The following is a 57,671-nucleotide window of genomic DNA, read 5'->3' as shown; positions in this document are numbered from 1 at the left end:
CAAAAACTTCTTTAGAAAGTTCTATAGCTGCTTGTTTTAAACTAGCCTCTTCTAAATCAGGTGTAGTAAAACCAAACTCAAGATGAATACCATTAATTCCAAGAAAGGCTTTATCAAATCTAAATTTTTTAAAATTTATTAAGGCATCAGATCCCACAACTACTTTTGTAGTAGCTTTAACTTTTCCACCAATGATGTATCCAGTAATATTATTTTCTAATAGTTCATCTATATGCTTTATTCCATTAGTAACAACAATAATATTTTTTTTATCTATATACTTTATCATTTCAAAGGTAGTAGTTCCCCCATCTAAATACACACAATCTCCATCTTCAATTAATTCAGCTGCATATTTTGCTATTTTAGATTTTTCACTAATCTTTTGTATTAATTTTTCATTATAACTTGGTTCTTCTTGGCTTCCTTTTAATAAAGTTGCTCCACCATGAACCCTTTTTAGTGCTTTCTTATTTTCTAAAAAAGTAAGATCACGTCTTATGGTCGATTCTGAAGTATCAGTCAGTTTGACAAGCTCATTTAATTTTACTATTCCTTCTTTTTTTAAAACTTCTAATATGATGTTATGTCTCTCTTCTGTTAACATATAAATCACCTTCTTCTTGTTTTAATTATAATCTTTACGTTTACATAAGTCAATCAAAATCATCCAAATCAATTCAATAACATTCAAATTCATTTCTTTTTCATTCAAAATCATCCAAACATCTAAACTCTAAATATCTTTTAAATTTAAATTGCCCCATAATTTATAAATAAAAAATAAACTATGGGGCAATTATTTTAATTGTATATTAAATTTCAAGTCGTTTCTTAGTTCAATATAAAAGTTGTTAGCAATTTAATGTATTTAACTCTTCATTCTTTATTCTGTTAAAAGCAGAAGATTTTAAATAAATTATAAACCAAGTTATAAGTATAACACCCTTTATTATACTAGTAATACTAATACTCCACCATACACCATTGAGTCCTAAAATTTCTGGAGAAGATAATATTAATGCTGCTGGTATTCTAAGCCCAGTAAAAAATGTACTTACTAATGAAGGTGGCAAGGTTTTTCCCATACCATTAAATGCTCCCGCTGTAGCAATTTCTATACACATAAAAAATTGGGATACTCCTAGTATCTTTAGATAAGCAATTCCATATGGCAAAGTAGCTTTCTCAGGTATAAAGAAAGAAAATATAGGTCCTGCAGCAAATACTAGAAGAATTGTAGTAAATATACCTATAACACTTACACTTAATATAGCAGCTTTATATCCTTTCACAATTCTGTCCCATTTTTTAGCACCATAATTTTGACCTACAAAGGTACTTATAGCTGTTTGAAATCCTCCCGCTGTCATCCATGATATTGATTCAATTTGTGAACCTACTTTTTGAACAGCAATAGGAATTTCTCCCCATTTTGAAATTATTCTAGCAATAATCATTGCAAAAATGCAAAACAAGCCATTTTGAACCGCAACAGGAAAACCATATTTGAAAATATTTTTCATATATTTTGTATCAAATTCTTTAAATGAAAACCCTCGAATTAATATTGTTTTCTTAGCTGTTAATATAAACATTGTTGTTACAACTACTTGTGAAAATACAGTTGCTATAGCAGCTCCTCTAACACCTAATCTTGGGAAAGGTCCTATCCCAAATATAAGAGCTGGATCAAGTATCATATTACTAATAAGCCCTATTAAATTAAATAAAAATGGTGTTTTACTATTTCCTGCCCCATTATAAATCCCTGTAAATACGGGATTTATAAAATAAAAATTAATACCTAAAGCTACTATAACTAAATACTCTAATGCCATATTTACAACATTTTTATTTTGAATATTAAAAAATCCTATAAGATTCTTTCTAAATATAATTAAAAAAGTACCATAAACTAATCCTAATATAATATTAAGAATGAGAGTATTTTTAGCATACTTTTTTGCAGAATTTATGTCATCCTTACCTATTGATTGTGATACTCCTATTTCTGCTCCAATCCTAGATATAATAATCAAAGCCATTCCAAACCAAGTAAAAAATCCTGCTGTACCAACTCCAGCCACAGCACTACTTCCAAGTCTTCCTATATATATCATATCAGTCATGTTATAAGCCATTTGTACAAAAGATGTACCCATTATAGGAAGAGCAAGTTTTATGAGTGTTGGCAATATTTTTCCTTCTGTTAATTTATTGTTCATTCAATCACCCACCCCTTTAATGTAATAATTTCTAGTAATTTATATAGGTTTCATCATAATTTATTTTGGTAAAATAAATATAAAATTTGTTTAAATTGCCAAACCTTATATGATATTATATATTATTTTTAATTGTATTAATAGCCTAAAAAACAAAAAAACAAAAACCCTATAAGATTAATCTTATAGGGTACAATATGCGAGTATTATCTTCTAAATCCTCTATTGTTGTTTTGTTTTCTTGCTTTTCTGCAATCAACACATCTTTGTGGTTCGTTGTCGAAACCTTTTTCTTTGTAGAAAGCTTGCTCTCCTTCAGTAAAGATAAATTCTTTACCACAGTCTTTACAAACTAAAGTCTTATCTGCCATTTCAACATTCCTCCTTCTTTTTTAAAATTAGATCTAAAATTGGATTAACAATATGTTCCAAAAGAGGAAATGTTGTTGACCACAATAAATCTATTAGCAATAGTTTTTCAACTATAAACTACAAGTAATTATAGCACAGTTGTAAAGGGTGTACAATAGGAATATATAAAATATTAGCAGCAATTTTATGCACTTATTTTAAAACCATTTCTCCTAATAATTACATATAATGGATTAAGCTATTAAACATAAAATAACAAATTGTCTTTAGAACTTTTATAGGAGGTCCTTATGTATTTTAATCCTTATTATTCATATATGCTACGTTCTTCTTCATATAGAGCTACTTATACTATTGCAATAAATACTTCTACACGTAAACTTACCCTTTTTAAAAATAGAATACTTTATAAAACCTATCCTGTAGGTGTTGGTAAACCTTCCACCCCTACTCCAAAAGGAAACTTTAGAATTATTAATAAAGCAATGAATCCTGGAGGTCCTTTTGGTGCTAGATGGATGGGATTATCTGTTCCAGGTTATGGAATCCACGGAACTAACAATCCCACTTCTATAGGTAAAAGAGTTTCTAATGGATGTATTCGCCTCTATAATGCTAATGTTATTGAACTTTATAATTTAGTCCCTCTAGGGACACCTGTAAAAATCATTTAGTTACTTATTAAAGAGTTGTATCAAGATATAAAAATAACATAATATATAGATTATATTTTCACCTTAAAACCTAAGTATATCATATCTAAAACTTATCTTGAGCCAACTCCTTTTAACAATCTAAATACAAGAAAAACACAAATTTATATCTATCACTTTACTAGTTTCATTTTATATTTTATGAAATTCTTAGTGTAATTATATTTTAGACAATATTATATCCTATTAAACTTAATTTTAATGGTTATATAATATATTATTTTTCATCTATTATTACTCCTCCAACTTTATCTATTATACTTTCTTTTTCTGGAAATAATCTTTTAAGAAACATATTCATAAACTTACTGGAATCTACTTTATTTAAAATTATAGCATTGTGTGGTTTTTGCCAAAAATTTTCTACATCTACTATTGATTGTCCTATAGAAATTCCTTCACAAACCACTTCTACATAGGAAGAAAACCCACAACAAATACTTCTATCTATAAAATAAGCAACAGCTAGAGGATCATTAATTACACATCCGATTATTCCTTCTTGATTCCAATGAAAATCCATATAAAATCTAGTTATATCAATTAATACATATGCTTCCTAATAGTGTTCTATACAACATTATTATTTTGCGGCTTTTTCAACCTTAACTTTCTTTCCCTTTATTGTAGAACTTTGAAGTGCCTTAAGCACTTTCCCACCCTTATTATTAAGTATATCTACATAAGAAAAAGTATCTTGAATATTTATAATTCCAATATCTTCTGGAGACATTCCTTCAATATTAGTAACTGCTCCAACAATATCTCCAGGACGTATTTTTTTCTTTTTTCCTGCATTTATATGTAATTTTGTAATATCCTTATTTAGTTCATTTCTCTTATCTTTCTTTGGCTTTATTTTTTTATTTACTTCTATTTCAAATATTCTCTTTCCTTGTTCTACTTCCTCACGAGATGGAATTTCTTTTTCAGGTATCTTATACCCAACATATTCTTCAATTTCATTGAAAAATCTAAACTGATAAGGAGACACAAAAGTAATAGCTTTACCCTTATTTCCAGCACGTCCCGTTCTTCCTATTCTATGAACATAACTTTCTTTTTCCATTGGTATATCATAATTTATAACATGAGTTATATCTTCTATATGGATACCTCTAGCTGCAACGTCAGTGGCAACTAAGAACTTAGCCTCTCCTCTTTTAAAGCTTTCCATAGCATTTAATCTATCCTTTTGCTCCATTCCTCCGTGAAGGTATATATATGAATATTTTTTTCTTTTCATATTTTGTGAAACTTTATCTACCATATCTTTAGTACTACAAAAGACTATACATCTTTCAGGTCTCTCTGTATAAATTAATTTATTTAATAAATCGAATTTCTCTTTATCTTCAATTTGATAATATACTTGATTGATATTTTGAAAGTTAGAAACCTCCGTATTAACCTCTATCTTTTTTGGATTAATCATATATTTATTACATAATATTTCAATTTCCTCGCTCATAGTTGCTGAATATAACATAGTTATTCTGTCAGAAGGTAGCTTCTTTATAATTGTTTCTACCTGATCTATAAATCCCATATTAAGCATTTTATCAGCCTCATCAATAATAAGATATTTTATTTTTCCCAGTTCTATATTTCCTCTCTCTATATGATCAAAAGTTCTTCCTGGAGTACCTACAATAACATGTACTCTTTGTTTAAGTTCCATTTCTTGAAGATGCATTGGTTGTTTACCAAAAATAGCAGAACACCTTATTCTTTTAAATCTTCCTATATCGGAAATGTCTTCTTTTACTTGTAATGCTAACTCTCTAGTAGGAGTTAAAATTAATGCTTGAGGCTTCCTTTCCTCTAATTCTATTTTTTCACAAACTGGGATACCAAAAGCGGCAGTCTTTCCACTTCCAGTTTGTGCTTTTACTATAATATCTTCTCCTTTAAGTACAGAAGGAATAGACTCTTTCTGAACCTCTGACGGTCTCTCATATCCTAATTTCTCTAATACACTTAATATTTCTTTACTTAAACCAAAATCCTCAAAATTTAATTTATTCATAGCTTTCCTTTCTATATTGTCAAATTTTATTATTTTATTTCCCTCATCTTAAAATAAAGGTTTGTTTTTAAAAAATATGAACATATATCTCCAAAAATTTTTTAGTAATATATAAATTTTTACCCATCATATAAATCTAACACACATATTAATAAATAGTAAGCATTTCAATAATATTTCATCCTAATTCACACAATGCCTTGCTTTGATAATTATTTTGATAAGGTTGGTAGTTTCATATTCTTTTTTAGTGCAAAATAAAATTTAACCCCATTATCAACATTCTCTACTCCATAATTCCCTTCATGAAGCATTATTATATTTTTTACTATAGCAAGCCCTATTCCCGTTCCACCAAGACTCCTATTTCTTGACTTGTCTATCTTGTAAAATTTATCCCATATATTTTTCAGTTCTTCTTCTGGAATTGGAGAACCAGTATTTATAACTTCAACACCTATATCATCTTCACTTTCTATCATATTAACTTGTATATTTCCCTCTACCTCAGTATGTCTTATAGCATTAGTTAAATAGTTAGTGATGACTTGCTCTATCCTATTCCAATCTGCATAAACCTTTATGTTATCTATTAGATTTATTTTTAGATTTATTTTTTTATCCTTTAGAATTGTTGAAAATTTCTTACTGGTTGTTTTAATTAAATCATCAATATAAAACTCTTCCTTGGTAAGCTTAAAATTACCTGATTCAAGACTAGATAAATAAAGCATATCAGAAACAAGACTTGCCATTTTTTTTGACTCGTCTATTATTATATCAAGATATGACGTCTTCTCTTCTCCTTTAACAATATCATCTTTTAGAACTTCGGCATATCCTTCAATAATATTTATAGGTGTTTTTAATTCATGAGACACTGCTGCTATAAATTCTTTTGTCATTTTCTTTACTTTTCTTTCTTTATCAATATCTTTCTCCAGTTTATGGTTTGCCTCCCTTAGTGATGTCAATGAATTATATAAATTTTGAGAAAGAAAATTCAATGTATCAGCAAGATTTCCAATTTCATCATCTCTTTTGACAACACACTTTTCATTAAACTCTAATTTAGCCATCTTTGATGCCGTTTTATTTATCTCAATAAGTGGTTTAGTTATCATATTGGAATATATAAAAGATAATATTATAATTAAAATTACTGCGCCTATAAAGAAGTAAATATAAAACTCTTTAATAACTTCTATTGCTTCATTAACAGGTTGAAGAGAGATAACTAAAAATACATACTCTCTTTTCTCAGGAACGTACGTAGCTGCAAGCACACTTTTTCTTTTAATGCTCATCTTCTCCAGCATATATGTTTGTATTTCTTTACTACTTTTTATATATGGCAAAAGATTGTTATTATCAAATTGCATAAGAATTTCATGTCCCAATTTAGTTTGAAGCATCTCCTCTTTTCTATCATTACGTGAATTACCAACAAATTTTAAATTTCCTATATCATCTACTATAAAAATTGTATAATTCTGCTCCCCTTCAAAATTATAAAGTACATTAATCATACTTTCTTCATCTTTAGCTGAAATATAGCTTTGTTTAAAATCCTTAAGTATACTTTGTGCTTCATGTTGTTTCTTATATGTATAGAATTTTTCAAAAAATAAAGATTGAATAATTAAAGTCCCAACTATAAATATAGTAAATATAGCAGTTGTAATTACAAAAAGTTTTTTTGTAATACTTTTTTTAGCTTTCATTTTTCACCTCAAATTTATATCCTTTTCCTCTAATAGTAGATATTAAATACGCTTTTTCTCCAAGTTTTTCTCTAAGTCTTTTAATTTGGGTATCTACAGTTCTTAAATCCCCATAATAGTCAAATCCCCATAGAGAATCTAAAATTTTTTCCCTACTCAAAACAATCCCCTTATTCTTTATAAAATAAACCAAAAGATCAAATTCCTTTGGAGAAAGATAAATTTCATCTCCATCTACTTTTGCTTCATGTCTCTCCTCATCAATCCATACTCCATCAAAATCGTTACCTTTAATATCATCATTTTGAATATAGTAAGTTCTCTTTATTAAAGCCTTAACATTTGCACTTATTATTTTGGGGCTTATAGGCTTTGTTAAATAAATATCTGTTCCAAATTCAAATCCTAGCAACTTATCCTCATCTTCTGATTTTGCAGTTAGCATTATAACCGGTATTTCTGTAAATTTCCTCATTTCATTTAATACAGACCATCCATCCATTACAGGCATCATAACATCTAATATAACTAAATGCACATAATTATTTCTTAATACTCTTATTCCTTCTACCCCATTTTCAGCTTTCAATACATTATAACCATCATTTTCCAAATATATTTCAATAAGTCTTCTCATTCTTTCTTCATCATCTATAATCAAAATAGTTTCTTTCATATTTTTCACTCCTCATCAAAAATCTAGATATAGCTTAAGCTCACTAGACAAGATCGACTAATTCTAGTGAGCCATAAATCTGAATGAAAAATTACATTCTTATATAGATTTTTTCACATTTTCACTTCAAATACAATATAAATAAGAGAAGTTTTTTATTAAATATTATTCAAATCTTAAAGCATCAATAGGATTCAACTTAGAAGCTTTGTTTGCAGGATACATTCCAAATATAATTCCTACCATAACTGAGAATCCCACTGATCCAATTACAACTCCACTTGATATCGCTACAGGCATATTAAATGCAGATTTTATAAGATAAGCAATCAAAAATCCAAATATAACTCCTAATATCCCACCTATACAACTTACTACAGATGACTCTATAAGAAATTGTATTAAAATAGTTTTTCTTTTAGCACCTATTGCCTTTCTTACACCTATTTCTCTTGTTCTCTCAATAACAGATACAAGCATAATATTCATTATACCAATTCCCCCTACAACAAGAGAAATTGCAGCTATGCCACTTAGCATCATAGTCATACTATTAGTTGTTTCATTTACTGTATTCAAAAGACTAGTCTGGTCAAATACTCTATAACTATTAGTATCATTTTTAAATTTTTTGTTTAAAAACAGTTCAATATATCCCATGGCGTTACTTACAGAATCTTTATCTGTTGCTTCAATATAAAAAGTTCTAACTTCTGTATTTTTGAAAAGTCTTTGAGCTGTACTTATTGGAAGAATTATCTTATCATCTCCTGAAGATCCCATAGTACTTCCTTGAGCTTCTAAAACTCCAACTATTTTAAAATCCACACCATTTATACTTATACTTTGCCCGACTACATTTGTACTTTTATATAAATTATTAGCTACATCTATGCCTACAACAGCAGTATGATATCTATTTTCAACATCTTTATCATTAATAAAACATCCACTACTTACATTCATATTTCTTATTTGAGAATATACTGAGGTAGATGCTTCAATGCTTGTTGTACTTGTAGTAGTTCCTGCTTTTATATTTACATTATTTTGTGTAACAACAGGAGCTATTTCTTTTACTCCAGGCTTTGATTTTAACTCTTCCATATCTTCATTTGTAAAAGCTATATTTCTTTTTCCCGTTATATTTATAGTTATAAGATTTGTTCCAAGACTTTCTATTTGAGACTGTATCTGTTGTTTTGTGCCTTGACCTAAACCAACAAGTACAATTACAGAAGATATACCTATAATAATACCTAACATAGTTAGAAAAGACCTTATCTTATTTGACCAAATGGATGATAGGGCCATTTTCCCAAGTTTCCTTAGTTGCATATACTCACCTCTTTAACCTGCCTATCATTTAATATATCTTCCTTAATACATCCATCCTTTATAATTATTGTTCTCTTTGCTTCCTTTGCAATATCTCTATCATGAGTTATTAATATTATAGTATTTCCTTCATTATTTAAATCTTTAAGCATTTCTAAAACTTCCTGTCCCGTCTTACTATCTAAAGCCCCTGTTGGTTCATCAGCAAGAATAATTTGTGGATTGGTTACAAGAGCTCTTGCTATAGCTACTCTTTGTTTTTGTCCTCCAGATAATTCAACTGGTTTATGCTTAAGATGAGTCTCAAGCCCTACTCTTTTTAAACATTCTATTGCTCTTTTCCTTATTTCCTTCGACTCTATTCCCATATATTCAAGAGGAAGCTCCACATTTTCTAGAACGCTAATTTTCGATAAAAGATTGTAGTTTTGAAAAATAAATCCTATTTTACTATTTCTTATTTCTGCTAACTTGTTATCACTACATTTTGTATCTAAATCATCAAGAATATATTCTCCTTCTGTTGCAGTATCAAGGCATCCTATTATATTCATAAGAGTTGACTTTCCCGCTCCTGATGGACCTACTATTGCTACAAATTCTCCTTTGCGTATACTTAAGTTAACATCTTTTAAAGCTATATACTTATTTTTTCCCATATTATATATTTTACCTATTTTATTCATTTTTATCACTTCTTTATTATTTAAAGTGCTACTCAAGCATTTCACCTCCAATTTATTTGTTAGAAGGTATTTAAAAACTAAACTATAAAGTACTTAATACCTTATAAATTTATCTACTAGATGGTCTAGAACCTCCCATCATACCTCCACTCATGCCTCCTATACTTCTGTTTTGATTTTTGTTACTTGATGTACTTGAACTTTGCTCAGGTAAAGATATCATAACCTTTTGACCTTCTGTTAATCCTTTTGTTATTTCAACATAGTTTTCATTTTCAATTCCAGTTGTAACCTCCACAAGATTACCTTTTCCTGTTGCTCTATTCATATAATTATTTTTAGATCTTGTTCCATCCTTAGATGTATTAGAATCAGAAGCTTTACCTTGTTCATTATTATTGCTTTGATTATTATTACTTTCATCCTTTTTATTATCTGTATTTACATTGTTACCAGTTGTATCTGCTTTTAAATTCTCCCCGTCTTGTTGTTGAACCATTACATATTTTTTTCCATTTTTCTCTATAAGAGCCTCTATTGGAACTACTAATGCATCTTTTTTAGATTGAACTTGAATATCTACATTTGCAGTCATTCCGATCATAACTCCTGTTTTATCTTTTAAACTAATTACAACATCGTAGGTAGTCACATTATTATTTTCTTGTCCTACATTTGAAATAGACTCAACAGTCCCTTCGTATGTTTTTCCCTCAATTGCATTAAACTTAACTTCAACTTTTTGTCCACTTTTTACTTTTGAAATATCTAGTTCATCGACAGAAGCTTTTATCTTTAATGAAGAAGTATCTGTTATTGATAATACTGTTTTTCCAGATTGAACATTATCCCCATTATTATTATTTTTTGTTGTTACCATACCATTTATTGGTGATGTAACTACCATATTATTATATTGCTGCTCTGCATATTCTAGGTTTCTTTCTGCATCTTCCACTTGAAGATTTTGAAGATTTATCTCATCTTCAGTTTTCATTTTATCTAACTGTAACTTTTGTTTTTCAAGATTTACTTTTGCACTATTTAATTGTTGCCTTACTTGTTCACTGTCTACCTTAAATAGAGTATCTCCTTCTTTAACAGTGTCTCCTTCTTTAACACTCAATTCTTTGAGTTCACCACTATTACTAGCAACAATATCTTTTGTAACTGATGCATATACTGATCCTGTTGATTTTACACTTACATTAATATCTGATTTCTTAGCTGCTTGAATAATATAGTTGTTATTAGTACCTGCTGTTTTTTTATTTTCTGTATATTTTGTTGATACAAAATATCCACCAACTCCAACTATGCCTACCAATAATATGCCTACTGTAACTTTAAGTGATCTTTTCACTCTTTTCCCTCCCACAAGTTTTTTATGTTATTAGATTATGTTTTTTATTATACAAACCAAACAATTTATTAAAACATATCCATATTTAAAATCTTATAAGGTCACAGTGACACTATAGTGGCAAACTTGTTAATAAACTGTAAATAGAAAAAATAAACTATCCAAAGCATAAAAATAACACAATATATTGATTAATTTCCAAATTAACTCTTCAATATATTGTGTCTAAAATTCATTTTAAGAAAATCTATTTAAAATTTGAAAAATCCCTCAACAAGATTTTGAGGAGAATAAGATACAACAACAAAATCTAATTTTGTATTATTTATAAAATCTAAGTCATCTTTTTTATAGTATCTTGGATCAATTAAATATATATCAGAACATGTTGTTGAAAAAAATGATATTAATGGAACAGCCAAAGAATCTTTTATAAACAACACTTTTAATCCATTAGGATTGTTTTTATTATGAATATGTGCAAAAGGCTGATTTCCATAAAGATATGAAAAATATTTATCAGCTACAATACCATAGGGATCATACTTTCTAATAGGATTTATAGCTACAAGTGATTCTTCAAACCTCCCAGTCAAGGTTCCTTTTGCAAAACTATTTTCAAAATAAAAATCATAATTTGTTTTAAACTTTGGATAAATTAATGAAAACTCATCAGCATCTGCATAATATTTTCCTGTTTTACGTCCCATAGATCCAATAAAAACATTATCATATTTTATTACATTATAGTTACTAATATCAGTGTAAAAGTTATCCTTATCAAGCTGCAAATTGTATTTTTTGTTCATATCCTTAACCAACTTCCCAAATCCCCAAAAAGCAGTTTGAATTTTCCAATGGTGATCTGTATTAAAAAATAAATCCTCTCCCTTTATACCACTCTCTAAAATACCTTCTCTTAAATCTACACTATCAATTTTCTGCAATTTTAGTTGATTTAAAAATTGATCTGCCGTTTCATTGTTATAATTATAAGGAATTCCTTTAGGCAATTTTGTATATCCTTTTACATATTTATCCGGTGTCATTAAATATAAGAGTTTAGTTTTAGGATTCTTTATATTATTTTGAAAGTCCTTTAATTTAGCTACAAGCTGCTCAGTTGGATTTGGTTTATTCGCAAAATAAGTAAAATGTAATTTTCCCTCCGTATCTTTTACAACTTCAAAATTAGAAACTTCATTTTTATCCATAAGTTTTTGTATATATCCATAAGCTTCAACAAATTTATATTTTCCATATACATTTTCATTGATACTGTATTCAATATTAGAAATATATTCTTTTAAAGATGAAACTTTTGTTTTTTTAGCTGCTGATTTAATAGCTTGATAGCTCGTACATATATTTAAAAATGAAAATATAAATAAGAACATCAAAAAAAGCACAGCTGTTATAAATTTTTTAATAAACAGCCTATTCATAATTACTGTTTTCCTCCTTAAAAGTTAAAATAAATAAATGGATTGTATGTACCTTTTACTAAGTATGAAATTCATATCAAAAATAGCCTCTTAATTGCAAAAGTATGACCTACTTTCAAAATTCCTCTTCACTTCATTCCATCTACAATGAGTTTGTTCACCCTTTTTCCTATCGGTGTGAAAACAACAATTGCTGCTACAATAAAACAAAATTTAAAAGTACCCATAGTATAAATGTCCATTCAAATCAATAACATATATCTGTAAGTAACCAAACTATAAGCCTTCAATATATTGTATATAATTCGTTTTAATAAACCTATTTTAAAATTTAAAAAATTCATCAACAAGATCTTGAGGAGAATAAGATACAACAACAAAATCTAATTGCGTATTATTTATAAAATCCAAAGCATCTTTTTTATAATATCTTGGATCAATCAGATATACATCTGAACATGTTGTTGAAAAAAATGATATTAACGGAACGGCCAAAGAATCTTTTATAAACAATACTTTTAAACCATTCGAATTTTGTTTATTATGAATATGAGCAAATGGTTGATTACCATAAAGGTATGAAAAATATTTATCAGCTATTATTCCATGGCTCCCATACACATCATATTTTCTAATAGGATTTACACCTACAAGTGCTTCTTCGAATCTACCTATAAAAGTTCCCTTCATAAAGTTATTTTCAAAATTAAAATCATAATTTGTTTTAAACTTAGGATAAATTAGCGAAAAATCATCAGCATCTGCATAATATTTTCCTGTTTTACGTCCCATAGAACCAATAAAAACATTATCATATTTTATTATATTATAATTATTAATGTCAGTATAAAAATTGTCCTTATCAAGCTGTAAACTGTATTTTTTATTCATATCCTTAACTAACTTTTTAAATCCCCAAAAAGCAGTTTCAATTTTCCAATGATGATCTGTATTAAAAAATAAATCTTCTCTCTTTATACCACTTTCTAAAATCCCTTCCCTTAAATCTATACTATTAATTCCTTGTAATTTTAATTGATTTAAGAATTGATCCGCTGTTTCGTTACTATAGTCATAAGGAATTCCTTTTGGGAATTTTGTATAACCTTTTATATATTTATCTGGTGTCATTAAATATAAGAGTTTAGTTTTAGGACTTTTTATATTCCTTTGAAAATCTTTTAATTTAGCTACAAGCTGCTCAGTTGGATTTGGTTTATTTGCAAAATAAGTAAAATGTAATTTTCCTTCTGTATCTTTTACAACTTCAAAATTAGAAAATTCATTTTTGTCCATAAGCTTTTGCACATATCCATAAGCTTCAATAAACTTATATTTTCCATATATATTTTCATTAACATTGTGTTCAATGTTCAAAATATATTCTTTTAAAGATGAACTTTCTGTTTTTTCAACTGCTAACTTAATTGTTTTATAGTTAGCACGTATATTTAAAAATGAAAATATAAATAAGAATATCAAAAAAAGCACAGCTGTTATAAATTTTTTAATGAACAGCCTATTCATAATTACTGTTTTCCCCCTTAAAAGTTAAAATAAATAAATGGATTGTATGTACCTTTTACTAAATATGAAACGCATATAAAAAATAACCCCATAATTGCAAAAGGATAGCCAACTTCAAGAATTGATGTTCCCTTTTCTCTATCTACAATAAATTTGTTTATTCTTTTACCTATTGGGGTAGAAAGAATAATTGCTGCTACAAAGAATATAAAGTATTCTTTTAAAAACATAAACGTATAATCACTCCAGAATCCGTTATGAGAAAATCCGAACATGCTTGAAATAAATTTCCCAGCTTCAATAAGATTAGTAGAACGGAATAAAACCCAACCTAAATTAACAATAAATAAAGTATAAACGATTCTAATTGCCTTATGACCATCCATTTTATCAATAGCCAAAAACTTTTCTCCTGTAATAAAAACAAAATTTAAAAGTCCCCATAGTATAAATGTCCATTCTGCTCCATGCCATATCCCAGTAAGTAACCAAACTATAAATAAATTTCGTATGACTTTATCCTTATTTTTTACTCTTGAACCCCCTAATGGAAAATAGACATAACTCTTAAACCATGATCCTAGAGAGATATGCCATCTACGCCAGAATTCTGTTATTGATTTTGATATATATGGATAGTTAAAGTTTTCTTCAAATTTAAATCCAAACATTAACCCAAGACCAATAGCCATATCGGAATACCCCGAAAAATCAAAAAATATTTGAAGCGTATAAGCAATAGAACCAAGCCATGCCAGACTAGCGGGTACATTAGAATTTGTATTCATTTTAAAAATGTGATCCACTATAATTGCCATATTATTTGCAATTAACACTTTTTTACTAAGGCCTGTTATAAATCTACAAGTTCCCACAGAAAATTTTTGCCAAGTTTCTTTTCTCTCCACTATTTGTTCTGCAATAGTAGTATATCGCACAATTGGTCCTGCAATTAATTGTGGAAAAAATGATATATATAAAGCAACATAAAAAGGATTCTTCTGTACTTGTCCATCTTTTCTATAAACATCTATTACATAAGACATTGCTTGAAAAGTAAAAAATGAAATTCCTATAGGTAATGCTATATTCGGTATGTGTATATTTATATTGGCAATCTCATTAATTGTCCTAATAGCAAAACCTAGATACTTAAAAACAAAAAGTAATGATAAATTAAAAGAACACATTAAAGTAAGAATAATTTTTGAAATAAATTTTTCATCCCTATATCTCTCAACTAATAATGCAAATATATAATTGCATAAAATAGATATAATCATAATTAATACAAACCATGGCTCACCCCATGCATAAAAAAACAAACTTGCCAACAATAAAAACATATTTTTCATTGTATTTGAAAATTTTAGAACATAATATATTACTAAAACTATAGGCAGAAAATAAAACAGAAAAACTACACTTGAAAAAAGCATAAATACCACCTTTCTTATAAACTCTTCATCATTTGTTATATAAAGAATTTATTCCATATATCCAAAAATACTCATTTTATAAACTAATCATATTCATTATTCTATTTATTTAATAGAGAATTTAAAAGCATTTTATTCCAAGAAAATGTTTTATCATCATAAGCACCAAACTGAGAACAAAATTCCCAATATCCCCACGCAAACCCCATTTCTTCTGCAGTTTTTCTTACTTGTTTAGTCCACAATGCACGATCTTCTTTAGGAGCATTCTGATTGGCTCCAAATTCACCCAAAAATATTTTTATATTATTTTCATCGGCCCATTTTTTCACAATAGAAAAACGTTCTTTAATATACCGACCCTCTGAATTTGTATTTTTCCATGAAATATTTTTTAGATTTTCAAATCCTTGATGATATATATTACCTTGAAATGTAAAATTATTTGGTTCATAAAAATGAAATGTTGCTATTAGTTTTTTATCTTTAGGTAAATCTAAATATTTCAAACTATCTAAGGAAGAAAATTCAGCAGTTCCCACAATAATAAATCTATTTTTATTAGTTTTGCGAATTATCTTTATTGCTTCATTTAAATATTCATTCCATAGCTCTGATTTTAAGTTTTTAGTTGGCTCATTAAGCAATTCGAAAATCAGCTTATTGGAATAATTTTTATACCTTTGAGAAAGTTGTTCCCATATTCTTAAAAAACATTCTTTATATTGTTGTGGCTTATCCATTATTTCTACAAAATGATGTAAATCTAAAATAACTACTAAATCTCTGCTTAAAGCATAATCAATATAACTATCTACTCTTTTCATAAAGTCTTCCTCAAGTACATAATCAGGTTGATTTTTTGCATAATCAGAAAATCTTACAGGCATCCTGACACTATCAAACCCTGCTTCTTTGATTAAATCAAAATACTCATTTTTCATTTGTACATCCCATGGAATATTTTTAGGAGCCTCTAAAGCATTTCCGATATTCATACACTTATGAAAAGGTAGCAAGTTTTTACTTTCAATATAATAATTTTTAATTAATAAGTATGATATAGAAATTATTAATAATATTGCTATAGCTTTTATTAACTTATATTTTCTCTTTGCCATTTTCTTCCCCATACAAAATAGAGTATTAATATAGTGCTAATCATTAATACAATTACTGTTCTAAATAACATAATCATACCTGAACGATTAAAAATGTTATTTGAATTTACCACTTCATGAACTTCATTAACTTTTGGTACTGCAAGACTAAAGCCTTCCTTATCTTTCAAATTTAATACAAGCGAATTTGATAGAGTAACTTCTGTAATTACATTAAATTTATTATTAATAACAGCTTTTATAGTAATTTTTTTATTAGTTGCTTTCGGTAAGACTGTTAATCTACCATCTTTTGTAATTGATACTCCTTCTGCACCTTCTTTTAAATAAAATGAAACCTTATTGTCTTCCTTCTTTTCCTGTCCATCATTAATCATTAAACTATACTGACTAATAGATTCTCCCACTATAGGTTTCATTACATTCCTATCTCCAACTACTTTTAAATTAGAAAGCTCTTTTGGAATAGACAAGTTGTTTTCGGAAACTAATCTAAATTTTCCAATTTCTACATTCTGAATAGTATTTTCTTCAGTAGTAGTAATGATGCCAAAAGATATAACATTTTTTAAATTTTCTTTAGTTAACCCAAGCCTTTCAAATGGAATATGAACTGTACCTAAAAAATTATTGTCTAATTTAAACACTCCATCTTTTACATGCATAAGCTCTATATCTTTTGATTTATCCTTTTTGGCTAATACAGTTCTATTTTCTTTTACTTTAAGGTAATTTCCATCTTGTAGAATAACAAATAAATTAATCTTAATAGGATTTTTTGATAAATTTCTTATATAAAATGACACTTCTCCGTAATGAGACCAATCCACTTGACTCTTAAAATAAATTTCAGATGTATAATAACCTTTTTTTAACCCCTCTGTGTTTGTCTTTAACACTATATGCTCATTTTCATTCATACTTTCTAGTTTATTGTGTCCACCATTATTTTTAACTGTTACACTATTAATTGAAATAGGCACATTAAAATCTAACGCATATGAAGTTATATGAAAACATAGAGTCATTAGAATAGATATACAACATATCAAACCTTTTATAGTCTTCTTCCTCCCTGACATATTGTCCTCCAATCAATAAATTCTTAAAATACAACCTATATATAAGACATTTCATCTAATTCATTCGATATAACATTTTTATTATCTTTAGGTTGTTCCATTAGTTTTTTTGAACTATCAATCCATCTTCTTAAGATAGTTTCAAAATTTTTATCTTCTGAAAAAGATTTATATTCTTTAATTTTATACAGCTTGTCTCTTGTACTACTAAAAGCTGTAACAAATCTACAATTTAATACAATGCCAGATTCTAATGGTATAACTAAATCTTTAGGTTCATCAATACCTGTGTCAATTCTCATATACTCATAATTAAAATCTTTTATTATAACTGATCCATAGTCCAAAGCTTCAACTGATTCTTGCAAACTAAATCTAGCCAACTTTCTATTAGACATTTTTTCCTTTTCTGCTCTTTTAAATGTGTTCATCTTAAGATCTTCAAATATGCTTCCATCTTTATCTAGTATTTGAGGTAAAGATGGTACTCTATCATAAATTATCTGTAAAAGCTGTTGTCTATCTTTTTCATCTATTTCAACAATTTGGAAAGAGTACTTCCAATGATCTTTCATATTTGAAACATGAACTGTCTTTGCTTTAAAATGGCTTGTATATCTTTCTGTTTTTAAAGTTACTAAACTAGGTGTTTTATAATCAATATACTTAGGAAAATCTAGTACAACTGAAAATCCTTCTTCTGAAATATCATGAGTTAAACAACTTATATCACAATTGTTATTCTTAATTTCGCAACTGACATTTGCCATAGTACGTTCATATTGTCTATAATTTTTTCTTCCTGTCATAAAGAAAATAGACATTATAATATTATAAAGATTTATTACTAACCAAAATAAAACTACTATCATTGCAATAGACCCTGTATTAAAAGTCCATCTTATACAATTTGCAATACCAATTACAGACAATATTGCAAAAACCACATGAGGTAATGTATGCATAATTTGATATTTTTTATGGTTTTCTACCTTATCCTTACGTGTAACTGAAAATGTCCTTTTTGAAATACAAAATATTTCTAAAAGAACTGGAACAAATAATGATGGGAATAAAATATTTTCATAAACGTTTGTCCATTTATTATTGCGGATATTTCCTGATAATTTTTTAATACATATATTGGTAAGTAAATACATTGGCAACCATAATAAAATAACTTCAAATAGTGTGCATTTTACAACAATAACATTAAATACACTAAATAAAATAGGTGCCATTATATAAATCAATCTTTTCAATGGGAAAAGCCAATATAAAATAGAAGCTACATAGTTAAGTTTTTGAGAGATACTAAGACCTTTTTTAAAGAGTATGTTTTGCTTTCTTCCAGTTTGAATACATCCTCTTGCCCACCTCTCCCTTTGTTTAATTAAACTTTTCAAGTCAGATGGAGACAAGCCTGAGGCATGTACCTCATTTACAGCATAACACTTATATCCCTTACTTTGAATTAATATACCAGTTGCAAAGTCTTCTGTTATAACACCAGTACAAAAGCCCCCTATTTCTTCTAAAGCTTTTCTTGAAATTATAGTATTAGAACCTCCATATATAACAGAATTTGATTTGTTTCTTCCTACTTGAATATCCCTATAGAAATAATCCTGTTCATTTGGAATTCTACTTTCTGAGTAAAGATTAAATTGAAATAAATCTGGATTGTAGAAACTTTGAGGTGTTTGTACAAACCCAACCTTATCTTCCATATAAAAATAAGGAACGCATGAGGTTAAGAAATCATGGGTTGGAATCATATCGGCATCCATTGTAACGATAAGCGGTGATGATGTGTGTGCCATTGCATTGTTCAAATTCCCTGCTTTTGCATGTTTTCTTTCAGTTCTTGTTATATATCCTATATTCATTTTGTCACATAAGTCTTTCATCTCTTGACGATTACCATCATCACATAAATATAAATGTACTTTTGACTTATCCTTATAGTCCATATTTAAACAAGCATTAATTGTTTTATACAATAATTCAGTAGGTTCATTATATGTAGCTATAAATACGTCTATTTCGGGGTATTTTTCATCTTCTATCTTAGGAGGCTTAGGACATTGAACATTAGTCATATTATAAAAATGAATACTTGCTTCAAACATCCCTATAACTTCTATAGCTAAAAGATAAATCCCTGAAATAACTGCAACTTTTCCATACTCAAAAGGAATTGTAAAAAAAATCCTCCACCCTAAATAAATTAAGGATGCTATCACAGTTGCAATAACTAAAATTTTATTTTTTGTACTTTTCAGATTCAAAAAAAATCACCTTCTTTTGTAAAATTAAACAAATAATTCTTTAATATTTTGTTACCCCTAACTCCCCTTACCTGTGCTCCATACAAAAAATTAATAATAGCATTTTTTAATACTATTATATAAACATAAAGATCAATAAAATCATTACTTTTAAAACTAAAAGTAGTACTATAACTTACACTATTATTTATAAATTAATATCATTAGTTTTTTATATTGACTTATAAATAATCAGCAAACTCACTTATAAATGTACTTTATATATACATTTATTTGCTTTTATAAGCATTTAATTACATATATCTACATATATTCATTGAATATAAATCATTTTTAAACATTTATTGACAAATTAATTTTAAATTGAAATAGAATAATTTGCAAGGGTTTTTTTATATAAATATAAAAAATTGTATAATTTTTTACTAAAATTTTAATGCATTTATGCACTTAAATCACTTTAATAGTTTAATTTAAAAATATATATAAAATTTTTACATAAAAATACACCCTTAGTTATAAGGATGTTATTAAGTATCTATTCAAGATTATCTAAAATTTTATCATTCTATACCTTTAATTCATTAAATTCTTTTATTTTTAATTCTTTTTTCTTTAAATTCCTAGAGTAATGAATCCAGCTTATCTTTTATTATAATTGCACAAATCATCCTCTTCTTCTACAAAAAAATTTTGTACATAGTCATCCCCCCCTTTATCATTGCATCATACATCTTTTTTCTAAATCTTTATTCTTTATCCTTAAAATAGAAATATAGAATATATAACAGATTTTCGTTTAACTTAGTGTTTATTTTATCATGATTTTATTTAAAAATATGGAAATCTACACTATTGTTAATTTTTACATAACCCTATTACTGAAGATTTTTGTTAATTTTTAATTATTGTGGTATACTATTAATAGAATGATTATTAATCTAATAAAATTTTTAAATAATAATAAGTTTTCTACAAAAAATTTTTATTAAAATTACAATAAATATTTACATTTTTAATATTATGTTTTAAATAACTATTTATCTTGGATATTTATTTAAAATTTCTTTAGTAGTGCTATGGATAAATTATTAGTTGATTATTACACTAAATCGACATTTTTAAAACATAGCCATTTTTTGATGTGATTATTATTTTTAACTCAGTACCACATTCAAAGATTTAGATATAAAAGTGCTATTTACCCTTATTAAGGGTGTTTTTTTATACCATAGAAATCTTCTTAATATACTTTTATATACTTACTCCATTCATATGGTTTATCTTTATAACATTTAGTTGAAAATATCTAAAAGAAATTTTTATAATTACTCTATTTTAAATGAATCCAAATAATATATTCTAAAACTTTTCATAAGTAGTGTAAGGATATGTTTTAAATTGCTTTCCATATTATAGGTCATGACCAAATCGTTAAAACATAGCCTATATAATAAAATATAAAGGAGATTATTTATAGTGAAAAAGAATTACAAAATCAAAAAGACAATATCAATAAAGCAGTTTATTTCAGAATTTGGTGAAAGTTTATCCAAACATATGAAAAAACGTTTATTAGATTTAGAAGTACGTTCTGTTTTAACAAGAAAAGAGGATAACTATAGACTTGATTTAAAACATGTAGAACATACACAATACAATTGTCATTCATCAAATAGTGACACCTGTAAAAAAGAATATGCATATGCTAGCTTTGTAATAATTGATAATACATTGTATTTTTCAGAAAAATGTCTAGAAAGTGATGCGGTTATGCAATCACCTATTGTAAGCACTATATACAATAATTTAGATAGCGAAAATATGGTTTGTGATAAAGATATTAATGCAAAATTAATAAATGATGATAACATTGACTACATAATAGATACTATATTAACTGTATGTCCTGAAGTATCTCAAAAATATATAGACATTGTACATCAAATGACATCTCTTGCGGAAAGCAGTACAAGAGGAATCTCTTACGGAAAACTATCTTTATAAAATTCATTAAAAACTATCTTTATAAAATTCATTAAAAACTTACTCTATTAAAAAAGTTCTCAGTATGATTATCACACTGAGAACTTTTATTAAAAATAAGCCTCTAGTTTTTTAGGTCCCGATATTATTCCCCTACTTACATATAATGTTCCATCATCCTTCGTTTCAACACTCCATTTTATAAGCATTATTTGACCATTTTTAATTTCAATTCCTGTTATACACCTTGGATGGACACAGCTTCCATCATTGAAATATGGAACCTCATTAACACTTGGGAACATAGGTCTATGGGTATGTCCCGTAATAATCATTTGTTTTCTTGCTTTTGCCCATCTTATAATCTTTCGTTCTATAGTTTTCTTCTTTTTGTAATTTTTAGCAGCACTTGTTGGATCTTTAATTCCTAAATACAAAGTTAATGGCCTCCATATATATCTAACTAAAAATCTGCTAATTGGCCAAAGCTGATCATTAATAAAATCTCCTTGATGTCCATGTACAACAAAAATTTTATTTTTTGTATTTAAATATTTTAAAATTAATCCTTCATAAACTTCGATTTTATCAAATAAAGACTTCCATTGTTTTTTTCTTGTATCATAATAATAATACAAATTTTTTTTAACATATTTTTCTTTCCTTTTTACAATATCATGATTACCCCAGATCATATAAAGTCTATTATCCTTATGAAATTTACTCATTAAATCAAAAATATTACTATGCGTTTGTCTTATCTCTGTAAACTTTCTGTTTTCCCAAAGTTCATCCCCATCTCCAATTTCAATGTATATATAACCATTCTTATAATAATAATTTAATGCAGTAAATAAAAGATTTTGATTATGAGCGAAATCATCTGCCCAAGTATTATCCCCTCTGTGACAATCACTAATTAATGCTATCTTAGACGAATCGTCAATTGCTATCTCCTTCGATGTATTAAATACTTTACTTAACCTTTTAGAAGTAAACATTTATTACCCCTTAATATAATTGCTCTATAATATACTACTTTTTATTTAAAGTGCTACTATTTATTCTATGAATAAATAGATTATTGGATACTAAAAATCAAATTAGATTAACCTTTAAATATTTACTTCTGAACCTGTTCTAATATACTCTATCTTATCACCCAAAATGCTTTTTAATTTTTTGTATGCTTTTTCCCCTGTACAGTGTCCTGTATAAACTTTTTCTACTTTAGTATTAATAATCTTTTTAGCAATTTCATTAATTTCCCATTGTGAAGCACTTAATGACTTTATTATAGGTAATGTAACTAGATGAAATCCTCCAATAACAGCTTTTATATTCATATTAGGAAAAGCATTTTTTGATGTTTCTATAATATTAGAAATACCATTATGAGAACATCCTGCAAATATACATATACCCTTAGCCTCTTTTATAATCATAATTAACTCGTGGTGAAACTTATCTGGAACTAATTTAGTTCCTTCTTTAATATATAAATATTTGTTTCCTCTCGGAACTTTATATTGCTTGTATATATCTGTAATAATAAAGATTTCATCCATTATTTCTGTAAAACTATCTATGTATCTAATTCTCTTACTATATTTTTCAAATACCTTTTCATCAATTGAAACATCTATATTAAGGAAAAGATAACGAAAATAATATTTATTTTTAGCATTTCTTTTCATGTATACTTTAGCTTTACTATTTATTTTGAAAAACTCTAAAAGTCCACCGCCATGATCACCATGTCCATGAGAAATAACTACAACATCAACCTTTTTTAAGTCAATTCCTAGCTTTTGTGCATTGTTAATAAAATTTCCTTTTCTACCTGTATCAAAAAGTATACATTTATTATCTTTTTCTATATAAAGGCATAATCCCTGTTCACTAATCAACTCCTGTGAAAGATTTTTATTCTTAGTGTTCTCTATAAGTGTAATTATTTTCATAAAGTCTCCTTTATATTTGCTAATATTTACTATACCAAACTTAGTTATTCAATATACTCAACTATTAGCTTTATTCTCTTCCATTACTTCACTCCAACTTATATTAAAGATTTTTTTCCATAAAATTATATTAATTAACACTAAAATTCCCATGTACACATAAATGGCAAAACTATATTTTATTGAGTTCCTAACTAATTTATGAATTAAGAAAAGTATTCCTGTAATTATAAAAGAAACTATGAGTGTAGTGATGGAGCCTCCCCCATTATTTTGAAAATCCTTACAAAAAGGCAATTCCTTTTTATAAAAGCTTTGCATAACAACTATCAAAATAAGCATACTCAAAAACATTACTATTGTATCTGGTAATATTCTTAAGCCACATACTATTATAAAAACAATACAAACACTCCAAAATATAGGCAAAATATATTTTAATATAAATCCTTTCAAAACTCCTTTTTGAATTTTCCCTGGATTATCTATAGGTAATAATATATATATCCATGATGCCTTATACCTTTCACTTTGACTTAAAAGAACTACATTTGCAGCTAACATAAGTATAGATAAATAAATTGAAAAATAAGAATTTCCATTTGAAAACTCACTAAAAGCCTGAGAAAATGATTCAAATTTTGAAAAACTACTTATAAGAATTATAAATGGGAAAATCACCGCAAAAGCTAAATCAGGATACAACTTTAGCTTTAACTTTCTTTCTGTTGATATCATATTTTTTGAAAAACGGAAAAATATATTCTCTACCCTATCTCTACAAAAAATGGATGCATATCTTTTATGTCTTAGTCCTTTACCTTCTTCAATACCTCCTTTTTTTCCTACACTACTATCAAGTTTTTGCAAATTCTCTTCAAAATATGGCACAATGAATTTGTAGTATATACCAAAAATTATAATTGGTATAGCCACACACATTATACTCAGTAGTATATACTCTCTTCCACTATTATGTTCAATTATCAAACTGTATGGAGCTCCAAACCACACTGGTGGTACTAGATAACTCCACCATTTAATTGTAAAATTAAAATTTGCATCAGTAAAATCAAATACTCTTGGTATAATTTGATATCCCAAAGCAAGTACTATTGATAAAATTATTTGAAAATAATTTATTATATCTTTAAGCCTTTCTCCATCAAAAACTTTTAGAATAAAATAATATAATATAGCTGTAAAAAAGATTGTAAAAAATGAAATTAATATAATTTCAAAAAAGAAGATTATAAAAAATTTCAATTTGTATTTAACAAGTCCCCCTATTAATGTTGGACCTGCAATTGCCCCGGTAATTGATGCAATATAAATCAAAATATGAGTAGTCTTAGCTGCATTTATAGTTTTAGAATCTAATGGTTTAGTATTTAATATATTCTTATCACGTATATCTAAAAGTACAGAAGAAAAATCTGCAACCATAGTAGTCATAATTAAAAACATTATAGCACCTACATTTATACTCATCTTTACAATCATGGGAGATGGAATAAAAATAAATACCATCAAAAAAATCCCCATTAATCCATACATTAATAGTGATTTTTTAAAAGTATTATTTTTATTTTCACTATTTTTATACATTGTCGGAACCCTTCTACTATCCATTAAGAGCTTTAATTTAAGTATTGTTCTCATGGAATCATAATTAACGCCAAGTTTTTCATATATAAATTTAAATTTATCAATAAGTTTTAATACCCAAAAATCTTCCATAGTTATACCTCTTTTAATACGGAGATGAATTCATCTGCAATCTCTTCATGTTTTGTAAACCCTGTTATTTGATTAAAAATTTCCTCAAGAGAACCTTCCATATTCTTTTTCTTTAGTTCTTCAAAAGTACCATCAGCTGCAATTTGACCATTGTTTAATAGTATTATTCTACTACTTATTTTCTCAACCACTTCCATTATATGAGATGAATAAAATATAGTTTTTCCTTCAGAAGCTAGCTTTGAAAGAACCTCTTTAAAGACAAGTACACTATTTGCATCAAGACCACTTAGAGGCTCGTCTAAAAATAAAATATCAGGATTGTGAATAAGACTTGAAATTATTAGAAGTTTTTGTCTCATACCTTTTGAATAAGAAGATATCCTAGAATGATATGCCTCCTCTATACCAAAAAGACTCATAAGTTTTTTTGCTTTATTATTTACTACATCTAATTGCATACCATATACTTCACCTAAAAAAGTTATATATTCATAAGCTGTTAAATTGTCATATATCTCTCCGTTTTCAGGAACATATCCTATTTTATTCTTATATTCTACATTCTCATAAGATATTTTGTTTCCAAATATCTCTATTTCCCCTTCATACCCCTTAACTAAGCCAAGCATTATCTTTACAGTAGTACTTTTTCCAGCACCATTAGGCCCTATATAACCAATAATTTCTCCTTTTTTTACTTCTAAATTTATTCCTTTTAATACTTCTTTACTCCCATAATTCATCTTTAAATTTCTTATAGAAACTACTACATCATTTAAAGTGCTCATTTACTTCCCCCCATTAAAATCTATAGATCATAGTCATAGATCTTTTACATAAGATTTAAATTGCTCCTTTTTTCAATATATACCCAATTGTACCATATTGATATATACATAGTATATATTTCGTTTAATTAAGCTAAAATTAAAGCACCTTTACTGCATATAAACAATAAAGGTGCTTTGTTTCTATTACTGAAAAGCTACTATTATAAATAATAATACTCCTATTATTAAGCAAGCTATACCTATTTTATTTCCTTGAATAACATTGTTATTGTGGTAATACTCAGAATAGTCATTTTTATTACCTGTTATCTTTTGAACACTTTCATTCAATCTTACTTGTGCATCAGGAGGTATTCTACTTCCCCCTCCACTTGGTGGACTAAATAATGAACTATCCCCCTTAAAACACATAATTATCCCAATGATAATTAAAATAATAGCTACATAGACTAAAGAATTGCCCATGCTTTTTCACCTGCCTATTATAATAAATATAAATTCTAGATGATTTTTGATTTAATTTAATCATAAGTTAGCCCCCAATTATAATAATATACCCCTGTATCATTATTATAAAAAAACACTCACATAATGTAAACATATATATTTTTTAATAAATATTGGGTATAACTTTAATTCTTAATAAAAATAATTATAATATTAATCTACATTTAGAATCTCATATATCTTTTCTATAAATAAACATTATTATCTCTAATAACTATTAAATCTTCGATTATAAATTTACGAGTTAATAAAACACATTATAGCGTCAGACAAATTTAACTCTTTTAAGTTCCATTTTCTTTCCATTTTCTCTATCTCTCTATAATGTAGTTTAGCCTCATTTATAAATTTATAAAAATGCTTGTCCATCCATGGAGGAGTCCATGCACCAGATCTACATATATGAATTGCGCTTACCTTAATATCCATCCCTATCTCACTCATATCTATATAATTTATATTAAACGTTTCATTTATTTCTTTAAAATCTTCAGATTCCTCAAAAGAATATGGGCTATATATTATTTTTGCATCTTTTACAATATTCTCTACAAATAATTTACCTAGCCAATTAGCACAATTAACTTCAAATTTTAATGATTCTAGCCCACCATATCCTAAATCAGAATGAGCATCAAATAAATATACTTCTTTACAATTATATTTTTCACCTATATTATATGAAAACTTGTGAGAGTCAGAAATGTATAAAGGAGTTTTTTTAGATATATTGAAATGTTTAAAAATTTTTTTCCAAAAACTATTTACCCCAGCTCCTAGTATCACTTTCTTTTCAATATTTATTCCCTTTCTTTTTTCATCAAGATATCTTTTATACCATCGATATTTTAGATTAGTGTCATTTTCAATATAAGAGCCACACCATTCTCTTTTTATTTTAACAAAGTAATCCCAATCAATACTTAAAAGAATATTTCTCATAATATCATCTCCCTAAGTAATTATTAGCACTTTCCAAGTACTGGATTGTTATTTACTTATATGGCTTGCTCAATAATTCATTTTAACAAAATAAAAACAACATATTTTCGTACTTAATCTTAGATTTTTGTTTATTTATAGATATTAAGCGAGCTAACTTATAAATTAAATTCTAAAATATATTATAAATACAATGTTTGTATGTATTATTATAAATATGTAATTATATGTTATATATACCATCATACCATTCTGTATGTTCTGTTTCAAATTAGCGTTATGTTTGGATAAATCTTTTACAATATTAGAAAAATCTAGTTCAGCTAATATTAATTCTAATTTAGTTTTAGGTTGATATTTTATAATTTCATCAAAGGATAATAAAAATTGTTGTTAAATATACATAAGTGAGATTCACTCCTTTTGTTGATTTGTTTTGTTGGTACTTAATATATTCAACATTTTGGGGTGAATCTCCTTTTTGCAATTGTAAAATATCAGTAAATTCCATGATTAAGAAATATGAAATTTACTCAATTAAAAACTTTTTCTTAAAAAGCCTCCTTCCAATTGATAAATATATCTACAGCGATTTGCTAATTCATTTGAATGTGTAACCATTATAATTGTTATTCCTTGTTTTTGAAGATTATCAAAAATATTTAAGATACTTTCTTCTGTTTTTTCATCTAAGGAACCTGTTGGCTCATCTGCTAGTATGATTGAAGGTTTTTTAATAATTGCTCTGGCAATAGCTATACGTTGTTTCTCTCCACCAGATAAATTTGAAATAGGCTTGTCTATAAACTCTTTCATATCTAATTTACTCAAAGTATTTATTACTTCCTTCTTTATCTCTTTCTCAGGAAATTTAGCATATTGTAATGGAAGTGCAATATTTTCAAATACATTTCTGTCATCTAACAAATTAAACTGTTGAGTTATAAATCCTATATATTCTCTGCGGTATTTTGCCCTTTCATCTAAAGAAGTCTTTGTTATATTTTTTCCTTTAAAAAACATTTCACCTGCTTCAAAGGGTATTAGTCCCCCTAAAATGTTTAAAAGAGTGGATTTTCCCGAACCACTTCTACCTTTAATAGCAATATAATCTCCTGGATAAACTTTAAGATCTAAATTTTTTAAAATGTTTTTATACTTACTACCATTCTTAACTTTTTTAGTTATTTTACAAAGCTCTATCAACATATCATCTCACCCTTTCTTCATCCATTAGTAAATAATCTGTAAGTGGTTTATGTATTAATTGATATGAGGATATAAAAGATAAAATAATGCTAATTATAAAAAGTAATACAAACAATATTAAATGTATTTTATAGGAGCCTATCATTAATACTTCATCTAGTATAACTATATAAGTGAAAAATGACATTAACATTATGCTGCTTATTTCTAGCCATTGTTGTATTATCAAATTAAATTTTGTAGCTCCTTGCATATAGTGAATTGCATAAAAAGGAAGTCGTCGTTTTTGCTGTAGGAATAATACTAAACTTACCAAAAACAAATTCAACCCAAAAGCAACCAAAAAAATTATTCTTATTAATTTACTGTTTTCTTGTATAACCATCATTAATCCATTATATTTTTGTAAATGTGGATTAAATCCAACAAAAGAATATTTACTAAATGAACTCATTTGAGATATAACCTCTACGTCTTCCATCATATTTCGAATTTTAACAGGATCATTGTCTGTTACAACATATCCATTAACCATTGCAAAATAAGTAATTTTTTGAAACTCACAATCTTTTTTAGATACTGGAGTATTGTAATTCTGATATGGTAATACTATATATCTATCTAAGTAAAACTCTGGTTCTCCATTATATAACACTTTACTATTTTCCTTAAAAAAACCAATTACTTTTACATTAATATCTTTAAAATAATAATTTATAGTGAATTTTTCTCCTATTTTATATACATTTTTATAAGAATCCCCTAGTAAAACAGGTATAGCATCTTTTTTATACTTAAAATCATCTTCTTCCCATTTTCTTCCCTTAGATACATCTAAATTAAAAAACTTAAAAGCTTGTTGATTCATTTGAAGGGATTTAACTGGCGTATAGCTTTTACCATCTAATTCTACTTTGGGAAAGTTTTTTCCTGTTTCATGACCCTCGATCATTGTTTCAGGTATATTCTTATTTTGTATACCAACATACTGATTCATCATTGTAAGATATTGAAAGTTATCAGCATTATCTAAACTATTATAAAAATTTTTTAGCTTTACTAATGCATCTGACTGATCAGCAAAATTTGAAAAATCGTCTTCATCATAATAACCGTCAATAAGTTGATATATTGCCTTTCCTTCATATACCTTTTTTAAACCATCTTCTTCATAATTTAATGCATCAGTAAAAGAGAGAAATGCTCCTAAAAGAATTAAAAATATAGTTATTTGTAAATAAGTAATTGCTACCATAACTTTATATTTTTTTAAATATAAAAGAAGTTCCTTAAATCTCATCTTACAACTCCTCACTTTCCAAATACATTATCAATAGGTGCTTTAATCATAAATATTAATGCAAATATACAAGAACTAATAAGAAAAAAAATGTCAACAAAAACAATTTCTTTTATGATATGAAAGGAAATATTATCTTTCAATAAAAATATGATATTTGCTATAAAACTAGCAATTAATACATTTAAACTAATCTTTTTTATATTTTCACCTATTATTGTTTTCCGAGGAATCCCTAATAAAAACATAACATACATCGTAACCTTTTCTTTTTCATACCAGTAGCGTAGATATATAAATATACTGCAAATTATTAATAAAAATGAATCTATGCTAAGTAACCTATAAAAAAAAGTAGTATTAGCTGTTTTATATAAACCTTTTGATATACCTTGAACATAAGATGTTTTTTTATATTCTTTAGTAATATCATTTACCATTTTATTTATTGTAGATTTACCGTTGCTATCTACAATCACTTTCATTCTACCAGTTGTAGGAATTTTTTCACCCTGTAATAAAATAAGATAATCTGCTCGACTTACAAAAGAAGCTCCCATAACTCCTATGACTTCATAGTCTTCTTCTTGAAAAGAAATATAATCTTTACCATTATATTTCTTTATATGTTTTACCATTTCTTTTCCAACTACAGCTTTTCTTCCTTTTATATTCTCCGAGAAAAAACTTCCTTTTTGCATAGGAGGTTTCCATTTTTCATTTTTTTGAGCAAAAAATCTAAATACATCATTGTATTCAATAAATACTCTGCATTCGTTATTGTTATTTAAATTCTCAATATATTTTTGTGGTTCATTATCATTGAATACAACATAATTTCTTGTATAAAGTCCATTTGATAATTCACTAAGTTGTTTTTGATGAACTGTATATACTAAAAAAGAAAAAGCAAATAAATTAAGACAAATAAAAAAAACAATAAATATAATATTCTTTTTCTTTAAATAATACATAAATAACCTCATTTCTAAATACAAGACTATTTATTAATATCATTAATAAATAGTCTTGTATTTTTAAAATATTGATTAATGACCCCAATATGTTCTAGCTTCTATATTTTCAAGCCATCTAGGTACATAATATGGTGAAGTGGCCTCTGTATAACCTACCCCCCATTTTCTACCACTTGTTGTTCTTACAGCTCCATGACTATTTTCCATTCGAGCAGTTGTATAGTGTTTAGTGTTTGGCCATATAGTTTCTCCATATGAAGCAAAACCAGCAGTTCCAGAATTATCCATCCACTTCATTAATCTTTTTCCTGTATGAGACTTAGGACTAGAACTTCTAACACTCCTAACACTTCTAGATGATCTAGTTCCAACATTGGAATAATATCCTCTTGATTCACTCCATCCTCCATAAGCTTTTTGCGCTTCACTATTGTGAGCAAATGAAATTGTTGAAATTCCTATAGCTAAAGTTCCACACAATGTACACATTACAATAACTTTTTTAATTTTTTTCATAAAAATTCCCCCCTATGTTTAAACAGTTCAATTAAGTTGCTACCTTTCCAGTAGCTTATCCAAATTATATAGCCCTGTAACCAGCTTTTCAATACTAAATGCATGAAACGTATAAAATGAAGCATAAACGGAATTTACTAACATTAATTGCTAATTATAATATAATTTTTAAGATTATACTTGAGAATTATAAGAAAAATTATGATATTTACGACAAAGTTTTTATTAATAACACTCACCTATAACTCATTTACGGCTAAAGAGAGTTATAGTTTATTTATTAAAAATTAAATTCAAGTTCTTGATATGTAAAACTTTATAAAAATACAATTATATCGTCCCTTGTTATGAACTATTATATTCTCTTTATATAAGAAAATTGTATAATTAAAAGTTTCAAATACGAAATACAAGTTTCATTGTGAGTAGTACTTTAAAATTTTTCTTGAAACTTCTATACAATGTGCTATAATTTTTTTAGAAAGTAATTATAATATCTTATAGATATTTACTTTCAATTATTAAATTTGTCCAGTGAGACAAAAATAACAGGAGGTAACAATAATGGGTTATTTATTATTGCAAGACGGAAGCTTATTTCAAGGTAAGATTATTGGAGAAGAAAAAAATTTACTTGGAGAAATGCTATTAAAAGATGAAAACAGCATTACCATTCAATGTCCAACAATTCATAATGAAAGCTCAACTATAAGTAATTCAAATAATATAACAGATTATATAAAACTCTCGGATACAGATTTCCAATTTTTAAAACAAAAAATTAAAAATACTAACGTTGTTATAGGAAAAATTGTTACTGATTCTTTACCTATAGACTTTCACCTTTACGACTTAAAAACTTGTGTTACATTAGGTTTAAACTAGTGCGTTTTTTCTATAATTTATTTTACTTATAAACTATAAGTAAATAACTATACCTAAATATTACTACCATTAAAATTATTTGAATTTATAATTTTAATGGTAGTTTTTATTTTATTAACTATATTTTGAAGTTTGATACTAAGTAACTAACATAATCTAACATATTGATAAAAATAATAAATTATGGTATATTATTTAAAGCAAGTGTATATACACTTGTATACACCTTTAGAGGAGAGGTCTAATTAATGAATTTTAAAGAGAAAATATTAAGATTAAAACAAAAAAAAGATGCCATTATACTAGCACATTATTATCAAAATGGAGATATTCAAGACATAGCTGATTATGTTGGAGATTCTTATTATTTAAGTGAAATAGGAAGAAATTGCACTGAGAAAAATATAATATTCTGTGGAGTTAGATTTATGGCAGAAAGTGCTAAAATTCTATCACCAAATAAAAAAGTTTTTCTTCCTAATTTAAATGCATCATGCTATATGGTATCTATGGCTAATGCTAAAGATATTGAAGAATTAAAAATAAAATATCCAAATGCTAAAGTAGTTTGTTATATAAACTCTGCTACTGAAGTTAAAGCAGTTTCAGATGTGTGTTGTACATCTTCAAGCGCTATTAATATAGTTAAAAAGTTAGATAGTAGTGAAATAATATTTGTACCAGACAAAAATCTTGGAAGCTACATACAAGAACAAATACCTGATAAGAAAATAATATTGTGGGACGGATGCTGTGTTATCCATGATATGATAAATGCTCAAGACATTATTGAAGCCAAAAATAAATACGGACAAGATATCAAGGTGTTATCGCATCCAGAATGTAAAAAAGAAGTAAGAGATTTATCAGATTTTATAGGTAGTACAGGGGATATATTGAAGTTTGCTTCGCATAACAATTTAAAAAAATATCTTATTGTAACTGAAGATGGAATTCTACATAAACTTAAACAAAAAAATCCTGATAAAGAATTCTATACTCTAAATATGATATGCAAAAATATGAAACTTACAACTCTAAAAGATCTATATCTCTGTCTTGAGAATTTAGAAAATGAGATAACTCTTGACGAAAATATAAGAAAATCAGCATATAGAGCTCTTGAAAATATGCATATTCTTGGTAGGTGATTAAATTGAATATTAATTCAGATGTACTTATAGTCGGCACTGGAATCGCTGGAATGTATACTGCATTAAATCTATATAAAAATTTAGATATAGTGATGATTACCAAATCAACATTAGAAGAATGTAATTCTTACCTTGCTCAAGGGGGAATTTCTACAGCCAGAGATGAAAAAGACAAAGACTTATTTATTGAAGACACCTTAAAAGCTGGTAATTATAAAAATGATATAAAAGCAGTAGAAGTTCTTGCATCCGAATCACTAAGTAACATTCAAGAGCTTATAAATTTAGGTGTGGAATTTGATAAAAAAAACGGATTTCTGGATTATACAAGAGAAGGTGCCCATAGTGTTAACAGAATTGTTCATTGTGCTGATAAAACAGGTAAAAAAGTCTCTGAGGCTCTATTAAAACAAGTTATAAAAAGAAAAAACATACGAATATATGAAAACACAACTCTTATAGATTTAATAGATAAAAATAATATATGTTTTGGTGGAATTGCAACAAATGAAGAAAGCATAGTTAATATATATGCTAAAAATACAATACTTTCAACAGGAGGTATAGGAGGACTATTTAAGAATTCCACTAATCAGAGAACGCTAACTGGCAATGGCATAGCTATAGCTTTAAGAAAATGTATTGATGTAAAAGATCTAAATTACATTCAATTTCATCCTACAGGATTATATGAAGATAAAGCAGAAGGAAAAAGATTTTTAATTTCAGAATCTCTAAGAGGAGAAGGTGCTAAATTAGTAAATATTAATGGTAAAAGATTTGTTGATGAATTACTTCCAAGAAATATAGTTTCGAAAGCTATATTGGAAGAAGAAAATAAAACAAATTCAAAATATGTTTATTTAGATATAACACATATGCCTAAAGAATTTATTATAAAAAGATTTCCATTAATATACAGTGAATGTAAATCAAGAAATTTAGATATCACAAAAGAGAAAATACCAGTTACACCTGTTCAACATTATTTTATGGGTGGAATAAAAGTAGACTGCTATTCACGAACTTCTATGGAAAATTTATTTGCTTGTGGTGAAGTTAGTTGTACTGGTGTGCATGGTGCTAATAGACTTGCAAGTAACTCTCTACTAGAAGCTCTAGTATTCTCAAAACGAGCTGCAAATATTATAAATAATAATATTCGTAATATAAATTTAAAGTGCATAGATAAACAAATAGATAATCAATACGCCACAAACCTTTCTCTTTTAAATAAAAAAATAGTTTTAAAAGAGTTAATAAAAATTCGGGGTGATATAAAAAATGAACTGGTTAATTATTGATAAAGTACTAATAAACGCTCTTAAAGAAGATTCTTTATACGGAGATATAACCACAGATTCTGTTATAGGTGAAGACAGCACTTGTTGCGTTGATTTGATTGCAAAAGAAAATGGTCTTATTGCAGGTATTGAGGTTTTTAAAAGAGTTTTTCAAATTTTAGGTAATGTAAATATAGACTTATTTGTAGATGATGGAAGTGCAGTTGAAAAATCACAGATTATAGGTGTAATTAAAGGGAATACACGAAATATACTAACCGGCGAACGGTTAGCCCTCAATTTGCTTCAAAAAATGAGCGGTATAGCAACTATTACTAAAAGCTTTGTAGATGAATTAAAAGGTACAAAAACCAAGCTTTTAGATACAAGAAAAACAACACCTAATTTAAGAATGCTTGAAAAATACGCAGTTAAAATTGGTGGTGGAGTTAATCACAGGTCTAGCTTATCTGATGGAATACTCATTAAAGATAATCATATAAGTGCTGCTGGTGGAATAAAAAATGCTGTCTCACTAGTAAAAAATAATGTATCTTTTGTAAGAAAAATAGAGGTAGAAGTTGAAACTATAAATCAAGTATATGAAGCATTAGAAGCTGAAGCTGATATAATAATGCTTGATAATATGGATATAGAAACAATGACAAAAGCAGTAAAAATAATTAATAAAAGAGCTATAATTGAAGCCTCCGGTAATGTAAATCTTAGTACTGTAAAATCCATCGCTAACACCGGAGTAGATTATATTTCTACAAGTAAAATTACTCATTCTGCTAAAGCATTAGATATAAGCATGAAAAATTTAAAATTAGATAAATAAATAATTTTTCAATCTAAAAAAGCACTCCTTGTTATAAAAATCAGGAGTGCCTTTATTATATAATATTCCTATAAACAAAAATTGATTTTAATAATTTTCACTTATAGCTTATAGAAATATTTATTTTTTATTTAAATGACAAAATTACATTACCTATTTAAATTTTTTGATTATACAATTTTCTCAAATATTAAGTTGCTATTTTTGCACTGTAAATTCCATCTTCATAGGAGCTAATAATTTAAATTGTTTTTTATTTTCCTTTGAAGATTGAATGCCTTTAATAAATAAAGTATATTTCTTGCCTTTTTCATATGAATTTTCTGGTTCTACTATAATAGAATTATTTTTTTTGTCGTAGCTTGCTTTTACCTTAACTTGATGATTCTTGTCATCTAAAACATAGACATTTGATGTATTTACTGTTAATTCATCTAAGCTTTTAGAGAATTTAATACCCCACTTTTTGTCCATAGGAACATTTTCTTTTTTCTCCATGTCTATCACTAATGATTTTTTATCCTTATCATCTGTAAGACTTTTTATAACAGCAAAGTTATTTTGATTTTCTTTAATTTTTGTTTCTCCACCAACTACACATAGATAATCTTGTTTTAATAAAGTATCTATAACCTTAGCAAAATTTCTTATATCTTCAGCTGTAGTTGATATAATTTCTTCTCTTTCCTTTTGCATGTCTTCTTGTTTAGTCTCACTTATATACAAACTATCGGCTATCATTGCATCACCAGCAGGACCTAACATACTATTTATAAAATTATTAGCAGCATCCATTTTTCCAATAGTTCCTATTATAAAGTTAGTCATTTCTTGTTCGCTTGCATCAAATTTACTAAGATATTCTGGAATTCCATCAATAATATCTAAAGTTTCCTTTAAATTTGGATCTCTATAAGATGAAAATATTACATTAGAATTATTTAAATCCATGCTAGTTCCATAAGCTCCGCCTTTTATTCTTATATTGTTCCACAAATATCCACCTTGTAATATATTAGCAAGTACCATAAGTTTTCCAGTTTGCTCATAACCTGCTTTTTTCAAATCTCCGCCTTTTGTTACATATTGAACCTTTGAAGGTATCATTATTCCCTCATTAATATTAGAACTATCAAAAACATATTTATTACTTTGCAATTTTTCATTTCTTAAATTATTTGAAAAGCTTTTGAAATTATTAACAAAATTATTATAATCTTTTTCTTCTCCAGTATAACTAACTATCATATCTTGCTTGTTAAATACAAGATTCTTAACTTCTTCTAGATTTTTTATTATTTCATCACTTTTACTATCAAAATTTTTATCTAAATCACATAAAAATTTATAAAATTCTTCTGTCTGGTGATTATTGTATTTACCTGACTCTGACATATAAGATACTATTTTTTGCATAGCTACACTATCACCACTTGAATTTAATACTGATTCATTTACCATCTTTATATTCTTTATTTTATCTTTTAACTTTGCTTTATCATTTAATTTACTATTGTATATTATTTCTTTTACTAATTCAAAGCTTATAGGTGTCTTTTCTTTTAATGATGTAATACTCACCATCATTTTAGGGTGATATACATTGTTGTCTTTCTGTTTTACAAAATTGTTATTTTGAATACTAATACCACCTGAATTTTTTAATATTTCCTCCATTAAATCTTCTTCACTATATTTCTTTGTATCCATACTACCTAAAAGTCCACTTAACAAATACATATAACATAATTTTTCTTGAGGTACTTTAGTAGTATCGAAAAATAATCTTATATAATCGACTCCATTAGTATAAATAGGATGGTACAGTGTTTTAATTCCATCTATATCTTTTTCTACTGTGTTGTATTCTTTAGCTTTGCTACTTATGTCTTCACGAGTAAGGCTTGGAAGTTTACTTAAAGCTTCTTTTGAATTTGGAGTTTCTTGCCATTTTTTAAGTTCTTTTGTTTGTTGTACAAGTTTATTTATTTCATCTTTTGAAAGACTAGCTTTAATTTTTGCTAATTTTCCTTTTAATTCAGCTTCCTTCTTTTCTTCAAGTCCAGGTGAAGGTTTTAAAACTATTAAAGATGCATGTTTATTATCTAATAAATATTTTTGTACTAACGTCTGCAAATATCCATTTTTTATCTTATCTTTAAGATTGTTTATATCTGAGTTTATATTTAAATATAATGTTGGTTCTCCATCATATAACCAGCTTCTCATCATTAACATATTATATGCAAGGGCAAAGTTGCCTTTTACAGTACGATTAGAAAGTTCATATACATTAAGTACAGAATTCATTAAATCTTTATCAAATCCATTTTTAGCTACGTCTTTAAGCGTTTTATCAATTATTTCTTGGAACTTCTCTTTCTTACTTTCATCTACATTTTGTGCATTTATGCTAAATACGGGTTGCAAAGAATTAGGATTAAAGCTTGCGCTAACATTCTCTCCAAATCCATTTTCCTTTAATGCCTTTGAAATAGGAGAAGACGGCATACCTGCTAACAATGTCTGAAGTACTGAAAATCCTAAAACTACATCCTTGTTTTTCACAGTATCCACTACATAGTTTGAACTTAAATAAGTTTTATTTTCAATTGATGTACCTTTTGGTATTGAATATTCTTCAACCTTCATTTTTCTTTCATTAAATGGTTTTTGAATTTGTAACTCTGTTTTGACTTCTTTTTTATCAAAATTATTTAAATAGTTTTCACCTATATATTTTAAAGCTTTGTTTATATTTAAATTTCCTGATAAATAGAAATAACTATTTGAAGGATTATAATACTCTTTATATGTATTTACAAACTTTTGATAAGTTAAATTTGGCATTTCTTCAGGATATCCGCCAGACTCATATTTATACGAGGTGTCTGGGAAAAGAGATTGATTAATAGCCCTATTTAATATACGATCAGGACTAGAATAATTTCCTTTCATTTCGTTATAAACTATGCCATTATACTTTAACTCATCATTAGGAGATTTTAGTTCATATCTCCAGCCTTCTTCTTTAAATATTTTTTCATCTGTAGCCATATTAGGGCAAAAAACAGCATCTAAATATATACTCATTAAGTTTTCAAAGTCTTTACTATTTTTACTTGACACTGGATACATAGTGCTATCTGATGCAGTCATAGCATTTAAGAAAGTATTTAATGAACGTTTGCTCATTTCTATAAAAGGATCTTTAACTGGATATTTCTTAGAACCTTGCAGAACTGAATGTTCTATAATATGATTTATTCCTGTATCATCCTTAGAAGGAGTACGGAAATTAACACAAAACATTTTATCTTCGTTTTTATTGTCTAGAAACATAAGACGTGCTCCACTCTTAGGATGTTTATATTCATAAGCATTGCATTTTAAATCTTCAACCCATTTTTTTGATACTAACTGAAATCCCCCTAAATCCTCTTGATTTGCTACCAATGCATAACAAGTCTTTGAATTTAAATCTAATGCCTTAACTTTGCCCATACTTCCCATTACTAAAGTTTGAGAAGTAATAACTGCTGCCAAAGTTAAAACCAATGTAGATTTTAATTTTCTGTTCATTGTTAACTCCCCTTTTTTTATGAAAATTTGTAATTCTAGTACATATTAGCATATAATTTATTCTTATACAATTATTAGGAGTAAACTTAAGATTTACTTAAGGTTTATTGTATTTTTATATTATTAGCTTGCCCAATAATTCACATTAACTTACTTTTTTATTTCCATATATCTCATTATTCCAAATTTTCCTTTATACTGAATTTTATTATTCTTAATAAGCTCAGTAATTCTCCAAACTATATACGTATCAGTTGTTAGGTCTTTATTATGTCCTAATACATTACCAACAGCCCTAGCAGATTTCCTAAATTTTTCCTCTACATAATGTAATATAAACTCATCAAAATAATCCTCTGACACACTTATAACTTTACCGTCCTTATAAACTCTAAGATTAGTATTTTTACTTTTCAAAACTTTGAAATTTTCTGATAAAGATTGATACATCTCTTCATTAATCTTTTTAGATATCTTCATAAACTCTGGAAATCTTTTTGGGGCTATTTCTCCAATCGCTCTTGGAGTAAATTCATTAATCATACCTTGATTGTATGTAACTTCTGATGCATTAATTAAATAAGTTTTATCTAAACTACAATTCAATAATTCAAGAGTATACATTAATCCTGTAAGTTCCATAGCATTTTCAGCACACCAAAAATATATAGTGTCCTCATTATCTACATTTATAATTTCTTTATGATACTCATCATATTTTTCCTTAAACTCCCTTACTCCCCAAACTTCTAATTCATTATATATTTCTTTGTAAAATTCTGAATTCTTATCTTCTTTTAATAAAATTGTATTCTTAAGTTCTTCATATAAGATAATCTTTTTCAACCATTTTAATCTTTTGTCTATGGTATTTAATTTGTCTATAGGACCATTAGATAAATCATCATAAAGACATATAACCTTATCTCCTTTAATTACCTCACTTTTAATTGCATGCTTTAAGCTTCCACCAGCACTTGCAGAAAAACATATATGAATTACTCTATCCATATTTCCCCTCCTTCAACATAAACCTATCTTGAAGCATAATTAATAAGTAAAACAAATAATACTATACTAAGTTATATTTGTTTTACTAAAATAAATTATAGGAAACCTTAAAGCATTTTACAATCTTATCTATTCAATAATTTTACTCATTTCACTTGCTATATCCTTTAAATTCTCAGTATTAACTGATATTTCTTCTATAAGGTTTACATTTTCATTAATCTTCTCAGTTACATTTTTAAATTTACTTATAGTCTCTTTAGTAGTTCCATATATATTCGCATTAAATTTTACAACACTATTTACTTCAGTTAGCAATACTTCAGCAGATGTATTGATATCTTTTATATCATTTACAGATGTATTTAATACTAACATCATTTTTCCTACACTATTAAATACTGAATTTAATATATTGTTTCCCTCTATTATCTCTCCATTGTTGTTTATCATAAGATTTTCTACTTTACAAACATTCCCCTTAAGTTCATTTGTAATTAAACCAACTTCATCTAAGGATTGTTTAGTGCTTTCAGAAAGTTTTTGTATTTCAGTAGCTACTACTGCAAATCCTTTACCTGCTTCTCCAACCCTTGCAGCTTCAATTGATGCATTTAATGCTAAAAGATTAGTTTTATCTGAAATATCCGCTAAAATTTTAAAAATACTATCTAGTTGATCTGATTTCTCATTTAATACTTTTGTAGCATTAAGAGTATTTTCTATACTTTCTTTTATATTGTTTATAATCTCTAGTGCTTTATTGAGTGAATTTTTATTTTCATTAGCGATATCTATTAAATCAGAAGATAATTTTTCTGTATCTTTCGCTTTTGTAGATACTGTTTGGTTTAAATTCTGTAAGCCTTCTAATATTTCCCTATTTTTTTCTGTTTTTTCTAACATTTCATTACTATCTTGATTAACATCAGTACTAGTACTTGCTATTTCTTGAATGAAGCTATGTTCATCCTCTATAACAGCCGTTAAGTTTTCACTAGAACTTAATAAAGTTTGTGAAAACTCTGATATTCTAGTAAATAAATTTGATATTTTTTTGTTATGTTCAACTTCTGTTTTCATTTTAAGATCAACTTTTTCTAATAAATCACTAGAAAGATACATGAAAAAATATATTCCAAAACATATTAAGGGTATAACAACTAATCTCATAATACCTTCCCTCAACAACACATCTTGTGATGGTAAAACCGAAGGATTCATTTTGAAAATTAATATCTGAGAAATAATACCTAATCCAATTGATTCTATGATTAACTTTTTATCTAAAAATGCTGCACATAATAAAATAAAGTAAAATACACATACCCATAATTCTTTAGATGGAATCATAATTGACATATAAATATAATTTACAAAACACCCTAATCCCACTAAAGTTTTAACTCTAGAAAATTTCTTATCACTTGTTTTTTCTCTATCTGAAATTTTGTTTTTCGTAAGTCCTAATACTATATTTTCCAATAAACCTATTACAATAAATCCAATTATATATTTCCACTCAACTTCTGGATATAATCCAAACGCTTTCACACTAGGAAATAATAATACTGCTGCAGTAATACTTAAAATATAAATATTTATAACTAACTTATAAGTTTTTCTTTGATAATCTATAATGGTATTAACATTATTATCCATTGAATGTCCCTCCGATTTTATATGTTTATATTTAAATAAACTTTTAAAAGTTATTAATATAACAAGACATAACTTTAATTTATTAAATTGATTTTAAAAATCAAATTATAATTAAAATTTATATAATATAGAAGTCATTGTATATCCAGCTCCTACTGAACAAAATACCACATAATCGTTTTCTTTTATCTTATTATCTTTTAGAGCCCTATGTAATGCAAAAAATGGGCTTGATACCCCAGTATACCCATATTCATTTCCTACAAATGTATACTTATCTAACCCTACATTCATCTTTTTTAAAGTTTCTTCTACATCTGGCTTTGAGAATTGTGAAAATAAAAAATGTCCTATTTCTTCTGGTTGCAAGCTATATCTATCAAGCATTTCAGTTATAACTTTTTTCCAATTAGTAGCTAAAAAACTGAAATCAAACGGAGACCACAGTAACTGCTTAGCCCTTGATTGTACATCATTTTTATGTAATTTAGATAATCCACACAAAGGATTTAAAAATGAATTATGATAATTACTGTCTGTAAATGTATTAGAGTCTATAAACCCTCTACTCTCATTTTCCTCCACTGCTTCAAGTATGATAGCAGCACTACCATCTGCAAATGTTGGATAAGTTAAATCATCATTTTTGTCTATTACAGAACTTATCATCAATGATCCTACAACAAGTGCTTTTTTAATATTATTATTAGATTTCATATATCTACTTACTACGTCCATAGCTGTTAACATTCCTATACAATTAGAATTCATATCATAAACAAGATGTGCATTTTTAGCTTTAATTTCATTATTTATCTTTAATGCATTACTAGGAAAAGTATACTCTGGTGTATCAGAAGCGAATACTATCATATCAAGCTCTTCTGGACATATATTAGCAGCCTTCATCACCTTTTTAGAAGATTCAACTGCTAAGGTTAATGCATTTTCCTCATTTAAATCTCCAAAATACCTATACTCTCGTCCTAAATGTTCCATTAATTTTTCTACTTTTTCAGCCTCTTTATCAAAGTGTTTAATAAAAAATGAATTATGTACTTTGTTTTTAGGATGATATATTTCTATTCCTTTTAATCTTATGTTCCTATAAGTCATATACATATTCCTCCTTGGTTAGTTAAATTATGATATAAACCAATTATCGTCTATTAAGACTAAATTTTAACACAAAAATTAATTTTATTATAAAAAATATTATATTTTAAATTTTTAACTCATTAATATTTAAAAAAAACTCTAAATTTAGAATTAAAATTTTATAAATTCCCTATTTTTGTTATAAATTATATGCAAACCTAATGAAGTTTTTTAAACAAACATTTGAAAAGTTCTTTAATGTATTCTTACAATTTATTCATAAAAAATATAATAATTTTATAATTTATTTTATATATTTTAAACATGTACTTTTATTTGAACTATTTATTTTTCATTAAGTATATGCTTTATTTAAATATTTCACATCATAAGTTATCTTAAATAATTATTAACTTCAATTTGTTCATTAATCCTTTAAAGATTAGTTTTTTCTCTCAAACTAATTATATTTTCTAAGAAAAGAAAATTATTAAATACTTATGTAACTTAACATGTGAAACATATAGGGAGGTAATATATGATATGCGATGCTGTATTTGAAGGTGGTGGAATGAGAGGAATAGGTTTGATTGGGGCACTGAGTTACTTTGAAAAGAAAGAATATAAATGGAGAAAGGTAGGTGGAAGCTCTGCGGGGGCTATACTTGCTGCTCTTTTAGCATCTGGCTATACTTCAAAAGAAATAGAGAAAATAATGGTTCAAACTAATTTTCTTAAATTTTTAGATAAGGATAGGATGCAAAAAATCCCTCTGCTTGGAAAACCCTTGGGAGTCTTTGCAGAGAAAGGAATTTATTCAGGAAACTATTTTGAAAAATGGATAGAAGAGCTACTAAACAAAAAAGACGTTTCTACATTTAAGGATATTTGTAAAAATGGAGAATGTAAACTGAAAGTAATTGCTTCAGACATTACAAAAAAAAAGATGTTAATACTTCCAGATAGCCTTTCTGATTATGGGATAAATCCAATGAATTTTAAAATTTCTAAAGCTATAAGGATGAGTATGAGTATTCCTTTTTACTTCAAGCCTGTAAAATTTAAATATCATGGTGGAATTAGTTATGTTGTAGATGGTGGAATATGTTGGAACTATCCTATATCTATATTTGACACTAATGATAAGTATGACATACCAACCATTGGTTTTAAATTCAAAACTTCAAATTTAAGTTATACTTCTGAAGGGAAAACAGACCCAATGTCTTTTTTATTCGACATTGCAGATACAATGACATGTAGAACAAATGGAAGATATTTAAGCGAAGAAGATACTGCTAGAACAGTTTTTGTGCCAGCTTTTAATGTAGATGTAACAGATTTTAATCTTTCAAAGGAAAAAAGTTTAATGCTTTTCAAATCTGGATATAGAGCTGCAAAAAACTTTTTGGATACATGGGATTTTCAAGAATATATTAAAAAATATATTATATAATCTAGATCACTATTTAATTGATCCTATCAAAATAAATTCACCTTGAAAATTAGCATTCTTAAGATAAGATATTAGTATATATTCATTTTTCTTATTTATTATGATACATTCCACATAACTTATTCAATAATTTAATGGAGGAAATTGTACAATTTAAAGTTCCCAACACAAGAATTATACAATTTCCTTAATTTTCTAAAACATAGTCTTATCATAAAATTCCTTTAGATATTTATATTCCTGAAAATTCAAAACATCGAACTCATTATCTGTTGCACTTAATACTCTATTTCTACATATTTTAAGTCTTTCTAACATAGGTTTAATCATAGAGCTTGTCTGATTGACAAAAGCTAATATTTCCTTTTCTTTAATTGGTATCTTATAACCATTTTGGCTACTAGAAATTATTACTCCGGCATCTCTTAACTTAGCTATTATCCTTGTCTTAAAATATTGTGGATTATATTCTCTTCCTGTTATTTCACATAAATTATTTATAATATCTCTAGAAGATATATACTCATTTGATTTTTGAGAAATTAGCATACTTAACAAATATCTTAGTACATAAACTTGTTCCTGTTTCTCAATATGATTACTATTTTTATTATTTTTAATAAATTTAATAGCTAGCCTTACACTGCTATATGCTATGTTTTCGTCATAATCATCACTCTTATATTGTTCTAATTTTTTAATATAATCTTCTAATTCTTGGGGCCATATTACAATAGGTAAAAGCTTATCTTGCAATATATCCATATATACACTTAATTCATATGACTTAAGACTTTCTTCATACCCAGCTGCAATTATTTGGCAAATTACTTCAGATAGCTGCATTAAGTTTTCAGATTTATTATTACTAAATCCAAACTCATATTCACCTAATAGATTTGGAATATGATTTTTTAAAATATATTTTTTAAACTCTTCCATGAATTGCTTGTCCTCATCTGACTTAACTATTATTTGCAACTTAGGAAAATAATTATGTATCTCATTATAAAGTAATCCATTAAGAAATTTCAAAAATGACTTAGTACACCTTAATCCACTACTCTCAAATATCTTCTTTTTATCAACAATGACTGAAAAAATTTCAAACTCTAAATCTTTAATTTTATTAAGTATCATAACTCTATTAGGATAACTATTTAAACTTTGTATAATATTAGTTTCCCCAACCCTTAAAAATTCTTTACTGATTTTACTCATCTCATTTTCTAAATAGTCTAGATTATTTTCATCTACTAACATAGCTATTATTATAAAGTAAGAAGATGTATCTTTTTTATCAAAATCCAGGCTATAATTTCCTCTTTCATTTATAAATCCATACATTCTTTTACTACCATCAATGAATGAAGTAATATTACTCACAACTTCTTCCCCCTTATTACAATATATTGGGTTTATTTTATTATACCATATTTTTCTATTTATTTTAAAATATTACCATATATGTTTTGGATTATGTTTAATAAATTACTAAGTTAAAATATTATTGTTTTTATCATATATAGTAATTATACCTACTTGTATTTTGATATCCTTGAAAATAGAACCTTATAAAAAAGACGTAGATAAATTCGCTTTTAACAAATTAACCTACGCTTATTTAAACTTTCATGAAATTTAGATACACTTCTCAAAAATTCTTTATCAATATTTTAAGATTCTTATATATGGTAGTAAGATACTAATATTAAGTTTTTATTTAGAACTAGTCTAAATGTATATGACAATATCCTTCTGGATTTTTCTTTAAATATTTTTGATGATATTCTTCAGCATCATAAAAACATTCTAAAGGCTCTATTTTAGTAGCTATAGACTTTTCATAATTTTTTTGTTCCTGGTCTTTACTCTTTGTAATTATATTTAAATCTTTCTCATCTAAATAAAATATGCCTGTTCTATATTGACTCCCCATATCATTACCCTGTTTATTTACTGATGTTGGATCTATTATACTCCAAAATTTACTTAACAATTCTTCTAAAGATATAATTTTTTCATCATACTTTATGTAACAAGCTTCTGCGTGGCCTGTAGTTCCAGTGCACACTTCCTCATATCTAGGATTTTCTTTTATTCCATTTGCATAACCAACTTTTGTTTCCAATATCCCCTGACTTCTTGATATATATTCTTCTACTCCCCAAAAACATCCTCCAGCTAAAACTATTTCCTTCATAAATAATACCCCCTATTTTTTATAATTTAATAGACTTTTTCAGTTTATTAAATTGATATATTTGCATATTTTTACATTTATACAAATTTAATTATACTATATTCATCTCCATATTTTAATATTTATATTAATAAACTTTATGGATTTCAATTTATATTCCATATAAATATTAAATTCTTTATTCTAAATGTAAAAAGCTGTTAACAAATTATATTTGCCAACAGCCTAAATTTGTCTATATAAAATATATAGGCAAATTATCATATCACTAATTAAATAATAAAAAATTTAGTTATATACCATAATCAATGTTTTTACCATTAGGTATAGAATCTATAATGATTTGAGGTACTTTCAAAATTTTTTTCCAATCAAAATTACAATACTCCATAACAGAAGGTGCAGTAATGAAATGTTTTTCACCATTAGTCAAAAGGTAAGTATTGTTATTACCAGTTATAAGACATGCATTATTAGATATGTCTGGACCAGTCGAAATACTATTTAGTTCATCATCATGTAATTGTATTATAGTCTTCCAATTTTTGAATAAATTGTTAAATGTATTAGCATTTGGCACAAAGCATTTATAACCACCATTCCACACAAAATAAACATTACAAGCTGATCCTTTAATTAATTTACCATTAAGTCCCAGATGTGGTGTTGCATTATAAGAATCTAATTTAGTACTAGAATTAGACACACAATAATTTTTTCCATTATCAAAAAAATTTTCATCAACAAAATTATAAGAATTCATAAGGCTCTCCTTTTAATCACTTTATTTCAATAAATATTTTATTCGTAGTTTATATATTGTAGTACTATATAAATCCAATATTTTATTGATATTTTTTATTTTCATATTATTTTTTAGGAAATAATATCCTTACTGAATAACTTTAATAGAATACAATTTACATGATTGTCTCATATCATAATATATGTTAGTATTAATCCATAAATATGATATAAATATATTTTTTTATATTTATGTATTTAATTACATTATTGTGGAGGATTTGCATGTATATATTTATCATAATTATAAAACTTATTTCTATTAAATTATGTTATGATATTGCAAAGAAAAATAATTATAATATTACATTATGGACTGTATTAGCTATATTTATCGGTTGTTTTGCTCTGATTATATTACTCATAATAAATAGACGTAATAAAAGAGGTACTAAATGGGAACTAGCATTATTGATTATGTTGATAATAATAACCATAAGTTCATTTATATATTGCAAACCTACAAATATTGAAAAAACCTATTATGGTAATATGTTGGATGGGAAAAAAATTATAAAGAAAAATGTTTCTATAAATATAGATGGAAAGATATATAAAGATTTGACCGGTGATGAAAAGATAGATGCTACTATGAACTTTTGTAATAAAAAATATATAATCAATATTTTAGTAACAAAAGATGATGATCATTATACAGTTTTTCCTATAAACGAAGAAAACCACATAGAACTAAGTCCCATTTATATATCTAAAGATTTTAATTCTATAAATATAATTTTTGATGATTCAAATAAAGATTACAGTGGTTATACAATCTCTGCTACTAGTAGTGAATAGCTCTTACTTATTTTATTGTATTAAGAAAATTGCATAATTAAAAACTTCAAATGTGTAATGCAATTTTCTCTATTTTGGATTTTCACCATTAAATTACCCCATAATTCATTTTTCTTATGAATTATGGGGTAATTTAATTTCATTATATATTAAGCATTATAATCTTAGTATATTAGTATATATGTTGTATTAATTTTCCCCTTACCCACACCTCAATTTAATTAATAAATTAGTACTTGGTAGTTACATTTACAATCTAATTGTACTCTTGTTACAATTATGAGCATAATTTGTTGTAGTGGAATCGAACCACAGGCCTGCTCCAGACGCTCCATAAGTTCAACTTTCCCTGTTGACGGGTTGTACTCACCTTCATTAATTAAATTTACCATCTTAATTAATTATAATAATTCTATTGTCCAGTTTTTAGCTTGGATATATGTTATTTTAAAATTATAAAGTTCTCATATATAGTACTTATACAATATATAAGCTACACTATTACCTTTTTAAATATTAATTATGCTATTTTTATTTACTATTATATATAAAAATGATATAATAGCTATACTAATTACTTATACATATAAGATATATGTATGTATATATTATATATATGCTACATTATTAACTTATTAAATATTCAACTGTGCTACTCTTATTTACTATTTTATATATAAGTGATACAATAACTGTACTCATTACTAATATTTATCATAAAAAGGGGCGATTAAAATGACCAATGAAGAATTAAAAAAACTAGTCTGCAAAACTATTGATGACAATGCAGAAAAACTTATAGCCTTAGCTAAAAAAATTGATGAATCTCCAGAGCTTGGTTTTAAGGAAAACAAAACTTCACAAATTGTAGCAAATTTTTTTGAGGAATTGAATCTTCCTTACAAAAATAATTTAGCTATAACAGGTGTGAAAGCAAAATTAAAGAACTCTTCAGAAGGACCTAATGTAGCTATTCTTGGTGAATTAGATGCCGTTCTTTGTCCAACTAGTTCTAAAGCAGATCCTTTAACAGGAGCAGCTCATGCATGCGGCCACAATCTACAACTTACAGCAATGATGGGAGCGGCTTTAGGATTAAAATTATCTAATATTGCAGACAAGCTTCATGGCAATGTAACATTTATGGGAGTTCCAGCTGAAGAATTTATAGAAATTGAATATAGAGAAAAACTTCATAAAGAAGGTAAAATTCATTTCTTTGGTGGAAAACAAGAACTTATATACCTTGGTGAATTTGATGATGTAGATATTTCTATGATGATGCATTCTGATAAAAATACACCTGAAACTAAAGTATCTGTTGGAGATACAAGCAATGGCTTTATGGCTAAAACTATTCAGTATATTGGCAAAACTGCTCATGCAGCTGAAGCACCTCATGAAGGCGTTAATGCTTTAAATGCAGCAATGATAGGCCTCATGGGAATAAATGCTCTTAGAGAAACTTTTATAGATGAGGATCATGTAAGAGTTCACCCTATTATAACAAAAGGTGGAGATACAGTTAATAGTGTTCCTTGTGATGTTAGACTTGAAACTTATGTTAGAGCTAAAAGCATGAAATCAATAGAAAACACTCACATTAAAGTAGATAATGCTTTAAAAGCTGGTGGTTATGCTGTAGGAGCTGAAACCATCGTAAAAACAATTCCAGGTTATTTACCTTTAAACTGCTCTAAAGATTTAAATAACTTGTTTGTAGATAATGCTTTAAGTATATTGCCAAAAGAACAAGTAGTAAATGCTGGGCATTTTGGTGCTTCAACAGATATGGGAGATTTATCTCATATAATACCTACAATACATCCTTTTATAGGTGGAGTTGACGGTGCGCTTCATACAGAAGATTTTCATGCAGTGGATTATTCTTCTGCTGCTTTATTACCTGCTAAATTATTTGCTATGACTATAGTAGACCTATTAAGTAATGAAGCTGAAAAAGCTAAAGAAATAAAGTCAAATTTCAAACCTTTATTAACTAAAGAAGAATATGTAGCTATGATGGAAAACTATTTTAGCTAATTTATTCATATTATACAAAAGAAATGGGGGCAAACAAATGAAAAATTGGAAACTTCATGGGATAGTTCTTATCCTTGTAATCATCTCAGAACTCATAGGGGCATTTAACTTTAAATGTGGTCCTGGAACTATTGTTTTATTACCTATGCTTTACGCTCTAATAATAGGTATATTCTTAACACCTAAATTTTTAAAAGTAGCAAATGAAAAAGATATGTCTGATGCTGGAAGCTTAATAACAGTAACCCTAATGTTACTTATGGCTCGTTATGGAACTTTAATAGGTCCAAGCTTACCTAAAATAATAAAAGCTGGTCCCGCACTTATCCTTCAAGAATTTGGAAATATAGGTACTGTTTTTCTTGGAATACCTTTAGCTGTGTTTCTTGGACTAAAAAGAGAGTCTATTGGAGCTGCTCACTCTATAGCTCGTGAACCAAACGTTGCTCTAATCAGCGATGTTTACGGTATGGAAGGTCCTGAAGGTCAAGGAGTTATGGGCGTATATATTTGTGGTACAGTTGTTGGTACTTTATTTTTCGGCGTAATTGCAAGTTTTTTTGCCGCGTACTCACCACTACATCCATATTCTTTAGCTATGGCTTCTGGAGTTGGAAGTGCTAGTATGATGACTGCATCAGTAGGTTCTTTAAGCTCTATGTATCCTCAGATGAAAGACACCTTAGCTGCTTTTGGTGCTGCAAGTAATATGCTATCTGGTCTTGACGGACTATATATGTCTTTATGGTTATCCCTACCACTCTCAGAATGGCTATATAAAAAATCTTATAAACTTAAATATGGAACTTTACCTGAAACAAAAGTAAAGGAGGATAACTAATGAAGACAAAAGATACTTTATTCATAATGGTGATAGTAGGTGTTTTATCCTTAGTAGGTAATTTAATTGGTTATAAAAATGGAATTATGGAATCTATTCCTGGAATGATAATACTTGTTGCAATTTGTGTTTGCGGAGTACTTTTAACTAAAGTTATTCCTGTTAAAATTCCAAGTGTAGCATATATAGTTTTAATTGGCTCACTTTTAACATTCCCTGGTTTTCCATTTGCAGCAGTTGTTTCAGATTATGTAAAAAAAGTTAGTTTCTTATCTTTAACAACTCCAATACTTGCTTATTCAGGCATTTCAATTGGAAAAGATTTGGATTCTTTTGCAAAAATCGGTTGGAAACTAGTATTGTTATCCTGCTTTGTATTCATAGGTACTTATTTATCATCCGCTATTATTGCTCAATTAATTTTAAAATCTATGGGACAAATTTAATAATTTTAAATATTACTTAGTTTCACCCAATAATTTATAAAAACTTAAATAGATGATAGTTATAAAATATACCTAAAAAAGCCCTAGTATACCTAGAGCTTTTTTTATCTCAATCATAAATATATTTTATGAAAATCCTTCTATATTCTTCTTATATTCATCTGCTACTATCCCTTATTCAGTTTACTAAATATTTCTTTAGTCTGTTTTATATGAACTCTTCCTTCAGCATATTAAGCATATCTTGTTTTTCTCTTGTAAATCTATTGTATACACTTTGCTTAACTCTATCAGAGCTACTTCTAAAATAAATATTAACTTTCTGACGCTCATTGTATAAATCATTTATAATATTTGCATCACTATTATTTAAATTTAATTTAGAAAATATGGATGAAGCTCCCCCTGTACCATGCTGAACTACAGTAGACCATAAACTTTCTTTTAAAGCATTGCTCCTTGTATTTATATCAAAGCCAAACTTAGATTTTAAAATTTGTGCAACTTTATCATAGTAATGTTCTTTTACATAACTTTGTTGAACCTTCATAAATTGCTCTCTATTGTTTGAAGCTATACTAGTCCATGCAGCATCAAAATTTTTACCAAATTTATTGCCATCCCTACTCTTCGCTTCTAAAAGTTTAGATGCAAACTTCCCATTATTATCTTTTAACCAATTTATAAAATCATCCAGAGAACCTGTTTTTGCTGAAAATTGCCATGCTCCATAAGATTTTCCACCATAATCTCCTGGAGTATTGCTAATTGTTCCTGGATTTACGTTTGATTCATATTTAGAAGCCTTTACACCTAATACGCTAAAATCAATATCTATTCCTTTATTATGAGTTTGCAAAGATGTATCATTATAGTTAGTAGTTCTCATAAGTGAATTAAAATCACTTAAAGTTCCTAAACCATCAGATGAGCTTAAAGGGTCTTGCTGTGCTAAGGCCGTTGTTAAATACTCTTTCATCATGGAGTTACCTGAACTTTCCATCATTTGATTCATCATTATTTCAAAAGCCAGAGTTTGCATTTCTTTATTAAAACTTTCTGTATCATTTGATAATTTTCCATCATTATTTAAACTATTTTTTGCTTGAGCCATATAGGCTTTTAAAAATATGTTGCTAATATTGTTTCCAGAGAAACTCATAACTCTCTCCCCGCTTTATATAAATTTTTCAATTATACTTTTATCGTATAAAAAAAATAAAAGTTTATACAATTTATATTTTTTATTCTTATTACTATTGTTTTTTAAGTTTTAATATCTAATTTTAAATAACAAAGTTTCACTAACATTATAAAATGTATCCTTGCCTAATGTAAAGATGAATATATTATAAATACCATTTTTATAATTTTATAATAAGTGATTATATATTTATCTTATAGTTTTACATAAATTACCATTATATTTAACTATTTATTAACATATCTAACAAGCAGTAGATATAATACACAGTATATTGTATTATATTTAAGTAACAAATTTTTAAAATAAAGGTGCATATTATGAAAAAACCTAAACTAAAATCTAAAATATTTAAATTTTTTCTATTAGAATTACTGTTTTGCAGTATAACTACACCTATTACTGTGTTTTATGGTCCTTTTAATAATGTAAGAAATACATTAGTTGGAATGTCCATGACAACACTAAATCATAGATGGATTGCAAAGCTTTTTTTATCAGATAAAAAAATTCAAAGCATATTAAGTGAAAATTGTATTGAAACAATAGCTCAATCTAAAGAAAATATAGATAATATAGATATAAACTCTGATAATAAAAATAATATTGAAAGATATGATATTGAAGAGTCAGGATTTAAAGGATACCTTCTTGTAATTAGCAACCCTAAAAAAGTTAAAGTAGGATATGCTGAAAAGTTAGGTGAAGTTGGACAAACTACTAGTGAAATAGCTAAACGTTTTAATGCCATAGCAGCTGTAAATGGTGGTGCTTTTTCAAACGGAACTACAAATGCAGGTACTGGTGCTATTCCTCTAGGAGTAATAATGTCAAACGGAAAATTAATTAAAAGTACAATTAAGCAAAATGAAAAAACAGAAATTATTGGTATAACTAAAAAAGGTAAACTACTTGTGGGCGAATATACTTTAGAAGACCTAGAGGATTTAAATTGTAGTGAAGCCTTATCTTATGGCCCAGCTTTAATTGTAGATGGTAAAAAAGTTAAAATAAAAGGTGATGGTGGATGGGGATCTGCTCCTAGAACTGCAATAGGACAAAGAAAAGACGGTAGTATTCTTCTTCTAGTTATAGATGGTACAGTAGTTAAGCGACTTGGGGTTACTATGCCTGAACTGCAAGATATTTTATATGATCGAGGTGCATGTAATGCAGCTAATTTAGATGGTGGATCATCTGCTACTATGTATTTTCAAGGAAAGGTAATTAACAATCCTTGTGATAGTACAGGAGAACGTTCTATCCCTTCAGCAATATATGTGCAACCCTAAATTGGAGGCGAGTATATGAAACACACAAAAAAATCAAATAAAAAGAAAAGAAATATTGTTTTTTTTAAAAAACTATTTATATTTGTAACTTTTGGACTAGCTGTACAATTTTCTGTTTTATATTACATAAATAGTTTTTTATTGGTGAAAAGAGATGTATCTAAAGATATGGTTTTAAAAAAAGTTGTTAATACCGCCAGCACTAATAACACTGACATACAAATAGATCTCCCTAATGATATAGAAAATCTTCAGGTCTCCTATGATAGTAGTTATATTAGCTATATGGATAATGATAATTTTAAAGTTATTGATACTAATACCGGAGCTGAAAAAACATTAGATATCCCAAGATCAGGACATGTATCTTGTTATAGGTGGATACCTAATAGAAATAAACTATACATAGCTATTAAGGAAAAACTAAAAAAGAGTAGTACATTCACTTTTTTTTCTTATAATGCTGACAATAATCACATGGATGAAGTTAAACGTGATGATGAAAATATAAAAATAGTATCCAATACAAGATCAGAAATTGATGATATAAATTCGTCACCTCTAACGGGTATTGTTTTCCTAAAACTAAAAAATTCAACTTCTCATAATTCTTTATATAAAATAGATAGGATGAACCATCTATATAAGTTGGATGTAGATAATACTAATATTAGTAATATTTCGTTATTGTTAAATAACGATGCTGTAGTTTATGAAACATTACCTAATCATAAAGTTTATATTTTAAATAAGAAAGATACTAGCAGAGTTAAAATTAAAAACTCCAAAGAATTAACACTAATAAATACTGATAAAAACGATACCATTTACTTAGGAGAATTATCAGATAATAAGATATCAACTATATATTATAAAAAATTAGATGATATTAACACAACAGATTGGACTGAACTAAAATTACCCCATGAAGTAAATAAAAAAGATCTTTATCTAATAGATAAAGATACTATATATATTAATGATTCATTAAAAGGTACCTTAACAGAAATAAATACTAATAAGCAACTAACATATAAAGGAAAACTACTTGGCATATATGACTCAAAAATAGTATGTAATGTTGATTCGAAACTTTTAAAAATTAATATTAAATAATAGTAGCAGCCAGTTTATTATAAAAACTATAAAACTGGCTGCTACGCAAACCCTAATTCATTTTTAAATTCATTGTCTACTGCCTTAATCACAAAACGATCCTTCCTAATTACCTCTGCTTCAATTTCAATTGCACTTAAATACACTTTAATTGTTCATCTGGTAAATCTAAAATTTTATTTCCAACTTATCTTAATTCTTTGAGACTTTGACTCCTAAACTCTCAATTACTTTTATGATTGAATCTTTTGAGCCTTTGACTCCTAAATTTTTAAACTTTTAACTATCTTTAATTCTTTAATTCTTTAATTCTTTAATTCTTTAATTCTTTAATTCTTTAATTCTTTAATTCTTTAATTCTTTAATTCTTTAATTCTTTAATTCTTTAATTAATGATTTTGAGCCTCTGACTCCTAAATCCTTTACTTATTTTTAAAACCTTCGAACCTTTGACTCCTAACATAAATTCCTCTGAGTCTTTGACTCCCATTTTTTTTGCTTTACTTCTTTAACTACCAAACTCTTTGAGCCTTTGACTCCTAAATTAATTTTACTCTTTCATGCTTTTACTCTTAATTCTTAATTCTTAATTACTTTGATAACTCTAACTAGTTTTAATGAATTAGGATTTGCAAGAAGAGTTTTTCTTCTTGTTTATATTATAGCATGGTTTAATAAAAATTAAAACCCTTTTTCTGAATTTTCAGTTTTTTCATTTTTTGTTATACTATGTTTTTTAAATTAATGTTTTTTATTTATCCTAAAACTTAATTTAACTATATAAATTATAATTCCTAGATAATTTAAAAGGGGTTGTCTCTCACTCTAGAAACTACTTTCTATTTCGAGGCACCCCCTACACTACAAATGCTGTCCACAAAAAGGGCAAAATATAATTTTTCCAGATAAACCTTCTAATTTATTACCACAATATGGACAAAATCTTAACTTTTTATCATCAGTTTGTTTACATTGCAGAATTTCTACTAATTTATCTGGATTTATAGGAGTTTGAATAACTCCATCCACTCCTTTTTTCTTATACTCATCTATATTGAGTTTATTACTAGAAGACAATATACAAACTATATCCTTATTAATGCTTTTTATTTTTTTTATAAGCTTATCTCCTGTTGTTTCTTTCATTATTAAATTAACAATAACAATATCAGGATCAAGCTCCTCGCTCATTTTTAATGCTTCATATTCATCACCTAATTCAACACCATATCCCAATTTTATAAGTAAGTCTTTTATAACAATTTTCTCAAATTTACAATCATTAATGAGAAGTACTCTCTTCAACCTATCATCACCTCCATTATTTATATAAATTATTATATTACTTTATTAAATATTGTATATAATACAGTATTATATACTTTATAATTGTAGAATTATGCAATATTTATATTAACAAAATAAATCATATACTAACTATATTTTCTAAATTCCTATATAAAAAGGGGGGCAAAATACTATTAAAGAATATCATATATCAACTTTAGTTTCTAGGTTATAATAATACCCCTTAACAAGTAGTGATATTATTAATATATTATATAAACTCTAATTTTTCTCATTTACAATTGATATTTTTTTCTTATGTTTAGAACACTATAAATGTCCTTAAAATAAAATTTTTATTTATATTAACGAATAAAAGGTGCCTCCTGATTACAAAGGGCATCTTTTAGCCATTGAGGATTCATTGGTAAAATATCAGATGGCAAATCATCTATTGGGAAATAACGTAACTCAAGAGTTTCAGGTGAAGAACAAGATATTTGTCCACCTGTTACCTTTCCCTCAAAATATATAGTTATAAAATGTGTTGTAATGCCATTAGGATACTTAAATACTTGAGACTTTGGATCCGAATAAACTCCTATCAATCTGTTGATTCTAATATTTAGCCCTGTTTCTTCCCATACTTCTCTAATAGCGGCTTCTATTACTGTTTCACCTGCTTCTACATGTCCA

Annotated in this window: 49 protein-coding genes (2 of these 49 cut by a window edge); 13 read left to right on the top strand and 36 right to left on the bottom strand. The window is 26.9% G+C overall.

Annotated elements, in window-relative coordinates:
• The 3 genes from OW729_RS01610 to OW729_RS01600 all read right to left on the bottom strand — a co-directional run.
• Nucleotides 1–607: the 5' portion of a DeoR/GlpR family DNA-binding transcription regulator gene (locus tag OW729_RS01610; RefSeq protein WP_268059649.1), read on the bottom strand. It extends 140 nt beyond the left edge of the window; only the first 607 of its 747 coding nucleotides appear in the window; it begins with the start codon at nucleotides 605–607; the stop codon falls past the left edge of the window.
• Between the two features lie 247 nt (nucleotides 608–854).
• Nucleotides 855–2,228: an MATE family efflux transporter gene (locus OW729_RS01605; RefSeq protein WP_268059648.1), complete on the bottom strand. Its 1,374-nt coding sequence runs from the start codon at nucleotides 2,226–2,228 to the stop codon at nucleotides 855–857.
• Nucleotides 2,229–2,434: 206 nt separating this feature from the next.
• A complete protein-coding gene (locus OW729_RS01600; RefSeq protein ID WP_268059647.1) occupies nucleotides 2,435–2,599 on the bottom strand; it encodes a zinc-ribbon domain-containing protein in 165 nt (54 codons plus the stop codon).
• Between the two features lie 291 nt (nucleotides 2,600–2,890).
• On the opposite strand from OW729_RS01600, the gene OW729_RS01595 reads away from it, so the two are divergent.
• A complete protein-coding gene (locus OW729_RS01595) occupies nucleotides 2,891–3,274 on the top strand; it encodes a L,D-transpeptidase (RefSeq protein ID WP_268059646.1) in 384 nt (127 codons plus the stop codon).
• 256 nt (nucleotides 3,275–3,530) lie between these two features.
• Here the strand turns inward: OW729_RS01595 and OW729_RS01590 are convergent, their stop codons facing one another.
• The 13 genes from OW729_RS01590 to OW729_RS01530 form a co-directional block, all read right to left on the bottom strand.
• Complete coding sequence (locus OW729_RS01590; RefSeq protein WP_268059688.1) at nucleotides 3,531–3,851, bottom strand: nucleoside hydrolase; 321 nt, start codon at nucleotides 3,849–3,851, stop codon at nucleotides 3,531–3,533.
• 45 nt (nucleotides 3,852–3,896) lie between these two features.
• A complete protein-coding gene (locus OW729_RS01585) occupies nucleotides 3,897–5,342 on the bottom strand; it encodes a DEAD/DEAH box helicase (RefSeq protein ID WP_268059645.1) in 1,446 nt (481 codons plus the stop codon).
• A 212-nt stretch (nucleotides 5,343–5,554) separates the two neighbouring features.
• The gene (locus OW729_RS01580) at nucleotides 5,555–7,066 is read right to left on the bottom strand and encodes a sensor histidine kinase (protein ID WP_268059644.1); all 1,512 of its coding nucleotides are present in this window, start codon (nucleotides 7,064–7,066) and stop codon (nucleotides 5,555–5,557) included.
• Nucleotides 7,056–7,742: a response regulator transcription factor gene (locus OW729_RS01575; protein WP_268059643.1), complete on the bottom strand. Its 687-nt coding sequence runs from the start codon at nucleotides 7,740–7,742 to the stop codon at nucleotides 7,056–7,058. The genes OW729_RS01580 and OW729_RS01575 overlap by 11 nt, the downstream gene beginning before the upstream one ends.
• A 165-nt stretch (nucleotides 7,743–7,907) precedes the next feature.
• Nucleotides 7,908–9,080, bottom strand: a complete 1,173-nt coding sequence (locus tag OW729_RS01570) for an ABC transporter permease (protein ID WP_268059642.1) — start codon at nucleotides 9,078–9,080, stop codon at nucleotides 7,908–7,910.
• A complete protein-coding gene (locus OW729_RS01565; RefSeq protein WP_326498346.1) occupies nucleotides 9,071–9,766 on the bottom strand; it encodes an ABC transporter ATP-binding protein in 696 nt (231 codons plus the stop codon). Before OW729_RS01565 ends, OW729_RS01570 begins: the two co-directional genes overlap by 10 nt.
• Nucleotides 9,767–9,875: 109 nt before the next feature.
• The gene (locus OW729_RS01560) at nucleotides 9,876–11,129 is read right to left on the bottom strand and encodes an efflux RND transporter periplasmic adaptor subunit (RefSeq protein WP_268059641.1); all 1,254 of its coding nucleotides are present in this window, start codon (nucleotides 11,127–11,129) and stop codon (nucleotides 9,876–9,878) included.
• A 251-nt stretch (nucleotides 11,130–11,380) separates the two neighbouring features.
• Nucleotides 11,381–12,574 (bottom strand): DHHW family protein, encoded by a 1,194-nt coding sequence (locus OW729_RS01555; RefSeq protein ID WP_268059640.1) that lies wholly within the window; start codon nucleotides 12,572–12,574, stop codon nucleotides 11,381–11,383.
• A gap of 324 nt (nucleotides 12,575–12,898) precedes the next feature.
• Entirely contained in the window at nucleotides 12,899–14,101 is a 1,203-nt protein-coding gene (locus tag OW729_RS01550) for a DHHW family protein (RefSeq protein WP_268059639.1), read from the bottom strand.
• Nucleotides 14,102–14,118: 17 nt separating this feature from the next.
• Complete coding sequence (locus tag OW729_RS01545; protein WP_268059638.1) at nucleotides 14,119–15,540, bottom strand: MBOAT family O-acyltransferase; 1,422 nt, start codon at nucleotides 15,538–15,540, stop codon at nucleotides 14,119–14,121.
• 101 nt (nucleotides 15,541–15,641) lie between these two features.
• On the bottom strand, nucleotides 15,642–16,661 hold the full coding sequence (locus OW729_RS01540; protein WP_268059637.1) for a glycoside hydrolase family 5 protein: 1,020 nt from the start codon (nucleotides 16,659–16,661) through the stop codon (nucleotides 15,642–15,644).
• Entirely contained in the window at nucleotides 16,637–17,743 is a 1,107-nt protein-coding gene (locus tag OW729_RS01535) for a hypothetical protein (RefSeq protein ID WP_268059636.1), read from the bottom strand. The genes OW729_RS01540 and OW729_RS01535 overlap by 25 nt, the downstream gene beginning before the upstream one ends.
• 35 nt (nucleotides 17,744–17,778) lie before the next feature.
• Nucleotides 17,779–20,034, bottom strand: a complete 2,256-nt coding sequence (locus OW729_RS01530; RefSeq protein ID WP_268059635.1) for a glycosyltransferase — start codon at nucleotides 20,032–20,034, stop codon at nucleotides 17,779–17,781.
• A gap of 1,479 nt (nucleotides 20,035–21,513) precedes the next feature.
• Here OW729_RS01530 and OW729_RS01525 point away from each other — a divergent pair.
• Entirely contained in the window at nucleotides 21,514–22,041 is a 528-nt protein-coding gene (locus tag OW729_RS01525; RefSeq protein ID WP_268059634.1) for a hypothetical protein, read from the top strand.
• An 89-nt stretch (nucleotides 22,042–22,130) separates the two neighbouring features.
• Here the strand turns inward: OW729_RS01525 and OW729_RS01520 are convergent, their stop codons facing one another.
• From OW729_RS01520 to OW729_RS01475, 10 genes are all read right to left on the bottom strand, one after another.
• The gene (locus tag OW729_RS01520; RefSeq protein ID WP_268059633.1) at nucleotides 22,131–23,021 is read right to left on the bottom strand and encodes a metallophosphoesterase; all 891 of its coding nucleotides are present in this window, start codon (nucleotides 23,019–23,021) and stop codon (nucleotides 22,131–22,133) included.
• 114 nt (nucleotides 23,022–23,135) lie between these two features.
• Nucleotides 23,136–23,984 (bottom strand): MBL fold metallo-hydrolase, encoded by an 849-nt coding sequence (locus OW729_RS01515; RefSeq protein WP_268059632.1) that lies wholly within the window; start codon nucleotides 23,982–23,984, stop codon nucleotides 23,136–23,138.
• 57 nt (nucleotides 23,985–24,041) lie between these two features.
• The gene (locus OW729_RS01510) at nucleotides 24,042–25,724 is read right to left on the bottom strand and encodes an ABC transporter permease (protein WP_268059631.1); all 1,683 of its coding nucleotides are present in this window, start codon (nucleotides 25,722–25,724) and stop codon (nucleotides 24,042–24,044) included.
• 2 nt (nucleotides 25,725–25,726) lie between these two features.
• Nucleotides 25,727–26,515: an ABC transporter ATP-binding protein gene (locus OW729_RS01505; protein WP_268059630.1), complete on the bottom strand. Its 789-nt coding sequence runs from the start codon at nucleotides 26,513–26,515 to the stop codon at nucleotides 25,727–25,729.
• Between the two features lie 186 nt (nucleotides 26,516–26,701).
• The gene (locus OW729_RS01500; RefSeq protein ID WP_268059629.1) at nucleotides 26,702–26,983 is read right to left on the bottom strand and encodes a hypothetical protein; all 282 of its coding nucleotides are present in this window, start codon (nucleotides 26,981–26,983) and stop codon (nucleotides 26,702–26,704) included.
• A 279-nt stretch (nucleotides 26,984–27,262) separates the two neighbouring features.
• A complete protein-coding gene (locus OW729_RS01495) occupies nucleotides 27,263–27,967 on the bottom strand; it encodes an arginase (RefSeq protein ID WP_268059628.1) in 705 nt (234 codons plus the stop codon).
• A 537-nt stretch (nucleotides 27,968–28,504) separates the two neighbouring features.
• Nucleotides 28,505–29,176 carry an ABC transporter ATP-binding protein gene (locus OW729_RS01490; RefSeq protein ID WP_268059627.1) on the bottom strand — a complete coding sequence of 224 codons (672 nt, stop codon included), beginning with the start codon at nucleotides 29,174–29,176 and terminating at the stop codon, nucleotides 28,505–28,507.
• Nucleotide 29,177: 1 nt separating this feature from the next.
• Entirely contained in the window at nucleotides 29,178–30,476 is a 1,299-nt protein-coding gene (locus OW729_RS01485) for a hypothetical protein (RefSeq protein WP_268059626.1), read from the bottom strand.
• An 11-nt stretch (nucleotides 30,477–30,487) separates the two neighbouring features.
• Nucleotides 30,488–31,450, bottom strand: coding sequence for a hypothetical protein (locus tag OW729_RS01480; RefSeq protein WP_268059625.1), 963 nt, complete (start codon nucleotides 31,448–31,450; stop codon nucleotides 30,488–30,490).
• A 75-nt stretch (nucleotides 31,451–31,525) separates the two neighbouring features.
• Nucleotides 31,526–31,969 (bottom strand): hypothetical protein, encoded by a 444-nt coding sequence (locus OW729_RS01475; protein ID WP_268059624.1) that lies wholly within the window; start codon nucleotides 31,967–31,969, stop codon nucleotides 31,526–31,528.
• Nucleotides 31,970–32,533: 564 nt separating this feature from the next.
• Between OW729_RS01475 and OW729_RS01470 the strand changes: the two genes are divergently transcribed.
• The 4 genes from OW729_RS01470 (at nucleotide 32,534) to nadC (ending at nucleotide 36,132) form a co-directional block, all read left to right on the top strand.
• Complete coding sequence (locus tag OW729_RS01470; protein ID WP_268059623.1) at nucleotides 32,534–32,854, top strand: hypothetical protein; 321 nt, start codon at nucleotides 32,534–32,536, stop codon at nucleotides 32,852–32,854.
• Between the two features lie 248 nt (nucleotides 32,855–33,102).
• Complete coding sequence (gene nadA, locus OW729_RS01465; RefSeq protein ID WP_268059622.1) at nucleotides 33,103–34,005, top strand: quinolinate synthase NadA; 903 nt, start codon at nucleotides 33,103–33,105, stop codon at nucleotides 34,003–34,005.
• Nucleotides 34,006–34,010: 5 nt separating this feature from the next.
• Nucleotides 34,011–35,312, top strand: a complete 1,302-nt coding sequence (locus OW729_RS01460) for an L-aspartate oxidase (RefSeq protein ID WP_268059621.1) — start codon at nucleotides 34,011–34,013, stop codon at nucleotides 35,310–35,312.
• Nucleotides 35,293–36,132 carry a carboxylating nicotinate-nucleotide diphosphorylase gene (nadC, locus tag OW729_RS01455; protein ID WP_268059620.1) on the top strand — a complete coding sequence of 280 codons (840 nt, stop codon included), beginning with the start codon at nucleotides 35,293–35,295 and terminating at the stop codon, nucleotides 36,130–36,132. The genes OW729_RS01460 and nadC overlap by 20 nt, the downstream gene beginning before the upstream one ends.
• A 198-nt stretch (nucleotides 36,133–36,330) precedes the next feature.
• Here nadC and OW729_RS01450 read toward each other — a convergent pair whose 3' ends face one another.
• The 4 genes from OW729_RS01450 to OW729_RS01435 form a co-directional block, all read right to left on the bottom strand.
• On the bottom strand, nucleotides 36,331–39,714 hold the full coding sequence (locus OW729_RS01450; RefSeq protein WP_268059619.1) for an insulinase family protein: 3,384 nt from the start codon (nucleotides 39,712–39,714) through the stop codon (nucleotides 36,331–36,333).
• Nucleotides 39,715–39,864: 150 nt separating this feature from the next.
• The gene (locus OW729_RS01445; RefSeq protein WP_268059618.1) at nucleotides 39,865–40,725 is read right to left on the bottom strand and encodes a DUF1835 domain-containing protein; all 861 of its coding nucleotides are present in this window, start codon (nucleotides 40,723–40,725) and stop codon (nucleotides 39,865–39,867) included.
• A gap of 129 nt (nucleotides 40,726–40,854) precedes the next feature.
• A complete protein-coding gene (locus tag OW729_RS01440) occupies nucleotides 40,855–42,387 on the bottom strand; it encodes a methyl-accepting chemotaxis protein (RefSeq protein WP_268059617.1) in 1,533 nt (510 codons plus the stop codon).
• Nucleotides 42,388–42,498: 111 nt separating this feature from the next.
• Complete coding sequence (locus OW729_RS01435) at nucleotides 42,499–43,503, bottom strand: ketoacyl-ACP synthase III (RefSeq protein WP_268059616.1); 1,005 nt, start codon at nucleotides 43,501–43,503, stop codon at nucleotides 42,499–42,501.
• A 520-nt stretch (nucleotides 43,504–44,023) separates the two neighbouring features.
• On the opposite strand from OW729_RS01435, the gene OW729_RS01430 reads away from it, so the two are divergent.
• Nucleotides 44,024–44,941, top strand: a complete 918-nt coding sequence (locus tag OW729_RS01430) for a patatin-like phospholipase family protein (protein WP_268059615.1) — start codon at nucleotides 44,024–44,026, stop codon at nucleotides 44,939–44,941.
• 195 nt (nucleotides 44,942–45,136) lie between these two features.
• Here OW729_RS01430 and OW729_RS01425 read toward each other — a convergent pair whose 3' ends face one another.
• The 3 genes from OW729_RS01425 to OW729_RS01415 form a co-directional block, all read right to left on the bottom strand.
• Nucleotides 45,137–46,327 (bottom strand): hypothetical protein, encoded by a 1,191-nt coding sequence (locus tag OW729_RS01425; protein WP_268059614.1) that lies wholly within the window; start codon nucleotides 46,325–46,327, stop codon nucleotides 45,137–45,139.
• Nucleotides 46,328–46,670: 343 nt separating this feature from the next.
• Nucleotides 46,671–47,144, bottom strand: a complete 474-nt coding sequence (msrA, locus tag OW729_RS01420) for a peptide-methionine (S)-S-oxide reductase MsrA (protein ID WP_268059613.1) — start codon at nucleotides 47,142–47,144, stop codon at nucleotides 46,671–46,673.
• A gap of 292 nt (nucleotides 47,145–47,436) precedes the next feature.
• Nucleotides 47,437–47,907 (bottom strand): hypothetical protein, encoded by a 471-nt coding sequence (locus OW729_RS01415; protein ID WP_268059612.1) that lies wholly within the window; start codon nucleotides 47,905–47,907, stop codon nucleotides 47,437–47,439.
• Nucleotides 47,908–48,173: 266 nt separating this feature from the next.
• On the opposite strand from OW729_RS01415, the gene OW729_RS01410 reads away from it, so the two are divergent.
• The 4 genes from OW729_RS01410 to OW729_RS01395 all read left to right on the top strand — a co-directional run bounded on the left by OW729_RS01410 (nucleotide 48,174) and on the right by OW729_RS01395 (nucleotide 52,076).
• On the top strand, nucleotides 48,174–48,746 hold the full coding sequence (locus OW729_RS01410; RefSeq protein ID WP_268059611.1) for a hypothetical protein: 573 nt from the start codon (nucleotides 48,174–48,176) through the stop codon (nucleotides 48,744–48,746).
• Nucleotides 48,747–49,481: 735 nt separating this feature from the next.
• Complete coding sequence (locus tag OW729_RS01405; protein WP_268059610.1) at nucleotides 49,482–50,789, top strand: amidohydrolase; 1,308 nt, start codon at nucleotides 49,482–49,484, stop codon at nucleotides 50,787–50,789.
• A gap of 37 nt (nucleotides 50,790–50,826) precedes the next feature.
• Entirely contained in the window at nucleotides 50,827–51,630 is an 804-nt protein-coding gene (locus OW729_RS01400; RefSeq protein WP_268059609.1) for a DUF3100 domain-containing protein, read from the top strand.
• Complete coding sequence (locus OW729_RS01395) at nucleotides 51,630–52,076, top strand: DUF340 domain-containing protein (RefSeq protein ID WP_268059608.1); 447 nt, start codon at nucleotides 51,630–51,632, stop codon at nucleotides 52,074–52,076. Before OW729_RS01400 ends, OW729_RS01395 begins: the two co-directional genes overlap by 1 nt.
• Nucleotides 52,077–52,284: 208 nt before the next feature.
• Here the strand turns inward: OW729_RS01395 and OW729_RS01390 are convergent, their stop codons facing one another.
• On the bottom strand, nucleotides 52,285–53,238 hold the full coding sequence (locus OW729_RS01390; protein ID WP_268059607.1) for a VgrG-related protein: 954 nt from the start codon (nucleotides 53,236–53,238) through the stop codon (nucleotides 52,285–52,287).
• A 362-nt stretch (nucleotides 53,239–53,600) separates the two neighbouring features.
• On the opposite strand from OW729_RS01390, the gene OW729_RS01385 reads away from it, so the two are divergent.
• Both OW729_RS01385 and OW729_RS01380 read left to right on the top strand, forming a co-directional pair.
• A complete protein-coding gene (locus OW729_RS01385; protein WP_268059606.1) occupies nucleotides 53,601–54,572 on the top strand; it encodes a phosphodiester glycosidase family protein in 972 nt (323 codons plus the stop codon).
• A gap of 15 nt (nucleotides 54,573–54,587) precedes the next feature.
• The gene (locus OW729_RS01380) at nucleotides 54,588–55,688 is read left to right on the top strand and encodes a hypothetical protein (protein ID WP_268059605.1); all 1,101 of its coding nucleotides are present in this window, start codon (nucleotides 54,588–54,590) and stop codon (nucleotides 55,686–55,688) included.
• An 861-nt stretch (nucleotides 55,689–56,549) separates the two neighbouring features.
• Here OW729_RS01380 and OW729_RS01375 read toward each other — a convergent pair.
• Nucleotides 56,550–56,993 (bottom strand): response regulator, encoded by a 444-nt coding sequence (locus OW729_RS01375; protein WP_268059604.1) that lies wholly within the window; start codon nucleotides 56,991–56,993, stop codon nucleotides 56,550–56,552.
• A 347-nt stretch (nucleotides 56,994–57,340) separates the two neighbouring features.
• Nucleotides 57,341–57,671 carry the 3' portion of an NUDIX domain-containing protein gene (locus OW729_RS01370; RefSeq protein ID WP_268059603.1) on the bottom strand. Its footprint extends 113 nt past the window's final position, so 331 of the gene's 444 nt are visible here — the last part of the coding sequence; its start codon lies beyond the right edge, outside the window; the stop codon is at nucleotides 57,341–57,343.

Source organism: Clostridium brassicae (assembly GCF_026738875.1).
GTDB classification, from domain to species: domain Bacteria; phylum Bacillota; class Clostridia; order Clostridiales; family Clostridiaceae; genus Clostridium_H; species Clostridium_H brassicae.
This window is presented reverse-complemented; position numbering and strand designations above follow the sequence as displayed.

Bases quoted from the DNA above. Each gene is read 5' to 3' on its own strand.
- OW729_RS01605 (WP_268059648.1), bottom strand. From the start codon at position 2,228: ATGAACAATAAATTAACAGAAGGAAAAATATTGCCAACACTCATAAAA.
- OW729_RS01600 (WP_268059647.1), bottom strand. From the start codon at position 2,599: ATGGCAGATAAGACTTTAGTTTGTAAAGACTGTGGTAAAGAATTTATC.
- OW729_RS01595 (WP_268059646.1), top strand. From the start codon at position 2,891: ATGTATTTTAATCCTTATTATTCATATATGCTACGTTCTTCTTCATAT.
- OW729_RS01585 (WP_268059645.1), bottom strand. From the start codon at position 5,342: ATGAATAAATTAAATTTTGAGGATTTTGGTTTAAGTAAAGAAATATTA.
- OW729_RS01580 (WP_268059644.1), bottom strand. From the start codon at position 7,066: ATGAAAGCTAAAAAAAGTATTACAAAAAAACTTTTTGTAATTACAACT.
- OW729_RS01575 (WP_268059643.1), bottom strand. From the start codon at position 7,742: ATGAAAGAAACTATTTTGATTATAGATGATGAAGAAAGAATGAGAAGA.
- OW729_RS01570 (WP_268059642.1), bottom strand. From the start codon at position 9,080: ATGCAACTAAGGAAACTTGGGAAAATGGCCCTATCATCCATTTGGTCA.
- OW729_RS01565 (WP_326498346.1), bottom strand. From the start codon at position 9,766: ATGAATAAAATAGGTAAAATATATAATATGGGAAAAAATAAGTATATA.
- OW729_RS01555 (WP_268059640.1), bottom strand. From the start codon at position 12,574: ATGAATAGGCTGTTTATTAAAAAATTTATAACAGCTGTGCTTTTTTTG.
- OW729_RS01550 (WP_268059639.1), bottom strand. From the start codon at position 14,101: ATGAATAGGCTGTTCATTAAAAAATTTATAACAGCTGTGCTTTTTTTG.
- OW729_RS01545 (WP_268059638.1), bottom strand. From the start codon at position 15,540: ATGCTTTTTTCAAGTGTAGTTTTTCTGTTTTATTTTCTGCCTATAGTT.
- OW729_RS01540 (WP_268059637.1), bottom strand. From the start codon at position 16,661: ATGGCAAAGAGAAAATATAAGTTAATAAAAGCTATAGCAATATTATTA.
- OW729_RS01535 (WP_268059636.1), bottom strand. From the start codon at position 17,743: ATGTCAGGGAGGAAGAAGACTATAAAAGGTTTGATATGTTGTATATCT.
- OW729_RS01520 (WP_268059633.1), bottom strand. From the start codon at position 23,021: ATGTTTACTTCTAAAAGGTTAAGTAAAGTATTTAATACATCGAAGGAG.
- OW729_RS01515 (WP_268059632.1), bottom strand. From the start codon at position 23,984: ATGAAAATAATTACACTTATAGAGAACACTAAGAATAAAAATCTTTCA.
- OW729_RS01510 (WP_268059631.1), bottom strand. From the start codon at position 25,724: ATGGAAGATTTTTGGGTATTAAAACTTATTGATAAATTTAAATTTATA.
- OW729_RS01505 (WP_268059630.1), bottom strand. From the start codon at position 26,515: ATGAGCACTTTAAATGATGTAGTAGTTTCTATAAGAAATTTAAAGATG.
- OW729_RS01500 (WP_268059629.1), bottom strand. From the start codon at position 26,983: ATGGGCAATTCTTTAGTCTATGTAGCTATTATTTTAATTATCATTGGG.
- OW729_RS01495 (WP_268059628.1), bottom strand. From the start codon at position 27,967: ATGAGAAATATTCTTTTAAGTATTGATTGGGATTACTTTGTTAAAATA.
- OW729_RS01490 (WP_268059627.1), bottom strand. From the start codon at position 29,176: ATGTTGATAGAGCTTTGTAAAATAACTAAAAAAGTTAAGAATGGTAGT.
- OW729_RS01485 (WP_268059626.1), bottom strand. From the start codon at position 30,476: ATGAGATTTAAGGAACTTCTTTTATATTTAAAAAAATATAAAGTTATG.
- OW729_RS01480 (WP_268059625.1), bottom strand. From the start codon at position 31,450: ATGTATTATTTAAAGAAAAAGAATATTATATTTATTGTTTTTTTTATT.
- OW729_RS01475 (WP_268059624.1), bottom strand. From the start codon at position 31,969: ATGAAAAAAATTAAAAAAGTTATTGTAATGTGTACATTGTGTGGAACT.
- OW729_RS01470 (WP_268059623.1), top strand. From the start codon at position 32,534: ATGGGTTATTTATTATTGCAAGACGGAAGCTTATTTCAAGGTAAGATT.
- nadA (WP_268059622.1), top strand. From the start codon at position 33,103: ATGAATTTTAAAGAGAAAATATTAAGATTAAAACAAAAAAAAGATGCC.
- nadC (WP_268059620.1), top strand. From the start codon at position 35,293: ATGAACTGGTTAATTATTGATAAAGTACTAATAAACGCTCTTAAAGAA.
- OW729_RS01450 (WP_268059619.1), bottom strand. From the start codon at position 39,714: ATGAACAGAAAATTAAAATCTACATTGGTTTTAACTTTGGCAGCAGTT.
- OW729_RS01445 (WP_268059618.1), bottom strand. From the start codon at position 40,725: ATGGATAGAGTAATTCATATATGTTTTTCTGCAAGTGCTGGTGGAAGC.
- OW729_RS01440 (WP_268059617.1), bottom strand. From the start codon at position 42,387: ATGGATAATAATGTTAATACCATTATAGATTATCAAAGAAAAACTTAT.
- OW729_RS01435 (WP_268059616.1), bottom strand. From the start codon at position 43,503: ATGACTTATAGGAACATAAGATTAAAAGGAATAGAAATATATCATCCT.
- OW729_RS01430 (WP_268059615.1), top strand. From the start codon at position 44,024: ATGATATGCGATGCTGTATTTGAAGGTGGTGGAATGAGAGGAATAGGT.
- msrA (WP_268059613.1), bottom strand. From the start codon at position 47,144: ATGAAGGAAATAGTTTTAGCTGGAGGATGTTTTTGGGGAGTAGAAGAA.
- OW729_RS01415 (WP_268059612.1), bottom strand. From the start codon at position 47,907: ATGAATTCTTATAATTTTGTTGATGAAAATTTTTTTGATAATGGAAAA.
- OW729_RS01410 (WP_268059611.1), top strand. From the start codon at position 48,174: ATGTATATATTTATCATAATTATAAAACTTATTTCTATTAAATTATGT.
- OW729_RS01405 (WP_268059610.1), top strand. From the start codon at position 49,482: ATGACCAATGAAGAATTAAAAAAACTAGTCTGCAAAACTATTGATGAC.
- OW729_RS01400 (WP_268059609.1), top strand. From the start codon at position 50,827: ATGAAAAATTGGAAACTTCATGGGATAGTTCTTATCCTTGTAATCATC.
- OW729_RS01395 (WP_268059608.1), top strand. From the start codon at position 51,630: ATGAAGACAAAAGATACTTTATTCATAATGGTGATAGTAGGTGTTTTA.
- OW729_RS01390 (WP_268059607.1), bottom strand. From the start codon at position 53,238: ATGAGTTTCTCTGGAAACAATATTAGCAACATATTTTTAAAAGCCTAT.
- OW729_RS01385 (WP_268059606.1), top strand. From the start codon at position 53,601: ATGAAAAAACCTAAACTAAAATCTAAAATATTTAAATTTTTTCTATTA.
- OW729_RS01380 (WP_268059605.1), top strand. From the start codon at position 54,588: ATGAAACACACAAAAAAATCAAATAAAAAGAAAAGAAATATTGTTTTT.